The organism is Pseudobacillus badius (assembly GCF_002189605.1).
GTDB classification, from domain to species: Bacteria; Bacillota; Bacilli; order Bacillales; family Domibacillaceae; genus Pseudobacillus; species Pseudobacillus badius.
Genome location: NZ_MWMM01000007.1, coordinates 56025 through 113695, shown reverse-complemented (window position 1 = coordinate 113695; position 57671 = coordinate 56025). Strand labels below are relative to the sequence as shown.

At 45.1% G+C, this 57671-nt stretch carries 57 protein-coding genes and 1 pseudogene (2 of these 58 cut by a window edge); 43 read left to right on the top strand and 15 right to left on the bottom strand.

All coding sequences use genetic code 11. The features are described 5' to 3' along the window. The 10 genes from B1A98_RS13000 to fumC form a co-directional block, all read left to right on the top strand. Positions 1-1140, top strand: partial view of a transglycosylase domain-containing protein gene (locus B1A98_RS13000; protein WP_063383882.1) — the 3' portion only. Its footprint begins 816 nt before the window's first position; the window shows 1140 of its 1956 coding nt (coding positions 817-1956); its start codon lies off the left edge, out of view; the stop codon is at positions 1138-1140. A gap of 428 nt (positions 1141-1568) precedes the next feature. After that, complete coding sequence (gene ilvD / locus B1A98_RS12995) at positions 1569-3233, top strand: dihydroxy-acid dehydratase (protein WP_041099093.1); 1665 nt, start codon at positions 1569-1571, stop codon at positions 3231-3233. A 428-nt stretch (positions 3234-3661) separates the two neighbouring features. Continuing rightward, positions 3662-5377: an acetolactate synthase large subunit gene (gene ilvB, locus B1A98_RS12990; protein ID WP_063383883.1), complete on the top strand. Its 1716-nt coding sequence runs from the start codon at positions 3662-3664 to the stop codon at positions 5375-5377. Then, on the top strand, positions 5374-5895 hold the full coding sequence (ilvN, locus tag B1A98_RS12985; RefSeq protein ID WP_041099097.1) for an acetolactate synthase small subunit: 522 nt from the start codon (positions 5374-5376) through the stop codon (positions 5893-5895). Before ilvB ends, ilvN begins: the two co-directional genes overlap by 4 nt. Before the next feature lie 28 nt (positions 5896-5923). Next, the gene (ilvC, locus tag B1A98_RS12980; RefSeq protein ID WP_041099100.1) at positions 5924-6949 is read left to right on the top strand and encodes a ketol-acid reductoisomerase; all 1026 of its coding nucleotides are present in this window, start codon (positions 5924-5926) and stop codon (positions 6947-6949) included. Then, a complete protein-coding gene (locus B1A98_RS12975; RefSeq protein ID WP_063383884.1) occupies positions 6936-8483 on the top strand; it encodes a 2-isopropylmalate synthase in 1548 nt (515 codons plus the stop codon). Before ilvC ends, B1A98_RS12975 begins: the two co-directional genes overlap by 14 nt. Before the next feature lie 18 nt (positions 8484-8501). After that, on the top strand, positions 8502-9611 hold the full coding sequence (gene leuB, locus B1A98_RS12970; protein WP_063383885.1) for a 3-isopropylmalate dehydrogenase: 1110 nt from the start codon (positions 8502-8504) through the stop codon (positions 9609-9611). A 121-nt stretch (positions 9612-9732) separates the two neighbouring features. After that, entirely contained in the window at positions 9733-11145 is a 1413-nt protein-coding gene (gene leuC, locus B1A98_RS12965) for a 3-isopropylmalate dehydratase large subunit (protein WP_041099106.1), read from the top strand. Positions 11146-11157: 12 nt separating this feature from the next. Continuing rightward, positions 11158-11751, top strand: coding sequence for a 3-isopropylmalate dehydratase small subunit (gene leuD, locus B1A98_RS12960; RefSeq protein WP_041099109.1), 594 nt, complete (start codon positions 11158-11160; stop codon positions 11749-11751). A gap of 142 nt (positions 11752-11893) precedes the next feature. After that, positions 11894-13267: a class II fumarate hydratase gene (gene fumC, locus B1A98_RS12955; protein WP_063383886.1), complete on the top strand. Its 1374-nt coding sequence runs from the start codon at positions 11894-11896 to the stop codon at positions 13265-13267. Positions 13268-13331: 64 nt separating this feature from the next. Here the strand turns inward: fumC and B1A98_RS12950 are convergent, their stop codons facing one another. After that, positions 13332-13535 (bottom strand): alpha/beta-type small acid-soluble spore protein, encoded by a 204-nt coding sequence (locus B1A98_RS12950; RefSeq protein ID WP_041099113.1) that lies wholly within the window; start codon positions 13533-13535, stop codon positions 13332-13334. 288 nt (positions 13536-13823) lie between these two features. Between B1A98_RS12950 and B1A98_RS12945 the strand changes: the two genes are divergently transcribed. Further along, on the top strand, positions 13824-14084 hold the full coding sequence (locus tag B1A98_RS12945; protein WP_041099115.1) for a metal-sensitive transcriptional regulator: 261 nt from the start codon (positions 13824-13826) through the stop codon (positions 14082-14084). A gap of 73 nt (positions 14085-14157) precedes the next feature. Here B1A98_RS12945 and B1A98_RS12940 read toward each other — a convergent pair whose 3' ends face one another. Then, entirely contained in the window at positions 14158-14358 is a 201-nt protein-coding gene (locus B1A98_RS12940; RefSeq protein WP_063383887.1) for a hypothetical protein, read from the bottom strand. A 129-nt stretch (positions 14359-14487) separates the two neighbouring features. Further along, on the bottom strand, positions 14488-14700 hold the full coding sequence (locus B1A98_RS12935) for a YheE family protein (RefSeq protein ID WP_063383888.1): 213 nt from the start codon (positions 14698-14700) through the stop codon (positions 14488-14490). A gap of 130 nt (positions 14701-14830) precedes the next feature. Here B1A98_RS12935 and B1A98_RS12930 point away from each other — a divergent pair, with 130 nt between their 5' ends. The 4 genes from B1A98_RS12930 to B1A98_RS12915 all read left to right on the top strand — a co-directional run bounded on the left by B1A98_RS12930 (position 14831) and on the right by B1A98_RS12915 (position 19012). Beyond that, a complete protein-coding gene (locus B1A98_RS12930; protein ID WP_063383889.1) occupies positions 14831-15964 on the top strand; it encodes a DUF445 domain-containing protein in 1134 nt (377 codons plus the stop codon). A 67-nt stretch (positions 15965-16031) separates the two neighbouring features. Further along, positions 16032-16385 (top strand): YlbF/YmcA family competence regulator, encoded by a 354-nt coding sequence (locus B1A98_RS12925; protein ID WP_063383890.1) that lies wholly within the window; start codon positions 16032-16034, stop codon positions 16383-16385. A 166-nt stretch (positions 16386-16551) separates the two neighbouring features. Further along, positions 16552-17415 (top strand): HAD hydrolase family protein, encoded by an 864-nt coding sequence (locus tag B1A98_RS12920; protein WP_063383891.1) that lies wholly within the window; start codon positions 16552-16554, stop codon positions 17413-17415. A 100-nt stretch (positions 17416-17515) separates the two neighbouring features. Further along, entirely contained in the window at positions 17516-19012 is a 1497-nt protein-coding gene (locus B1A98_RS12915; protein WP_170808516.1) for a coproporphyrinogen III oxidase, read from the top strand. Between the two features lie 92 nt (positions 19013-19104). Here B1A98_RS12915 and B1A98_RS12910 read toward each other — a convergent pair whose 3' ends face one another. Beyond that, positions 19105-19287, bottom strand: coding sequence for a YhzD family protein (locus tag B1A98_RS12910; protein WP_041114055.1), 183 nt, complete (start codon positions 19285-19287; stop codon positions 19105-19107). A 134-nt stretch (positions 19288-19421) separates the two neighbouring features. On the opposite strand from B1A98_RS12910, the gene B1A98_RS12905 reads away from it, so the two are divergent. The 4 genes from B1A98_RS12905 (at position 19422) to B1A98_RS12890 (ending at position 22831) form a co-directional block, all read left to right on the top strand. Beyond that, on the top strand, positions 19422-20318 hold the full coding sequence (locus tag B1A98_RS12905; protein ID WP_063383893.1) for an ABC transporter ATP-binding protein: 897 nt from the start codon (positions 19422-19424) through the stop codon (positions 20316-20318). Continuing rightward, a complete protein-coding gene (locus B1A98_RS12900; protein ID WP_063383894.1) occupies positions 20311-21555 on the top strand; it encodes an ABC transporter permease in 1245 nt (414 codons plus the stop codon). Before B1A98_RS12905 ends, B1A98_RS12900 begins: the two co-directional genes overlap by 8 nt. A gap of 85 nt (positions 21556-21640) precedes the next feature. Then, entirely contained in the window at positions 21641-22582 is a 942-nt protein-coding gene (yhaM, locus tag B1A98_RS12895; protein WP_041099136.1) for a 3'-5' exoribonuclease YhaM, read from the top strand. A 75-nt stretch (positions 22583-22657) separates the two neighbouring features. Beyond that, positions 22658-22831 carry a sporulation YhaL family protein gene (locus B1A98_RS12890; RefSeq protein WP_041099139.1) on the top strand — a complete coding sequence of 58 codons (174 nt, stop codon included), beginning with the start codon at positions 22658-22660 and terminating at the stop codon, positions 22829-22831. Between the two features lie 42 nt (positions 22832-22873). Here B1A98_RS12890 and B1A98_RS12885 read toward each other — a convergent pair whose 3' ends face one another. The 5 genes from B1A98_RS12885 to B1A98_RS12865 form a co-directional block, all read right to left on the bottom strand. Then, positions 22874-23773 carry a peptidylprolyl isomerase gene (locus tag B1A98_RS12885; protein WP_063383895.1) on the bottom strand — a complete coding sequence of 300 codons (900 nt, stop codon included), beginning with the start codon at positions 23771-23773 and terminating at the stop codon, positions 22874-22876. Positions 23774-24007: 234 nt separating this feature from the next. Then, positions 24008-24193 carry a hypothetical protein gene (locus B1A98_RS12880; RefSeq protein WP_041100212.1) on the bottom strand — a complete coding sequence of 62 codons (186 nt, stop codon included), beginning with the start codon at positions 24191-24193 and terminating at the stop codon, positions 24008-24010. 156 nt (positions 24194-24349) lie between these two features. Further along, positions 24350-24886, bottom strand: coding sequence for a DUF3267 domain-containing protein (locus B1A98_RS12875; protein ID WP_063383896.1), 537 nt, complete (start codon positions 24884-24886; stop codon positions 24350-24352). Positions 24887-25062: 176 nt separating this feature from the next. Further along, positions 25063-25632, bottom strand: coding sequence for an HTH-type transcriptional regulator Hpr (locus tag B1A98_RS12870; RefSeq protein WP_041099145.1), 570 nt, complete (start codon positions 25630-25632; stop codon positions 25063-25065). A 152-nt stretch (positions 25633-25784) separates the two neighbouring features. Beyond that, positions 25785-26144, bottom strand: coding sequence for a YtxH domain-containing protein (locus B1A98_RS12865; RefSeq protein WP_063383897.1), 360 nt, complete (start codon positions 26142-26144; stop codon positions 25785-25787). Between the two features lie 179 nt (positions 26145-26323). Here B1A98_RS12865 and yhzF point away from each other — a divergent pair, with 179 nt between their 5' ends. After that, the gene (gene yhzF / locus B1A98_RS12860) at positions 26324-26512 is read left to right on the top strand and encodes a membrane protein YhzF (protein WP_041099147.1); all 189 of its coding nucleotides are present in this window, start codon (positions 26324-26326) and stop codon (positions 26510-26512) included. Between the two features lie 79 nt (positions 26513-26591). Here yhzF and B1A98_RS12855 read toward each other — a convergent pair whose 3' ends face one another. Beyond that, positions 26592-27110 carry a tryptophan transporter gene (locus B1A98_RS12855; RefSeq protein WP_063383898.1) on the bottom strand — a complete coding sequence of 173 codons (519 nt, stop codon included), beginning with the start codon at positions 27108-27110 and terminating at the stop codon, positions 26592-26594. Between the two features lie 145 nt (positions 27111-27255). Beyond that, positions 27256-27675 (bottom strand): HIT family protein, encoded by a 420-nt coding sequence (locus tag B1A98_RS12850; RefSeq protein WP_041099151.1) that lies wholly within the window; start codon positions 27673-27675, stop codon positions 27256-27258. 151 nt (positions 27676-27826) lie between these two features. Here B1A98_RS12850 and B1A98_RS12845 point away from each other — a divergent pair, with 151 nt between their 5' ends. Both B1A98_RS12845 and B1A98_RS12840 read left to right on the top strand, forming a co-directional pair. After that, positions 27827-28564: an ABC transporter ATP-binding protein gene (locus B1A98_RS12845; protein WP_063383899.1), complete on the top strand. Its 738-nt coding sequence runs from the start codon at positions 27827-27829 to the stop codon at positions 28562-28564. Next, positions 28561-29781 carry an ABC transporter permease gene (locus B1A98_RS12840; protein WP_063383900.1) on the top strand — a complete coding sequence of 407 codons (1221 nt, stop codon included), beginning with the start codon at positions 28561-28563 and terminating at the stop codon, positions 29779-29781. Before B1A98_RS12845 ends, B1A98_RS12840 begins: the two co-directional genes overlap by 4 nt. Positions 29782-29867: 86 nt before the next feature. On the opposite strand, the gene B1A98_RS12835 is transcribed toward B1A98_RS12840, so the two are convergent. Beyond that, a complete protein-coding gene (locus tag B1A98_RS12835; RefSeq protein WP_063383901.1) occupies positions 29868-30383 on the bottom strand; it encodes an antibiotic biosynthesis monooxygenase family protein in 516 nt (171 codons plus the stop codon). Positions 30384-30681: 298 nt separating this feature from the next. Between B1A98_RS12835 and hemE the strand changes: the two genes are divergently transcribed. The 9 genes and pseudogenes from hemE to B1A98_RS12800 all read left to right on the top strand — a co-directional run bounded on the left by hemE (position 30682) and on the right by B1A98_RS12800 (position 38759). Then, positions 30682-31725 (top strand): uroporphyrinogen decarboxylase, encoded by a 1044-nt coding sequence (gene hemE, locus B1A98_RS12830; RefSeq protein ID WP_223662824.1) that lies wholly within the window; start codon positions 30682-30684, stop codon positions 31723-31725. A 19-nt stretch (positions 31726-31744) separates the two neighbouring features. Then, positions 31745-32686, top strand: coding sequence for a ferrochelatase (hemH, locus tag B1A98_RS12825; protein ID WP_041100216.1), 942 nt, complete (start codon positions 31745-31747; stop codon positions 32684-32686). 21 nt (positions 32687-32707) lie between these two features. Then, a complete protein-coding gene (hemY, locus tag B1A98_RS12820) occupies positions 32708-34114 on the top strand; it encodes a protoporphyrinogen oxidase (RefSeq protein ID WP_063383903.1) in 1407 nt (468 codons plus the stop codon). 118 nt (positions 34115-34232) lie between these two features. Beyond that, complete coding sequence (locus B1A98_RS20505) at positions 34233-34406, top strand: hypothetical protein (protein WP_158286035.1); 174 nt, start codon at positions 34233-34235, stop codon at positions 34404-34406. Further along, positions 34399-34794, top strand: coding sequence for a hypothetical protein (locus tag B1A98_RS12815; RefSeq protein WP_063383904.1), 396 nt, complete (start codon positions 34399-34401; stop codon positions 34792-34794). The genes B1A98_RS20505 and B1A98_RS12815 overlap by 8 nt, the downstream gene beginning before the upstream one ends. A gap of 23 nt (positions 34795-34817) precedes the next feature. After that, positions 34818-34979 carry a hypothetical protein gene (locus B1A98_RS20500; protein WP_169713114.1) on the top strand — a complete coding sequence of 54 codons (162 nt, stop codon included), beginning with the start codon at positions 34818-34820 and terminating at the stop codon, positions 34977-34979. Between the two features lie 332 nt (positions 34980-35311). Further along, positions 35312-35515 (top strand): annotated as a pseudogene (locus B1A98_RS12810) (transposase); the annotation flags it as partial. A gap of 285 nt (positions 35516-35800) precedes the next feature. Then, positions 35801-36373, top strand: a complete 573-nt coding sequence (locus tag B1A98_RS12805; RefSeq protein WP_041099163.1) for a TetR/AcrR family transcriptional regulator — start codon at positions 35801-35803, stop codon at positions 36371-36373. A 73-nt stretch (positions 36374-36446) separates the two neighbouring features. Continuing rightward, on the top strand, positions 36447-38759 hold the full coding sequence (locus B1A98_RS12800; RefSeq protein WP_063383960.1) for a YhgE/Pip domain-containing protein: 2313 nt from the start codon (positions 36447-36449) through the stop codon (positions 38757-38759). 84 nt (positions 38760-38843) lie between these two features. Here the strand turns inward: B1A98_RS12800 and yhfH are convergent, their stop codons facing one another. Next, on the bottom strand, positions 38844-38978 hold the full coding sequence (gene yhfH, locus B1A98_RS12795) for a protein YhfH (RefSeq protein WP_065410836.1): 135 nt from the start codon (positions 38976-38978) through the stop codon (positions 38844-38846). Positions 38979-39175: 197 nt separating this feature from the next. Here yhfH and B1A98_RS12790 point away from each other — a divergent pair, with 197 nt between their 5' ends. The 4 genes from B1A98_RS12790 (at position 39176) to B1A98_RS12775 (ending at position 44166) form a co-directional block, all read left to right on the top strand. Further along, positions 39176-39910, top strand: coding sequence for an MBL fold metallo-hydrolase (locus tag B1A98_RS12790; protein WP_063383906.1), 735 nt, complete (start codon positions 39176-39178; stop codon positions 39908-39910). Between the two features lie 13 nt (positions 39911-39923). Beyond that, positions 39924-40913, top strand: coding sequence for a lipoate--protein ligase (locus B1A98_RS12785; RefSeq protein WP_063383907.1), 990 nt, complete (start codon positions 39924-39926; stop codon positions 40911-40913). A gap of 134 nt (positions 40914-41047) precedes the next feature. Then, positions 41048-42601 carry a fatty acid--CoA ligase family protein gene (locus tag B1A98_RS12780; protein ID WP_063383908.1) on the top strand — a complete coding sequence of 518 codons (1554 nt, stop codon included), beginning with the start codon at positions 41048-41050 and terminating at the stop codon, positions 42599-42601. 248 nt (positions 42602-42849) lie between these two features. Beyond that, positions 42850-44166 (top strand): M48 family metallopeptidase, encoded by a 1317-nt coding sequence (locus B1A98_RS12775; protein WP_063383961.1) that lies wholly within the window; start codon positions 42850-42852, stop codon positions 44164-44166. A gap of 125 nt (positions 44167-44291) precedes the next feature. Here the strand turns inward: B1A98_RS12775 and B1A98_RS20205 are convergent, their stop codons facing one another. Beyond that, a complete protein-coding gene (locus tag B1A98_RS20205) occupies positions 44292-44525 on the bottom strand; it encodes an IDEAL domain-containing protein (protein WP_041100226.1) in 234 nt (77 codons plus the stop codon). Between the two features lie 210 nt (positions 44526-44735). Between B1A98_RS20205 and B1A98_RS12765 the strand changes: the two genes are divergently transcribed. The 8 genes from B1A98_RS12765 to B1A98_RS12730 all read left to right on the top strand — a co-directional run bounded on the left by B1A98_RS12765 (position 44736) and on the right by B1A98_RS12730 (position 57524). After that, positions 44736-45353 carry a TVP38/TMEM64 family protein gene (locus B1A98_RS12765; protein ID WP_041099171.1) on the top strand — a complete coding sequence of 206 codons (618 nt, stop codon included), beginning with the start codon at positions 44736-44738 and terminating at the stop codon, positions 45351-45353. 138 nt (positions 45354-45491) lie between these two features. After that, positions 45492-48971 (top strand): helicase-exonuclease AddAB subunit AddB, encoded by a 3480-nt coding sequence (addB, locus tag B1A98_RS12760; RefSeq protein ID WP_063383909.1) that lies wholly within the window; start codon positions 45492-45494, stop codon positions 48969-48971. Between the two features lie 3 nt (positions 48972-48974). Beyond that, complete coding sequence (gene addA, locus B1A98_RS12755; RefSeq protein WP_063383910.1) at positions 48975-52679, top strand: helicase-exonuclease AddAB subunit AddA; 3705 nt, start codon at positions 48975-48977, stop codon at positions 52677-52679. Between the two features lie 195 nt (positions 52680-52874). Then, a complete protein-coding gene (locus B1A98_RS12750; RefSeq protein ID WP_063383911.1) occupies positions 52875-54068 on the top strand; it encodes a DUF418 domain-containing protein in 1194 nt (397 codons plus the stop codon). 4 nt (positions 54069-54072) lie between these two features. Beyond that, positions 54073-54975 (top strand): fumarylacetoacetate hydrolase family protein, encoded by a 903-nt coding sequence (locus tag B1A98_RS12745; protein WP_063383912.1) that lies wholly within the window; start codon positions 54073-54075, stop codon positions 54973-54975. A 75-nt stretch (positions 54976-55050) separates the two neighbouring features. Then, positions 55051-55413, top strand: a complete 363-nt coding sequence (locus tag B1A98_RS12740; RefSeq protein WP_041099181.1) for a YisL family protein — start codon at positions 55051-55053, stop codon at positions 55411-55413. A 116-nt stretch (positions 55414-55529) separates the two neighbouring features. Beyond that, entirely contained in the window at positions 55530-55712 is a 183-nt protein-coding gene (locus B1A98_RS12735; protein WP_063383913.1) for a hypothetical protein, read from the top strand. Between the two features lie 303 nt (positions 55713-56015). Beyond that, complete coding sequence (locus B1A98_RS12730; protein ID WP_063383914.1) at positions 56016-57524, top strand: alpha-amylase family glycosyl hydrolase; 1509 nt, start codon at positions 56016-56018, stop codon at positions 57522-57524. 69 nt (positions 57525-57593) lie between these two features. Here B1A98_RS12730 and B1A98_RS12725 read toward each other — a convergent pair whose 3' ends face one another. Further along, on the bottom strand, positions 57594-57671 hold the 3' portion of the coding sequence (locus B1A98_RS12725; protein ID WP_063383915.1) for an SDR family oxidoreductase. 783 nt of this gene lie beyond the right edge of the window; 78 of the gene's 861 nt are visible here — the last part of the coding sequence; the start codon falls outside the window, past its right edge; the stop codon is at positions 57594-57596.

The following is a 57671-nucleotide window of genomic DNA, read 5'->3' as shown; positions in this document are numbered from 1 at the left end:
TACACGGATGCTGTCATTAATGAAGCGATCAACCGTTTTGGTTTGACACAAAATGAGCTCCTGACAAAGGGATATGAGATCTATACTTCCATGAATCAGGAAGTGCAGGCGGGTCTTGAACGAGTATATAAAAAAGACTGGCTGTTCCCGGATTCAGTCAACGGCGACCCGTCCCAAAGCGCGGCTGTGCTGCTCGATCCAAAGACAGGCGGGGTAATGGCGATCGTTGGGAAACGCGGTGAGCACGTATTTAGAGGATTTAACTACGCTACCCAGATGAGAACATCCCCTGGCTCAACGCTAAAACCGCTTGTCGTGTATACACCTGCTCTGGAGGAAGGATACACGCCGACATCCATGCTGGAGGACAAGCCGCAAAAATTCGGAGACTATGAGCCAACCAATTATGGAGGCAGATACCGGGGAGAAGTAACAATGAACAAAGCGCTTGAAAAATCCCTGAATGTGCCTACTGTGTGGCTGTTAAATGAAATTGGCTTGTCTAAGGGGCTGGATGCGCTGGAACGCTTCGGCATCCCAGTGGAAGAAAGCGACAAGAACCTGTCGGTTGCGCTAGGCGGAATGACAAAGGGGGTATCTCCTTTGCATATTGCTCAGGCCTATACGACATTCCCGAACGGGGGAATTCGCAAAGACGGCTTCTTTATCCAGAAGATTATCGGCCCGGATGGCGAGCTGCAGCCGAAATGGATGCCGAAGGAAACGAAAGTGACAACGAAAGAGGTAACGGATGATATGAATGCCATGCTCTTAAACGTTGTTGAGCGCGGTTCCGGAAAGAAAGCAAGAATACCGGGAATGGAGCTGGCAGGCAAAACAGGATCGACCCAAGTGCCGATCCAGGGGGTTACAGGAACGAAAGACCAGTGGTTTGTCGGTTACACTCCAGACGTTGTCGGAGCAGTATGGCTCGGCGTGGAAAAGGCGAGCGAAACGAACCACCTCGCTACGAACAGTTCCGAGGGGGCAGCTCCGCTGTTTAAAGAAATTATGGAAAGGACACTTCCAGAACTTGAAGGCACCTCCTTTGATGTCGATTCGATTGATGAAGAAGAACAAAAGCCGGAGAAAAAAGGCTGGCTGGATAAAGCGCTGGATAAGCTGAGTGAACTATTTTAAAGACGGCCTCTTCAAATCCGTTTAACAACGGAATTTGGAGGGGCTTTTTTATATATTGATTTCTCCAATACCAAAGTGAATGGTCGTTCACAGGGAGGGGAGCAAAAATCCATGAAAAAAGTTTTACTTTTTATGAAATTTTTTCAGAAAAACAAAAAGCGGTCATATCAACCTTGTAAGCGATTGCACTTTTATGGCAGGAAAGGCTAATAATTTTAATTGTCTAAAAATTTACGAAAAAGGTGTTGACCTCTAGGAAAAAGCAGGATATGATTGACCACAACATAAACTTAATTTTCAGATTTGATCGATAAATGATTATTGACGAAATATTAGAAATTAGGGCTAATGCACTTGCAGCAGCTTGATTTTTAAAACACCATCATTTTTAGCAGTGTATGCAGCTAGAGAACACCTGGAGGGATATTATGCGCAGCGATATGATAAAGAAAGGGATCGACCGTGCTCCCCACCGAAGCTTGCTTTATGCAGCCGGAGTGAAAACAGAGGATCTTCATAAGCCTTTTATCGGGGTTTGTAATTCCTATATTGATATTATTCCGGGGCATGTGCATTTAAACAAATTTGCCGAAGTAGTTAAGGAAGCAATCCGCGAAGCTGGAGGCGTTCCTTTCGAATTTAACACAATCGGCGTAGATGACGGCATCGCAATGGGGCATATCGGAATGAGGTATTCCTTGCCAAGCAGAGAGCTAATTGCCGATGCTGCCGAAACAGTCATTAATGCTCACTGGTTCGACGGAGTGTTCTACATTCCTAACTGTGACAAAATTACGCCCGGTATGTTAATGGCAGCTGCCAGAACAAATGTCCCTTCCGTATTCGTTTCCGGCGGACCGATGGAAGGCGGAAAAACAAAAGCAGGAAAGCACCTATCGCTTGTTTCGGTATTTGAGGGAGTCGGCGCTCACCGCTCAGGAAAAATGTCAGCCGAAGAGCTGCTGGAAATTGAGGAGAATGCCTGTCCGACTTGCGGCTCATGCTCAGGAATGTTTACAGCTAACTCCATGAACTCTTTGATGGAAATGCTCGGCATGACACCGCCAGGAAACGCTACGATCGTAGCGACATCGACAGAACGCCATAAGTTAATCAAACAGGCTGTTCATCATTTAATGGATTTAATTAAAAACGATATTAAACCAAGAGACATTATTACAAAAGAAGCAATCGACGATGCATTCGCACTGGATATGGCTATGGGCGGCTCAACGAACACGGTCCTTCACACGCTGGCAATCGCACATGAGGCGGAAATTGATTACGACTTAAGACGAATTAATGAGATCGCCGAAAAAGTGCCTTATTTAGCTAAAATCAGCCCAGCTTCTGATTACACTATGCAGGATGTTCATGAGGCGGGCGGCATCAGCGCCATTATTAACGAACTTTGCCGCATCGGAGTTCTAAATAGAGATCGCGTGACAATTACAGGGAAATCTGTTTATGAAAATGTACAGCAAGCGGATATTACGAACGAGGCAGTTATTCGCAAAAGCGACAATCCATATAGTCCCGTCGGCGGGCTATCGATCTTATTCGGCAACCTGGCTCCGGATGGAGGAGTCATTAAAGTCGGAGCCGTGGATCCTTCCATTCAGACATTTATGGGAGAAGCCATTGTATTTGACTCACAGGAAGAAGCTCAGGAAGGCATCAATAATGGGACTGTAAGGGAAGGTCATGTCGTGGTTATCCGCTACGAAGGACCTAAAGGCGGACCGGGCATGCCGGAAATGCTGGCTCCAACAGCGGCCATAGCCGGACGAGGCCTTGATAAAAAAGTCGCGTTAATTACAGACGGAAGGTTTTCTGGAGCTTCAAGAGGCATTTCTATCGGTCATATATCACCGGAAGCTGCTGAAGGAGGACCAATTGCCTTCATTGAAAACGGCGATCAGATTATCATTGATTTGCCGAATAGAACGATTAACGTGGTTTTAACAGAAGAAGAACTGGCTGAACGAAAGCAAAACTGGGAACAGCCGGAGCCAAAAATTAAAAAGGGCTATTTAGCCAGATACTCCAAGCTTGTCACTTCTGCAAATACAGGCGGAGTGATGAAAATTTAATTATTAAATCGTTGACGAGGAAAAAGTTGTAAGAAAAGGTATTCACAGAGAGCCGGCGGGGCTGCGAGCCGGTATACCCCTTACAGCGACATCCCCTCTGAGTGCCGGTCTGAACGGAAACAATTAGGATCGGTCGAGTAGAACTTACTCGTTATCAAAAAGGACAATCACTGTTCGATTGTCCATGAGGTGGCATTTGCGAAAATGTCATAAACCAGGGTGGTACCGTGAAAGGAAAAGTCTTTTCACCCCTGCGCTTAGTAGATTAGTAGGCGTGAGGGTGTAAAGACTTTTCTTTTTGTTTTTATTCAGGCTATGCAGCACTATGCGGATGATTTCAGCTCATGAAGTCACAGCAGCATTGCCTTTGCTTAAAGAGCCCAATCACTCTTGCGATTTAGGAAAACAACAATTTGGAGGGAAATTGGATGAACGCAAAAGTAGAAACAAAAGCCAAACCGTTGAAGCAGGCCATGAGTGGAGCTGAACTCTTTATTGAAGCGCTGAAAAAGGAAAATGTAGAAGTTGTGTTTGGCTATCCGGGCGGGGCGGTTCTGCCTCTGTATGATGCTCTCTACAGAAATCCGATTCGCCACATCTTAGCAAGGCACGAGCAGGCCGCAATCCATGCAGCAGAAGGGTATGCGCGTGTATCAGGAAAGCCGGGAGTCGTTATCGCCACTTCCGGGCCAGGGGCGACAAATCTTGTAACGGGCATTACAGATGCAATGATGGATTCTCTTCCGCTCGTTGTCTTTACCGGCCAGGTAGCAACAGGGGTTATCGGGACAGATGCTTTCCAGGAAGCAGATGTCATCGGAATTACAATGCCGATTACTAAACACAATTACCAAGTGCGAGATTTAAACGAGCTGCCAAGAATTATACGGGAAGCCTTTCACATTGCAACCACTGGCCGTCCAGGACCGGTGCTGATCGATATCCCAAAAGACATCGCCACAACCGTTACTGAGCCTACATTTGTTACGGATGTGCACTTGCCGGGATATCAGCCGAACACGACACCAAATGTTTTACAAATTAAAAAGCTGGCAGAGGCAATTGCTCAAGCTGAAAAGCCATTGATTTTGGCTGGAGCGGGCGTGCTTCATGGCAAAGCAGCAGAGGAATTGCTTGCTTTCGCCGAAGAAACAAACATCCCGGTAGTGAACACGCTGCTTGGACTCGGGGCATTCCCTGCCGATCATCCGCTGTTCCTGGGGATGGGCGGCATGCATGGGACATACACCGCCAACATGGCTATGTACGAGGCGGATTTGTTAATCAATATCGGCGCCCGTTTCGATGATCGTTTAACCGGTAACTTGCAGCACTTCGCACCAAATGCCACGGTTGCCCATATCGATATTGACCCGGCGGAAATCGGCAAAAACGTAGACACTCATATCCCGATTGTAGCTGATGCAAAAGAAGCTCTGCAGAAGCTCCTTGACTTGGAGCTGACGGCACCAGAGGCGAACGAGTGGCGCCTGCACTTAAAGCAAAGCCAAAAAGAGTTTCCGCTTTGGCAATCCGAAGAGGAAGAAGGCATTTCTCCGCAGCAATTAACAAAAATGATTCACGATGTGACAAGCGGAGAGGCTATTGTAACAACGGATGTAGGGCAGCATCAAATGTGGACAGCGCAATATTACGGTTTCAGCCAGCCGAATCGCTGGGTAACATCAGGCGGCCTCGGTACGATGGGCTTTGGCTTCCCGGCTGCGATCGGTGCCCAAATTGCTCATCCAGATGATACGGTCGTAGCGATAGCGGGAGATGCCGGTTTCCAAATGACTTTGCAGGAGCTGGGACTTGTAGCTGAGCTGAAGCTGCCTGTAAAGATCATTATTTACAACAACCAGGCACTTGGCATGGTTAGGCAGTGGCAAGAAAAGTTTTATGAGGAAAGATATTCGCAATCCTTGCTTCCGTGCCAGCCGGACTTTGTACAGCTAGCCGGGGCATACGGCATTAAAGGCTACTCTGTCTCCACAGAGGAGGAAGCAGAGCAGGTGCTTAAAGAAGCATTGACCAGCCGCGAGCCGGTTTTGATTGATTGCCGGATTAAGCGGAAGGAGAAAGTGTACCCGATGATTGCTCCAGGAAAAGGACTTCATGAAATGATTGGGGTGAGACCATGAAACGCACAGTGACGGTAACCGTTCTTAACCAAAGCGGTGTGTTAAACCGCATTACCGGATTATTTACGAAGAGACAATTCAACATTGAAAGCATTACGGTAGGCCCCACAGAAACAGAAGGGATTTCCAAGATGACTGTTATCGTTCATGTAGAAGATGAGCGGGTAGCTGAGCAAGTGCTGAAACAGCTCAATAAGCAAGTGGATGTGCTGAAAGTTACTGATATTACTGATCAGGCAGTTGTATCAAGGGAGCTTGCTTTAATTAAGGTACTGACAACGCCGCAAACGCGAGCGGAGATTAATGTCATTATCGAACCGTTCCGGGCGACGATTATTGATGTCGCTAAGGACAGTGTCACTATTCAAGTAGTTGGAAATTTCGAAAAAATCGAAGCGATGATTGAATTGCTCCGCCCTTACGGCATCAAAGAGCTGTCGCGTACAGGCCAAACGGCTTTAACACGCGGATCGCAAAAGCAAGTCACTGATTTGAAGCAATATTCAATTTTAAAATAAACAACTAAACTTTGGAGGATGATGAAAAATGGCAAAAGTATATTATAACGGAGATATCAACGAAGCGGTTTTAGCAAATAAGAAAGTGGCAATCATCGGCTACGGTTCACAAGGTCATGCTCACGCACAAAACTTACGTGAAAGCGGCGTAGATGTAATTGTTGGTTTAAGACCAGGAAAGTCTTGGGATCAAGCAGAAAAAGACGGTTTTGATGTAAAGCCGGTTCGTGAAGCAAGTGCGGAAGCAGATTTAATTATGATCCTTCTTCCAGACGAGTACCAAACAGCAGTTTATAAAAATGAAATTGAGCCTGAATTAAGTGCAGGAAAAGCGTTAGCGTTCGCTCACGGCTTCAATGTTCATTTCAACCAAATTGTGCCGCCGGCAGATGTGGATGTATTCCTTGCTGCTCCTAAAGGCCCGGGTCATTTAGTGCGCCGCACATATGAAGAAGGTGCCGGAGTACCAGGATTGATCGCGATTTACCAAGATGTGACTGGCCAAGCAAAGGACGTTGCTCTTGCTTATGCTAAAGGAATCGGGTCTGCTCGCGCCGGAGTGCTGGAGACAACGTTCCAAGAAGAAACAGAAACAGATTTATTTGGTGAACAAGCGGTGCTTTGCGGCGGCGTATCTGCCCTTGTAAAAGCTGGATTCGAAACTTTGATTGAAGCGGGATACCAGCCTGAAGTTGCTTACTTTGAGTGTTTGCATGAATTGAAATTAATCGTTGATTTAATGTACGAGGGCGGTCTGGAAGGAATGAGATATTCTATTTCCGATACAGCTCAATGGGGTGACTTCGTATCAGGTCCGCGCGTCATCACTGCGGAAACAAAAGAGCGGATGGGCGAGGTATTGAAAGACATTCAAACAGGCAAGTTCGCGAAAGGCTGGCTGCTTGAAAATCAATTAAACCGTCCGGAATTTACAGCTATTAATGCAAGCGAAAGCAAGCATCCAATCGAAGTAGTAGGAAGAGAGCTTCGCGCAATGATGCCATTCGTCAAAAAACAATCCAAGAAGGAAGTGACGGCCGGTGCGAAAGGTTGAGATCTTTGACACGACATTAAGAGATGGGGAACAGACACCTGGAGTTAACTTAAACACTCTTGAAAAGTTAGAGATTGCCAAGCAGCTGGAGAGACTAGGGGTTGACGTCATTGAAGCGGGCTTTCCAGCCGCTTCAAAAGGCGATCTTGAGGCGGTGCAGCTGATCGCTAATACGGTTAAGAACAGCTCCGTGACCGGTCTCGCCCGCTCCCATGAAAAAGACATTGATGCTGCATGGGAAGCATTAAAACAATCAGCAGAGCCGCGCATTCATGTGTTCTTGGCAACTTCGCCCATTCACCGTCAATACAAGCTGAAAATGTCAAAAGATGAAGTGGTTGAGAGAGCGGTAGCAGCCGTGAGGTATGCGAAAACAAAGTTTGCGAAAGTTCAATTTTCAGCAGAGGACGCTTGCCGCACAGAGCCTGAATTTCTGGCGCGCGTCACAGAGGCTGCTATTGATGCCGGAGCCACTGTGATTAACATCCCTGACACTGTCGGGTATATTACGCCAAAAGAAATCAAAGAGTTGTTTTCCTATCTAAGAAACAATGTTTCGAATATTGATAAAGCCATTTTGTCCGCTCACTGCCATGACGACCTTGGCATGGCAACAGCCAATTCTCTGGCAGCCATTGAGGGAGGGGCAGGACAGGTGGAAGGAACGATTAATGGAATCGGTGAACGGGCAGGCAACGTAGCACTTGAGGAAGTAGCGGTTGCCCTTCATATCCGCAACGATTTCTATGGAGCTACAACGAATATGAAGCTCGCTGAGATTAAGCGCACAAGCAATCTCGTTTCCAAATTAACGGGCATGACGGTACCGGCAAACAAAGCCGTTATCGGCGACAATGCGTTTGCTCATGAATCAGGTATTCATCAGGATGGCGTGCTGAAGGAAAAGACAACATATGAAATTATTACGCCGGAATTGATTGGTGTGAAATCCAACAAACTTGTGCTTGGCAAATTGTCCGGCCGCCACGCATTTAAAAATAAAGCGATTGAGCTTGGATTTGATTTAACAGAAGAAAAACTGAACGAAGCCTTTAAGGCATTCAAAGACTTGGCGGATAAGAAAAAAGAAATTATGGATGAAGATCTTTTCTCCATCCTTGCCGATAAGCAAACGGAAGCTGTCGATGTCAGCCATTATGAATTGAATAGCATTCAAGTTCAATATGGCACTGAAAACATTCCAACAGCAACTATTTCAGCTGCCTTGCCGGATGGTAGGCAAGTGACCGAAGCGGCTACTGGATCAGGAAGTGTGGAAGCGATTTATAACACGCTTGAACGCCTGCTGGATGAACCGGTTAAGCTCCATGATTACAAAATTAATTCAGTCAGTGCCGGACGGGATGCCCTTGCAGAAGTGTATGTGCGAATTAAGCATAAAGGCATTGAAACAAGCGGCCGCGGCACAGCACAGGACGTACTGGAAGCTTCAGCCAAAGCTTATCTGAATGCGGTCAATCGGGTGTTAACGTTAGAGGCGCAGCAGTCAGAAGCACAAAAAGTACACATTTGATGTAACGGAGGGGTTAATGTGAAAAAGAATATTGCCGTATTGCCTGGAGACGGGGTCGGCCGGGAAGTAGTGAAAGGAGCGACTGCTGTGTTGGAAGCAGTCGGACAGAGGTTCGGCCATGAATTTGAATTCGAATATGCCAACATTGGCGGCGCAGCCATTGATGAGTCAAATAATCCTCTTCCGAATGAAACATTGGAGCTTTGCAAGCAAAGCGATGCCGTTTTTTTAGGAGCGGTAGGAGGACCGAAGTGGGATAGCCTTCCTTCGCACATGCGTCCGGAGCGTGGATTGCTGGCAATTCGTAAAGAGCTTGGTTTATTTGCTAACCTTCGTCCGGTTATCGGTTTTCACAGCTTGCTGCATTCTTCGCCACTCAAACCCGAAATTGCAGAAAATGTGAATTTGATGATTGTACGTGAACTGACAGGCGGCTTATATTTCGGAAAACCAAGCGAGCGCCGCGGTGAAAGCGGAGAAACCGTTGTTGATACATTGCAATATACAAGACAAGAAATTGAGCGGATCGTAGAAAAAGCATTTGAACTAGCTATTATTCGCAACAAAAAGCTTACTTCTGTTGACAAAGCGAATGTGCTGGAATCAAGCCGGATGTGGCGCGAAATTGTGAACGAAAAAGCGGCTCTATACCCGCAGGTAGAAGTGGAGCATATGTATGTGGATGCAGCAGCTATGAAGCTGATCAGCCGTCCAAAAGACTTTGACGTCGTGGTAACAGAAAACTTATTTGGTGATATTTTGAGCGATGAAGCTTCCATGATTACAGGTTCACTCGGCATGCTGCCGTCAGCAAGCTTGACAGGAGACGGATTCGGCTTGTATGAACCGGTCCACGGCTCAGCACCAGATATTGCCGGCTTTAATAAGGCGAATCCGATGGCGATGATCCTTTCAGCGGCATTAATGCTGAAATACTCCTTCAATCTAAGGGAAGAGGCGGAGTCTATTGAACAGGCCGTTCAGGAAGTGCTGAACGCCGGCTATCGGACACCTGACCTGCAGCCAAATGGAAATATGGTTGTCGGCACAGAACAAATGATTGAAATTGTGGCTCAGCATGTAAAAGAAGGCTCCGCTATTTCTTCTATTATGGGAGCTTATATGTAAGCGAAAATCAATGGACAGTATAGAGAGGATTCCGTATTTTCCGCCAGGAGATCGGAATCCCTCTTTTTTCAAAAGCGATGTTTCATCATTAAGCTAAAAAAGACAGTGAGGGGGCTGTTTTATGGCACCAAAAACAGTTATTGAGAAAATTTGGGAACAACACGTTGTACACAGAGAAGAAGGAAAACCGGATCTTTTATATATTGATCTTCATTTAGTACATGAAGTGACTTCTCCGCAAGCATTTGAAGGGTTACGCATGAATAACCGCCAAGTCCGCCGTCCGGACTTAACCTACGCGACTATGGATCATAACGTGCCGACGGTCAACCGCCATATCATTAATGATCCCGTCTCTAAAAAGCAGATGACGACACTTGAGCAAAATTGTAAAGAATTTGGCATCGAGCTAGCCGATATTAACCATCCAGATCAGGGGATTGTACACGTTATCGGTCCTGAGCTTGGCTTAACACAACCAGGAAAAACGATTGTATGCGGAGATAGCCACACATCTACGCACGGGGCTTTTGGCGCTTTATCGTTTGGAATTGGCACAAGTGAAGTAGAGCACGTGCTAGCCACACAAACTCTCTGGCAATCCCGTCCAAAAACCTTGCAGGTAAAAGTAACTGGAAAGCTTGGTTTTGGCGTGACAGCGAAAGACTTAATTCTTGCGGTTATTGCTAAATACGGTGTGAACGCAGGGACAGGCTATATTATAGAATATACCGGCGAAGCGATCCGTGAGCTATCTATGGAGGAGCGGATGACTGTCTGTAACATGTCCATTGAAGCAGGGGCACGTGCTGGCTTGATTAGCCCGGATGAAAAAACGGTTGAGTATTTGCGGGGGCGCCGTTACGCTCCGCAGGGAGAGGAATTTGAAAAAGCGGCTCAACACTGGCTGGCGCTTGCGACCGATGAGGGCGCAGAATATGATTTAACGCTTGAAATTGCCGGAGAAGAGATTGAACCGCAAGTCACTTGGGGAACGAATCCATCCATGGGAAGCGGCATCAGTGCATCCGTTCCTGATCCTGAGCAGTTTGAGCGTCAAGCAGACCGTGAATCTGTTGCCCGGGCATTAGACTACATGGAATTGGCAGCAGGCACGCAGCTTGAAGAGATTCCCGTAGACTATGTATTTATCGGCTCCTGTACGAATTCACGTATCAGCGATTTGCGGGCAGCTGCGGAGGTGGCAAAAGGCAGAAAGGTTCAGGAAGGAGTGACAGCCATTGTTGTTCCTGGATCGCAAACGGTGAAGCAGGCAGCTGAAGCGGAAGGATTAGATCAAATATTTATCGACGCTGGCTTTGAATGGCGGGAGTCCGGCTGCAGCATGTGCCTGGCGATGAACGATGATATCGTTCCATCCGGAAAACGATGCGCCTCTACTTCTAACCGCAACTTTGAAGGGCGTCAAGGAAATGGTTCCAAAACGCACTTAGTCAGCCCGCCGATGGCTGCCGCTGCCGCTGTTACCGGCAAGTTCACTGATGTTCGCAAACTAGCCAAAGTGCATCAATAAGGGGGAAGAAACATGGAAGCAATCAATAAATTTAACGGTATTGTCTGCCCTCTCAACCGTGTAAATGTGGATACAGATCAAATCATCCCAAAACAGTTTTTAAAGCGGATTGAACGGCAAGGCTTCGGCCAGTTTCTATTCCATCATTGGCGTTTTGATGATGATGGGAATAAAAGAGAAGACTTTATTATGAATCAAATGCAATATGAACAGGCTGAAATTTTAGTGGCGGGTGAGAACTTCGGCTGCGGCTCTTCCCGGGAACACGCTCCATGGGCATTGCTTGATTATGGCTTCCGAGTAGTCATTGCTCCTAGCTTTGCTGATATTTTCTATAATAACTGCGTGAAAAACGGCATTTTGGCGATTCGCCTGACAGAAGCAGAAGTAAGTGAAATAATGGAAAAGGCGAAAGAGCCGGGGTATCGCCTATTCATTAATTTGAAAGATCAGGATATTACAGACAGAAAAGGATTTGCAGCTGATTTTGACATTGATCCCTATTGGAAGCAAATGCTTTTAAATGGCTGGGATGAAATTGCTGTTACCCTCAACCTTGAGGATGAAATCAGCAGCTATGAAAAGAAAGCGGAAAGCATAAGTTAATTCTATATGTAGATGGAGCAAAAGGCTGCGGATAAACGCAGTCTTTTGCTTGTATTTTCACTTGTTTATGGAAATTGAAAGGAATGATTTACATATAAACAGGGAAAAGTGATACAGGAACATGAGATGAGGAGGAATTAAAATGGAATTTAGAATAGAACGAGATACGTTGGGAGAAATGAAAGTGCCGGCAGATAAATACTGGGGGGCACAGACGCAGCGAAGCAAAGAGAACTTTCCGATAGGAACAGAAAAAATGCCTATCGAGGTGATTCATGCATTTGCCCAGTTAAAAAAAGCAGCAGCCATGGCCAATGAACAGCTCGGCAAGTTGCCTGCTGAAAAAAAACAAGCAATTGTTCAGGCGTGCGACGAAATAATTCAAGGAAAGTGGGATGGCCATTTTCCGCTCGTGGTCTGGCAGACAGGAAGCGGCACCCAGTCTAATATGAATGTGAATGAAGTCGTGGCCAGAAGAGGAAGTGAAATTGCTGGCAAAGAGAAGCTCATTCATCCAAATGACGATGTCAATATGTCACAAAGCTCCAATGATACTTTTCCAACCGCTATGCATATCGCTGCCTATCACGAGGCAGAGCAGCGTTTGAAACCGGCTCTTGCCCAGTTTAAGAAAACGCTTGAGCAGAAGGAAAAGGAATACATGCATGTAATTAAAATCGGCCGCACCCACTTGCAGGATGCTACACCGCTAACTCTCGGACAAGAAATTTCCGGATGGCGAGCGATGATTGACCGGAGCATGGAGATGCTGGAACAGGCACAGCAGTATTTGCTTCGCTTAGCTATTGGCGGCACTGCCGTAGGCACCGGTATTAACGCGGATCCGTCATTCGGCCATAAGGTAGCTGAACAGCTGGAAAAGCAAACAGGGTATCGATTTGAATCGTCCCCAAATAAGTTTCATGCGCTAACGAGCCATGATGAGCTTGTTTATTTTCATGGAGCGCTGAAAGCCCTCGCGGCGGATATGATGAAAATAGCGAATGATATACGCTGGCTGGCGAGCGGTCCGCGCAGCGGCATCGGAGAACTTACCATTCCTGCAAATGAGCCGGGCAGTTCAATTATGCCAGGAAAAGTAAACCCGACGCAAAGTGAGGCGATGACAATGGTTGCGGCTCAAATATTCGGAAACGATGCAACGGTCGGCTTTTCTGCAAGCCAAGGGAACTTTGAATTAAATGTTTTCAAGCCGGTAATCATCTATAATGTGCTTCAGTCTATCCGCCTTTTGGCTGAAGGGATTCAGTCATTTGACAAAAGATGTGCAGCTGGACTGGAAGCGAATAAAGAAGTGATCCAGCAGCTAATGGAACGCTCGCTTATGCTTGTTACAGCTCTTAACCCGCACATTGGTTATGAAAAAGCAGCCGAAATTGCCAAGCTGGCTCATAAAGAAGGACTAACATTGAAGGAAGCAGCCGTTCAAACGGGTTATCTGACAGCAGAGCAATATGATGAATGGATTGATCCTTCTAAGATGGTTCATCTCTAAATCAGCAATAGAGCCCCTGAATATTCAGGGGCTCAAGCCATTTGTATGAAATTGTAAAGCTAAATTAGCGTTGGAAACCGCTCATTTGTTGTTGAGCCATTGCTACAAGACGCTTAGTGATTTCTCCACCTACAGAACCGTTAGAACGAGATGTTGAATCTGCACCAAGTTGTACGCCGAATTCAGAAGCGATTTCGTACTTCATTTGGTCGATAGCTTGTTGAGCACCTTCAACTAAAAGTTGGTTGTTGTTGTTGTTGTTTGCCATGTTTTGTCATCTCCTGTTGTGTTTTTTTTTTGGCTGGACCTCTCTGGGATTGCACCAGTACGCATTGACTGCGTCCAGACTATCTGGTTAGGTCCACCGCTTTGAAGTGTTGCTGTTTGTACTACTAGTATGTTTGGATTCAAAAAGTTTATTCAAAAATATATCTTGGCAATTTATTCCTGTTTGTTTGACGTTTAAAAGGTGTTTTTTAAAGCATTATGCTATACTGATGATACATATCGACAATGAAGTGGATGATCTATTCTAGGAATAAGAGGTGAAGGAGTTATGGAATACAACCGCGATGTAAAAAACCGGCTGAATCGGATCGAGGGGCAAATAAGAGGCGTTATTAAAATGATGGAAGATGATAAGCATTGCAAAGAAGTAGTGACTCAGTTGTCAGCTATCCGTTCGGCTGTGGATCGGTCAATTGGGTTAATTGTAGCGAAAAATTTGGAAAGCTGTATCAGAGAAGCCAATGAAAAGGGGCAAAATGCAGAGGAAGCCATCCAAGAAGCTGTTAATATGATTGTTAAAAGCAGATAAGCTGTTCTTAACGTGCCAGACCTTCTAATCGCATGACGATAGATGTCCGGCACGAAAAGGACAGCTTTGTTTATTATCTCTCTGAGTTTGGCGGCGCCTCTTCTAGGAAAGGCGTTGTTTCTTCAATGTTTGCGGTGAGTGCGTCGTCTCTTGTATGGACGGAGCCCCCGGAGAGTCCTTCATTAATCATTCGGTCAATGTCTAAATACGCTTGGTCTTTTCCTTCAAATTGCGTGTCGGGCAAAAAGGAAAGGTCTTTGTATTTTGGATCCATTGCTTAACGCCCTCCTTTATATAAAGGCTTCGTCAACAGTTTTTTGGGCGTGTGAATAAGCCGACAGCTGTTAGCGAAGCCTATTTATAATATGGACGCAAACGAAAAAAGCTATTCCGGCCATTTTGATTAACGGTCATAGACATGATAAAGCATTAAGCTGTGGATTTGCTGTTCGAGCGGCTGGCGTTCGGTCTCTGGCGGTTTGTTTGAAAGCCATTCGATCGTTCCGTCGGGCAGGTAGTTTCCGGACATTCGCCTTTTTTTATAATAAAAAGAAAAGGCCCATCCGGGGAGCTGCTCTCCTTGATAAAGCGGTTTGTATTGAAAATGCAGCAACATCGTCTTCACCTCTCGTTCATCATACCCTACCCTGTCAAACGCGACAATATTTGCTAACTTTCGCCAATTCCACTTATAATGAAAGAGCCGGCATCGCTGGTGATGAATAAATGGCAGGTGAATGATGCAGATGAATATAGTAACGTTGCTTATTTTTATGGTTTTCATCGGTGCAGCCATTGGGGCGGTCACAAATGCGATTGCCATCCGGATGCTTTTTCGCCCGTATGAGCCGAAATATATTGGCAAATGGAAGCTTCCGTTTACGCCCGGCTTGATTCCGAAACGAAGGGGCGAGCTGGCTCGGCAAATTGGCAGAACAGTGGAAGAGCATTTGCTGACGCCGGAAAGCATTGAACGCAAGCTGAATGAACCAGACTTTCGCCGGGATGTAACCGTGATGTTGCAGAAAGAGGCAAAACCGCTGCTTGCTGCCGATCAGACGTTAGCCGAGCTGTTGGACAAGCTGCATTTTAAAGAGGCTGAACAACAAACAGAGCGCTGGGTTGAGAGCTGGATCGACAATAAATATCACAAAATCAAAAGCTTCTACCTTGATCAGACGATTAGGGAATCGCTGCCTGCGCAATGGCTTGATACGATGGAGGAAAAAGTTCCTGATGTCTCCCGTTATATCCTAACAAAAGGTATAGATTATTTCTCCGGCTTGGAAGGAAAAACACGGGTCAAAAGAATGACAGATGACTTTCTTGCTGAATGGGGCAAGCTTGGCAGCATGGTGCAAATGATTTTGGGAAATACCTCACTGGAGGATAAAATTCAGCCGGAAATTATCAAGTTCTTAAGCAGTCCGGGCACAAAGGATTTGCTGAACACGCTCTTGCAAAAAGAGTGGGATAAGCTGCTTGATTGGAAGTGGGAAGATGTTCTGCAGAAATTCTCTGATGAAAAAGCGCTGACTAAAGGAAAAAGCTTCATTCTGCGTCAGCTTGATCTGTCTTCTTTATTCCAAAAGCCTGTGTCTGTCTTTTTACAGCCGTTTGAAGAGAAGATTATCAATGAAATTATTCCGCTGCTAGTGGAAAGAGCGGGCTCTGTAGTGGCAAGCCGCTTGCCGGCCATTATGCAGAAATTGCGGATTGGGGACATTGTCCGCGAACAGGTGGAAACTTTTTCTCTTGCACGCTTGGAACAAATCGTGTTGGATATTGCCCGCCGGGAGCTGAAGATGATCACGCTTCTTGGAGGCGTGCTCGGCGGAGCGATTGGCTTGATTCAAGGACTTATCATCCGTTTATTCTAGGAAAGTCTCGCGAACTTGCGCATAGTTTGTTAAAGTGAAGTCATGCTTACAATGAAGGAGGAAGAACATGGCAGCCAATTTATATGATCTGGCGTATGAAATGGAAAAAGGTCTGCGCCAAAGCCAAGAGTATCTCGCGTTAAAACAGCTGTATGCGGATGTAGAGACTAGCGAGGAAGCAAGGGGAATTTTCGAGAACTTTCGAAATGTACAGATGCGATTGCAGGAAAAACAAATGACCGGGCAGGAGATCACGGAAGAAGAAGTGCAGCAGGCGCAAAAAACAATGGCTCTTGTTCAGCAGCACCCTCTCATTTCTAAATTGATGGAGGCTGAGCAAAGAATGAGTATGATGATTGCGGATGTGAACAAAATTATTATGAAGCCGCTCGAGGAAATGTATGGAGCGATGGCAGAATAACGGTTAAGCATGTAAAGTGCCGGGTTTTCCCTGTAAAAAGGGAGAATCCGGCATTTCTTATTTTTTAGGCTGCTTATTGACGGTAATGACTTTTTAAAGCTTTGTTCTAAAGCCTGTTTTCTTCTCATAATTTCTAAAAAGGACAACATGAGGGGGGAACGAGAAAATGGCTTACCGTTTGTTAGCAATTAATATAGATGCATTTGCCGGTCAAAACAAAGCACGGATCACGAGGTCAACGAAGGAAGCAATTCGCTATGCACGCAAAAAAAACGTGACTGTTTGTTTTTACTCTAACCGCGAACTGCCTCTTGTCAAGAAAATGGCGAAAGCCTTGATCCCGGAAAGTTGCTTGATTGCCCATAACGGAGCGTATGTAGCTTCTGAATTTGATAAACCGGTGTATATCCAGCGAGTGAATGAAGAATGCACATATGAAATGGTTCAGTTTCTGGAATCATTTGATTGTCAGGTAACACTTGCCACTGAAAAGTTTTCTGCCAGCAATAGAGGGCGGCTTCCAGCTACATTAGTGAAGCGCAGCATGTGGCAGCGCACGCAAAAGTTCCTATATTCCCAGTATTTTGTTCATTCATTATCTGATCATTTATTTGAAGATCCGATTTCTCCTTTATCCATTCATGTCAAATTCTTTAAGCCGGGAGAAAGGGAAGAGGTGCTGCAAGCATTAAAAAATATGTTTAATGAAGTATCCTTCTTAAAGAAGGGAACGGATGAAATCGAAATCACTGCTTTCGAGGTAACCAAATGGAACAGTATTTTATATTTGGCAGAAAGAATGATGATCAGCCGTTCGGAAATTGCAGTAATCGGCGTGGATGAGGCTGATGAAGAAGTAATTAGAGAAGCAGGCATCGGAATTGTCATGGGGGATGCTCCTGAAAGTGTAAAACAGGCAGCGGATTGGGTGACGAGAACAAAAGAAGATGGCGGCATTGCCTATGTGATTAAAGAGCTGCTCCGGCACCAAAGGAAGGGAGCTGAGGAGGAAGTGAATAAACTGGATTAAGCGGCAGGCAACGCCGCTTTTTTTGATGCGCGGGTTGATTCGATCTTGACCGTAGGTTTGCCGATTCAGTATGCTTAGGGAAGGAAATAAAGAAAGGTGAATGAGCGTGTTAATTTATATAAAAGGATTGGAAGACGAGCGCTTCGTGCGGCCGCTTCAGTTGATCGCCAACTTATTTTTTGAGGAAACGGATATCTGTTTGGAGAACAATGGCCGCAGCGAACTTGAAATTGATATCCAATTAGTAGATGAGGGGGCGGAAGTCGCCGCTTCAGCCGTTTTGTTGGCGGCTGGCGAAGAATACCGGGCCAGCTATAGAAAAGCCGTTACGGCCCTTGAGGGGAAAGAGCATTTTAAGCAAGTGAAGAACGTTGTTTCGCATGTGTTTTTACACGTATTGCAAGATTACACAAAGATCACGCAAAAATGGGGCATCTTAACTGGCATGCGGCCCACCAAGTTGCTTCATAGGCAGCACCAAGCTGGTGTGCCGGCTGAAGAAGCGCGCCGAAAGCTTCAAGAAGATTATATGATCACCGAAGAAAAAGTGCATTTAATGGAGCGGATTCTGGAACGGCAGCTGGCGATGGTTCCTGATTTATATGAAGTAAAAGAAGAAGTCAGCATTTATATCGGCATCCCGTTTTGCCCGACGAAATGCGCGTATTGCACCTTTCCAGCCTATGCTATTCAAGGAAAGCAAGGAAGGGTATCCTCATTTTTGAGCGGGCTTCATTATGAAATGGAGAAAATCGGGCAGTGGCTGCGGGAAAAAGGCGTGAAAATTACAACTGTGTATTACGGCGGCGGGACGCCGACAGCCATTACAGCCGAGGAAATGGATGAATTGTACGAGCTGATGTATAAAGTATTTCCTGATGTAGACAGCATTCGGGAAATTACTGTAGAAGCAGGGCGGCCGGATACCATTACTCCCGAAAAGCTTGCGGTTTTAAGAAAATGGAACATTGACCGGATCAGCATAAATCCGCAGTCTTACACACAGGAAACATTGAAAGCGATCGGGCGCCATCATACCGTAGAAGAAACAATCAGCAAGTACCGCATGGCAAAGGAACATGGAATGAACAACATCAATATGGATTTGATCATTGGCCTTCCGGGTGAAGGAACGGAAGAATTCGCCCATTCTCTTGAGGAAACAGAAAAGCTGATGCCGGAATCTTTAACGGTTCACACGCTGTCATTTAAACGCGCCTCTGAAATGACCTTAAATAAGGAAAAATATAAGGTGGCGGACCGGACAGAAGTGGAACAAATGATGAATATGGCCGAGCAATGGACGAAGGAACACGAATACGTTCCCTATTACTTATACCGCCAAAAAAATATTCTAGGCAACCTGGAGAATGTAGGATACTCCAAACCGGGACGGGAAAGTATTTACAACATTATGATCATGGAGGAAGTACAAACCATTATCGGCATTGGGTGCGGGGCGGCCAGCAAGTTTATTGACCGGAAAACTGGAAAAATCGAACACTTTGCCAATCCGAAAGATCCGAAAACCTATAATGAACGGTTTGTGGAGTACACAGAAAAGAAAATTAACAAGCTGAACCAGTTGTTTTCATGAGCCAGTTTCGAAAAAAAGAGCCGCAAAATTTGCCGGCTCTTTTTTTGAAGATAAATCAAGCGGTTCAAGAACGGCGCTGAACCGCTTTTATGTTATACATGGAATAAAACGAGCTTGCCGAGAGGCGACGTACAGCGATGAGTATACTCTTCATAGTCGTGCTGCTGCAGCAGCTGCTGCCCCTGCTCTTTTGCTTCTTCATCGTTACGGGCTTCAAATGATTCATCGAGCAGCTTTTCCCCATTTTTTTTAAAAACCGTTAATTTATAAACCATTATTTCCCCTCCCTGAAGATGATTCACTATTCATTGTACACAATTTTGGATTTTTTCTAAATATTTTATAACGAAATAATTTTGTGGAACTTTTTGCTTGCTTGGGCGTATGTTTTAGAGGGGAGTGATAAAACATGCTTGTTTTGGAAAATGTAACAAAACGCTTTAATGATTTCACCGCCGTCAACGACCTATCCTTGCAAATCCCGGAGAGGGAGCTGTTTGGTTTTCTTGGGGCCAATGGTGCGGGGAAAACAACCACCTTTCGAATGATATTAGGTATTTTACAGCCAAATGCAGGCGCCATTCACTGGAACGGGAAGCCTATTAACTACAAAGTGAGTCCGCTGATCGGTTACTTGCCTGAAGAAAGAGGGCTATATCCGAAAATGAAAGTGAAAGACCAAATTGTTTACTTAGCCCGTCTGCGCGGAATGGATAAAAAAGAAGCAGCAGCCGAAACGGACCGCTGGCTGGAGCGTTTTCATGTGCCCGATTATGCGGGGAAGCGGGTAGAGGAATTATCGAAAGGAAACCAGCAAAAAATCCAATTTATTTCTTCGGTTGTCCATAAACCGCAGCTGCTGATCCTCGATGAGCCATTCAGCGGTCTGGACCCTGTTAATGTAGAGCTATTGAAGGAAGCGGTTGTTGAGTTAAGAGAAAGCGGGACAACCATCGTATTTTCGAGCCATCGAATGGAGCATGTGGAAGAGCTTTGCGAGAACTTATGCATGATGCATCGCGGGCGTCCAGTCGTCCATGGCAGTCTTCGCGAGATTAAGCGTTCGTTCGGAAAGAAAAATGTCACGGTACAGGCTGACTTCAATCTTGATTTTTTAAGGGATATTCCCGGCGTTTTACGGACGAAGAACACGGCGGAAGGCATGGTGCTCCAGGTCGCCAAGGAAGAAACGTCCCAGCACATTTTTGCAGCTTTGCAGGAAAAAGGATTTGTGACGAGGTTTGAGCTGGAAGAGCCTTCATTGAATGACATTTTTATTGAAAAGGCGGGAGCTTCCTATGAATAACTTTTGGATGATTCTTTCCCAATCGTATATTAATAAATTGAAAACCAAGCCATTTATCATTACAACGCTGCTGGTGGCTGCCGTCATCATTGCCGCAGCCAATTTTGAGCAGATTTTCTCCAATTTTGGTGACGATAATGAACAGGCAAAAGTAGCTGTAGTGGATCAGACAGGAGCGCTGTACGAGCCGCTCAAAGAGCAGCTGGCAGCTGCGGGAGCAAATGTTAAAGTTGTCAAAAGCGATCAAACAGAAGCTCAATTAAAGAAGGCTGTAGAACAAGAAACGTACAAAGGTTATCTCTTGTTAGAGAGAAACAGCGAAGGAATGCCATCTGCCACCTATAAGGCGGAGAACATTGCCAACAGCAGCCTTTCCTCTGAGATCCGTCAAGCTCTGCAAGCTTTGAAAACGAGGGAAGTAGCGGGTAAGCTGCAGCTGACGGATGAGCAAATTCAACTGTGGAATGCACCGGTTTCGTTTGACACGATTGCGCTCGCTAAAGGAGCTAAATCAGAGGAAGAACTGATTCAAGCCCAAGCGCTTGTTTATGTTTTGCTGTTTCTTATTTATTTGTCAGTTATTATGTATGCCAACATGATCGCTTCTGAAGTAGCTATTGAAAAATCTTCGAGAGTGATGGAGATTTTAATCTCAAGTGTCTCCCCGATAAAGCAAATGTTTGCGAAGATTTTAGGCATCGGCCTTCTCGGGCTTACCCAATTAGTGATCTGGTTTGCTGCGGCTTATATAGCCATGGTCAATCAACCCGACGGTTCTCTCGTTCAATCGATCGGATTGCAATCCGCTTCTGGGTCGATGATCATTTATGCGATTCTGCTATTTATTCTCGGCTACTTCTTATATGCTACGATTGCCGCCTTGCTTGGCTCACTCGTTAGCCGCCTTGAGGACGTTCAGCAAATGATGACACCGCTCACTCTCCTCGTCATGGCTGGCTTCTTCATTTCCATGTACGGCTTGGGGAATCCGGAATCACCGTTTATTACAGTGACTTCCTATGTGCCGTTTTTTACGCCGATGATTTTATTTGTCCGCATTAGCCTTCTTAGCATTCCGCCATGGGAAATCGCTCTTGGCTTTGGGGTTTTGATTGCTGCAATTATAGTGTTTGGTATTATTGGTGCCCGCATTTATAAAGGGGGCGTCTTAATGTATGGAAAATCTAATTCATTAAAAGACATGAAAAAAGCGTTCGAGCTGTCAAAAGACAACTAGTTTGCAGTCGAGTCTGCCTTGAAGAATGATTCCAGAGATTGTTATGTTATAATTAGCTCACTAATACCAAGGAGGGGGAGTCAATTTGCAAGGGATTACCCATTATGAAGCAGGACAAAGCGTGGAAAGTTATTTGTTAATCAAATCAGTGACAAAAAGTGTAGCGGTAAATGGCAATCCCTATTTAACGCTTATTTTACAAGATAAAAGCGGTGACATCGAAGCTAAGCTTTGGGATGCTAAAGAAGAGACGGAAAAGCAATACCAGCCGCAGACCATTGTGAAAGTAAAGGGAGAAATTCAAAATTACCGCGGCCGAATGCAGCTGAAAATCCGGCAGATCCGGCCGGCTGGTCCGCAAGATGGAAAGCAGATCAGTGAATTTATCGAAACGGCTCCGCTCAGCCAAACCGATATGGCGGATGTGGTTACCCAATTTATTTTTGAAATGCAAAATCCTCATATTCAGCGTATTACCCGCTTTTTATTAAATAAATATCATACGGAGTTTTTAGAATATCCGGCAGCAACAAAAAATCACCACGAGTTTGTGTCAGGTCTAGCTTACCATGTGGTATGCATGCTGAAATTAGCCAAATCCATTGCAGATCTTTATCCTTCGCTGAACCGTGATCTGTTATATGCGGGTGTAATCTTGCATGATCTCGGCAAGGTCATTGAGCTGTCCGGTCCTGTATCTACAGTGTATACGGTCGAGGGGAACTTGCTTGGCCATATTACCATTATGGTCAATGAGATTGGCAAGGCAGCAGAGGAGCTTGGAATAGAAGGGGAAGAGGTCACTATTTTAAAGCATATTGTTCTCTCTCATCACGGCAAAGCAGAATGGGGGAGCCCGAAGCCGCCGATGATTAAAGAAGCGGAAATTCTCCATTATATCGATAATCTTGACGCCAAAATGAATATGCTTGACCGGGCACTGGAGCGAACGAAGCCGGGAGAATTTTCCGAGCGGGTGTTCGCGCTTGATAACCGTTCTTTTTACAAGCCGCATTTTTCTTCTTAACATGTCCAATTTTGGGCATGTTTTTTCTTTTGGTGAATACACTGTTTACAAATGCGGACAAGGAAGGGGATTAAGATGATCATTCCATTATGGGTTTATGCAGTTGTTGCAGGAATTTTCTTCAGTGCATTTATGACGATTAAAACATCAAGAGCAGATAAAAAGGTGGATGAGGCATTCATTGAGCAAGAAGGACAAGTTTATATACAAAGAATGGAGAAGGAGCGCGAGCTGAGAGCAAAGAATTAAGCAGAAAGCGTCTGTCTTGCGAGACAGACGCTTTCATTATGCTTACTTTTCTTCTTCTTTATCGGATTTTTTATCAGAATCAGACAAGCCTCCGAAAGCTCCTTTTAAATCTTCGTCTTTTACTTTAACGTCGGCAGCCTTCAACTCTTTATCGAGCTTTTTCTGGATCGTTTCCGGATCAGCTTTCGATTGTTTGAGTTCTTTCGTTAACTCTGGTTTCATATCTTTGAAAGGTTTTTTCTCTTTCATATCAGTAATTTCAATGATATGGAAGCCTAAGTCGGATTTAACCGGCTTGCTGATTTCGCCTTTTTTCAATGTGTCAAGCGCTTTAGAAAACTCTGGAACAAATTGTTCGCGGCTTTGGCTGTCTACCCAGCCTAAGTCTCCGCCGTTTTGTGCGGAACCTGGATCAGATGAATATTCTTTCGCCAATGCGTCGAATTTCTCGCCTTTTGCCAGCTTGTCTTCTACTTCTTTTGCTTTCTTTTCATCCTCTACTAAGATGTGGCGGATTTTCATCGGCGGCTGCCATTTATCATAATACTCTTTTACTTCCTTATCCGTTACTTTAATATCGGAGAGGGCCGCTTTTTCTCTTAAAAGCTCTAATTTCAAAAAGTCTTTAAAGCCTTTTTCATCCAGGTTATACTGGGCCAAAAACGCTTCATATTGCGGGCCAAGCTGTTCCTTGGCTTTTTTCAGCTCTTTATCCACTTCTTTATCGGATACTTCATATTTTTCGGAGAGTACTTTTTTGTACATAACCTCTTGAAGAGCTTGTTCCATTTGCGGAGAGTATTTCTCCTTCATCGAGTCATACAGTTCTTGCTGTGTCACATCTCCTGCTTTCGAAGTAGCAACGACATCGTCCCCGGCGCCGCATCCAGCCAGGCCGACCGCCCCTGCAACTAAAGAAGCAGACAGGATCCATTTTTTCATCTCTAAACAACTCCCTGATTAATCAGCCGGCCTTCATTGCAGCAACGGCTTTTTCAAATTTTTGTACAGGACATACTATATCATATTTTCATCAAGCAGCCAAAAAATTCAATCTGAATAAACAGACAAAACAGGCTCCCATGATCGATTAAACAGGAGTGAGAAGGGCGGGCGAACCCAGCCATCCGTCTTTTGAGCAAATTAAAAAGAGCCGGCTTTCGCAAGCGGCTCTTTTTATGTAAACAAAATTTCTACATAAGACGAGATCAATAAGATCGTAATATAGATATTAATAGTACGGAAAATTTTAGGGTGGCGTTCTTCCGGGATCTCTTTTTGAACGCAAAGAATATTCGTCATACGGTTAATATTATAAAGAATTAAAGCTGAAAAAATAATAAACACGATAATAACGGAGATCACTTTATCCCCTCCCCTGTTTGTTTTTGTTCATATTTTGTTCACATGTAATAAACATAACAAAAATTGCGTTAAAAAGATAGAGAAATAGTTGAAAGCAGAGAAGGGACTCTCTGCTTTGCTTAGACGAACTGATGGTTAAAAAAATCAGCCGTTTTATTGAGGAATAAGAATTTCATACCCTCGGTCGTGTTCCTCGATGACCGCATATTTTGGAGAAGCAGCCATGGCTTTAAAGTAAAGCAAATCAATGGCGCACATGCCTGTATGAAAAGCAGCCAGCATAGTAAAGTAATGAATATAGTGAGGAAACAGAATTCCGCAAACAAGCAGGGCTGGATTAATAGTAAAGAAAGGCAGTAACAGGCTTGCCATAAATGTTTTTTTAGGAACGGGCTGTTTTATGTTAATCGAGATAATTGGCATACAAAAATAAGTGATTTTGCACTGGCATTTTATTTGGCGCCAATAATGCAAAATCGGTAAAAGATGCACAAGCTTGTGCAGCGGATAAACCGCAAGCAAAGCTAGAAGAAAAACATGAAAATACCCTGAATACAATGTTTTTGAAAAGAGCGATTGCATGAAGGCAAAGCTGAATGAAAAAAACAGCGTTGTCAGCAAAAGAGAATACATCAAGATCTTGTTCGATCCGTATCTCTTTTCAAAATCAAATGTACGCCAGCATTTCATCGGAATCATCCCTCCGTTTGACGTTAAGAACTTGCTATTGCCTAACCACTTTACGCTGTGTATAAAGAAAAATCAACCTATTTTTTGTGAACAATAAGTAAAGTTATCAGGCAAAACAGGCAAGCATAAGATCCAGGAGGGAGGGACCGGGCATTTTCGCTGGAAGGAAGGGGAGATTACACTTGTTGCTCAAATTTTTTCTTGCGTAACTTTCCATCTTCCTCGTCTAAATCTTCGCCGATATTATGCATGGACTTCTCGAATATATCAACGAAGTCTTCCCCGTAAATATTTTTGACGATAGACATCACTTCCATCATGTCAGGGAACTTGCCAAACAATTCACGAAGCGGCGCGCTGCCTGCAAAGACGGAATTTGTGTCAGGATCAAAGTTTTCCATCAAGTCAAGCAGCAGCTGCTCGCCTTCCTCAGTGATTTCCACATAAGTATTCCGTTTATCTGTCTCTTTCTTTGAAAATCTTAAATAGCCTCTTTCTTCTAATTTTTTCGAAAAATTAAAAGCGGTAGATACATGCATGACTCCGAATTTCGCAATATCAGAAATAGAGGCTCCTTTCAAATGATAGGCAATCCACAGAATATGATGCTCGTTAATATTTAAGTCATAAGGCTTGATCCAGCGCTGCCAATCCTTTTCGATCGCTTTCCATAAGGCCTTGCTTAATTGGGCCATTCTCTGGCTAAAAATAAGCGCTTCTTTCAATGAGTATTGATGATTTGTCATTTTTGCACCTTCTTTTCCGAATTCTTTCACTCCTAATTAATAGTAAGTTATATAGACTGTTAATATTATTATGCCAATAAAGTAAAAAATAATAAAGATGTAAATTAACAAAATTTTCGAAAAAAATGGAGAACCGGTGACGGTTCTCCATTTTATTTTCGGGCGGGCAGTGTTTTTTGCAGGTCTTCAACTGTTTTTTGCACTTCGCTGATATCCTGCTGCAGCTTTTGAATGGTTGGCTCTGTGCTTTCCTTCCATATTCCGGCGCTTACTTTTAAGCCATCCGCCACTTCCGGGATATTGTCTTTGCTGACATCCTTTAACTGGATAACAGCTTTCTTGACTTCGCCAATGTCTGCTTTAATCGTCTGCGTGTGGTTTTTCAAGCTTGCCTGGGCTGTTTTCACCCGTGCTCTTGCTTCTTGGCCGGACATCGGCGTATTGAACAAAGTGACAGCCGCCCCGGCGGCAGTGCCGGTGATCATACCGATTAATAATGCTTTTTTATCCACTTTCTTCACCTCTTATTAATGATAGCATTCTCTTTTAACAACAAAATCCCTTTAATTTGCTGGGGACAGGTACATTGCTGCCCGAAAGATGCATAGTATGTAGAAAGACCCCGCTTTGCTATATTTCCCTTACACCGTAAAAAGCAAACAGTTGATTTTAGTTAAAGGAGTGGCATAGCATGGAAGGAATCATTTTCGGATTATTTGCGCTGAGTTTCATCCTGCTGATCAGCATGATTTATCACATCCGATCGATCTGGAGGCCGGGCATTTCGATGTCGAGACCTCTGTTAATCAAGAAAGCTCGTATCCTTGGAATTGCCGGGGGCTTTATTCTACTCATCGCGGTACTGCTGTTATATAGGTAAGTATAGCAAAAGGACTCCTTTGTTTTCAAAGGAGTCCTCAGGCTGTTGGCAGACGCTTGCTTCCTTCGCTGTAGAAAAGTTAGGCTGGCTCCGCTAGATTCGAGCGCTTCAGCACAGATTGGACAATCGGATAAATGACCGCCATTACAACGGCATTTACAGCTGAAGCAGGAAGTACAATCGTCAAGAATAAAGCAGCAAATGGTCCCGGCAGGCCGACTGTTACGAGAGCCGAGCCCAGGAAGACAACGCCGGAAACAATCGTTCCGACAGCGGTTAAAGCGGCGGCTCCAACGGTATTTTTGCCGTAATGGGCAAATAAAAGAAACAAGCCATAAAATACAACAGCGGTGACCGGCTTATCAAGCATGTTGGGAATCATTCCGCCCGGGAAAGAAGTGGTCAGGCCGGAAATAACGCCGGTGACCAGCCCGGCAAGCAAGACGCTCTTTAGGTTCGGAAACAGCAGAATGCCTAAAAACATCATGGTCAGCATCATGTCGGGTTTCATTCCAAGAAACAATCCCGGCATCACCGTGTGCAAAACAGCTCCCATCCCTATTAATAGTGACAGGGTAACTAAAGATTTCGTATTCATTTCTCATCTCTCCTCTTCTCATCTCGTCTCAATCTCGCTTCTCCTGACATACACTCGTTGTTGCCAGCGAAAAGTTAGGATAAGTATATCATACAACAAAGGGCGTAGGAAGCTGAATATTCTGTCAAGGACGCCGTCTTTTTATTTAAAGGCGGGCAGAAATGTCTTGAGCAATCTTTTGCAAATCGTCTCCCGTGTATTCATTGTCGTGTGTTTTAAACACAGGATGGAATCCATCTTCTCGTCCAAAGCGCGGAATGAGGTGAATGTGATAATGAAAGACTGTTTGACCCGCTGCTTCTCCGTTATTGTTTAGAATATTTAACCCTTCCGCGTTATAAGCCGATTTCAAGGCTTTGGCAATGAACGGCACCCGCTGGAACAAGCTTCCCGCTTCTGTTTCAGAGAGTTCAAATACGTTTTTCTTATGTTTTTTAGGGATAAGCAGTGTATGTCCTTTGGTTACTTGGCTGATGTCTAAAAAAGCATACACTTCCTCGTCTTCATATACTTTGGCAGAGGGGATTTCACCATTAACGATTTTACAAAAAATGCAGTCGCTCATTTTTTTCATCCTTCCTATGTATAATTGCCAAAATTTTATCATAAAAGCGATTTTTATTAAATACACAAGTATAAAGATGAGGTTGAACCATGAGATATTGCGGATATTTTGTTAAAATAAGCGTATGACATTATGAGAAAGGACGTTTTTTATGTCTTTATTAACGGTAGAAGGACTAGTTGGCGGTTATACCCGCAAACCGGTGCTGAAGGATATATCCTTTTCAGTCAATAAGGAAAGCATCGTCGGCTTAATTGGTTTAAACGGGGCAGGGAAGAGTACAACGATTAAGCATATCATCGGGCTGATGGAACCGAAAAAAGGAACCATTTCCATCAATGGGCTTGCTTTGCAGGATAGTCCTGAGAAGTACCGGCGCCAGTTTTCTTATATTCCGGAAACGCCGATTTTATATGAAGAACTAACGCTTGAAGAGCATATGAAGCTTACAGCCATGGCCTATGGGCTCACAGAGGAGGAGTTCGGCCGGCGGATCGGCCCATTGCTAAAGGAATTTAGGCTGGATTCGAAAATGAATTGGTTTCCGGCCCACTTTTCTAAAGGCATGAAGCAAAAGGTGATGATTATGAGCGCCTTTTTGACAGAGCCTTCCTTGTACATTATCGATGAACCTTTTGTGGGTCTTGACCCGCTCGGCATTCAATCGCTTCTTGATTGGATGAAGAGAATGCGTGATGGCGGCGCTGGCATTTTAATGTCCACGCATATATTGGCGACAGCGGAAAAGTACTGTGACGCCTTCATCATTTTACATAACGGTGAAGTTCGGGCGCAAGGAACAATCGGAGAGCTTCGCGAACAATTCCAAATGCCGGGTGCGTCTCTTGATGATATCTATATTCAACTGACAAAGGAAGAAGAGCAATGAAGCAAGTGGAAGAGTTATGGAAATCGAGGATTACGGCCTATTATACTGAGCTGCGCAAGTATTTGCTCTATATGCTGAACGATCATTTGCTATTCGTTCTTGTCTTCGGACTGGGGGCGGTCTTGTATTATTACAGCGGCTGGGTCAAAACACTGGATGAGACGTTTCCAGCGCCGCTCGTCATGGCTGTTTTTCTGGGAGCGCTGCTTGCTTGGAGTCCGGTTTATACATTTTTAATGAGGGCAGATACCGTTTTCCTGCTGCCGCTGGAAGAAAAAATGGCCCCTTACTTTCGCAAAGCGATTACGGCGAGCTTTCTTTCCCAAAGTTACTTGTTAATCGCCGGTCTTGCTTTATTTATGCCGCTATATACACAGGTCAAAGGCGGCTCCATGAAGGTTTTTTTCGCTTGGCTGATTTTAATCGCCGTCATGAAAGTTTGGAATTTAACCGTTCGCTGGCATGTGCTCAAAGTTCAAGAAAAAGAAATCCGGCATATAGATGGGGGAATTCGGCTGATAGTTAATATCTTGCTGCTGTATTTTGTGTTTTCCGGTGCCCCGCTTCTTTTCATTCTGGCAGTGGCGGCCGCTATGGCAGCCTATTATATATACTGCGGCAAAAGGGCGCGTCCGATGGTGTTAAAATGGGAAACACTTGTGGAGCTTGAGGAAAAGCGGATGGCCGCTTTCTACCGTTTAGCTAATTTATTTACCGATGTGCCTCATTTGCGGGGAACTGTGAAACGGCGGAAGTGGCTGGACAAGCTTCTGGGCCAAGTGCCGTTCCAGCCGGCCGGGACGTATACTTACTTGTTCCGGCGCACGTTTGTCCGCATGAACGAATTTTTCGGCTTGTACATCCGCTTGACTGTAATGGCGGCTCTTATTATCGGGTTCAGCGGTCAAGCCGTCCTGCAGCTCATTATCGCTTTATTGTTTATTTACTTGACGGGGTTCCAGCTGCTGCCGATGATTCGCCGTCATGAAACAAAGATTTGGGTGTTTTTATACCCGGTCGCACCTGAACAAAAAAGCGCTTCGCTGCTGGATTTAATCGGCCGTCTGCTTTTGCTGCAAGCTGTCATCTTCGGTTTAGCAGCATGGGCAGGCCACTCGTTAAGCCAAGGAGGCATCGTTTTAGCAGCTGGCGCAGTATTTGCTTTGTTTTTTGCTAAAATGTATGCGCCGGCCCGTCTCCACAAAATTGCCCGCTAGACAATGAGAGCAAACAATATAAGAAAAGACAGCCCAAACGGGATACTTCCCGATTTTGGCTGTCTTTTTTCTATTTGAAAAGGAAACTATTCATTTTCCCTCGGCACCATATAAGTTGTTACGTAGGAAGGGCTTGAGAAAATATGCGGCTGGTTATCTACGCCGGCTTCCGGTTTTTTTGTTTCATGAGCCTGCTTGAATTCCTTAGAGTCTTTCCAATTTGTAAATGACTCCCGGTCTTGCCATTGCGTCAAGATGACATACGTATTTGAAGTGAGCGGGCGAAGCACACGGATCGCTATAAATCCTGGCGTATTTTCAATCGCCCGGGCCCGTCCTTTAAAGCGATATTCAAAAATCGGCCGTCCCTCGTCTGTTACAGGAATGTTATTGCATACAACAAAGCCATGATCCGCTAATTCTCCGGAAGCATCAATGACCTCGTATTTTCGGGGAGATTGAAACAGCGTTTTTTTGCTGTTTGTTTCATGAAGAAGGGTGGCTCCTTCCGCATTTTCCATAAAAATGATGTTTTCAGATGCGTGTTTTTCCTGAAGCTGCTTCATAAAATGATATGTACCTGTAGTGATGAAAATATTCATGTCCTCACCTCGTTTAGTAATAGTTACTAACCTATATTATATATTACTTTACACTTAGTTGCTGTGCTCTAAACTCTCATAATAAGCAGAAAAACAGGAAGGAAGTTCCTAATTGAAGGCAGGCTCTCCGTTTCTTTGGAGAATTTATGACATTTAGGGGTCCACGCTATACTTTTTGCCTCAAAACTACTATAGTGTAAACGTATAAATAGATACGATTGTTCGCTTATTTCCGTTTATGGACTGAATAGAAAGTGATAGATCAACTTTTGAAGATATGAAAGGTGGATGTGCAGCAGTGGTGCGAAAAATTAATGAAACATTTTTAAAAGCGGCAAAAGGGGAAAAGACGGAGTATACACCGGTTTGGTATATGCGCCAAGCGGGCCGTTCTCAGCCGGAATACCGCAAATTAAAAGAGAAATACTCCCTTTTCGAGATTACCCATCAGCCTGAATTATGTGCTTATGTCACAAAGCTTCCAGTCGATCAATACGATGTCGATGCCGCTATTCTTTATAAAGATATTATGTCTCCGCTTCCAGCAATCGGTGTTGATGTAGACATTAAATCAGGAATCGGTCCAGTGATTGATAACCCGATTCGTTCTTTAGCTGATGTCGAAAAGCTCGGACAAATCGATCCGGAAAGCGATGTTCCATATGTGCTTGATACGATTCGCCTGCTGACGGAAGAGCAGCTTGACGTTCCGCTTATCGGTTTTGCCGGCGCACCATTCACGCTCGCAAGCTATATGATCGAAGGCGGCCCTTCAAAAAACTACAACAAAACAAAAGCTTTTATGTATGCTGAGCCAAAAGCATGGCAAGCACTGATGGACAAGCTGGCTGAGATGACAGTGACTTATGTGCGCGCTCAAGTAAAAGCGGGGGCCCGAGCTATCCAAATTTTTGATTCATGGGTCGGAGCGTTAAATATTTCAGATTACCGTTTATTTATTAAGCCGGTCATGGAGCGTATTTTTAGCGAACTGCGCGAAGAAAATGTTCCATTAATTATGTTCGGGGTAGGTGCAAGCCACCTGGCAAAAGAATGGCATGAACTTCCGCTTGATGTGGTCGGTCTTGATTGGCGCCTTCCGATACAAGAGGCGAGGGCAATGGGCATCACAAAAACAGTGCAAGGAAACCTTGACCCGGCAATCCTGCTTGCTCCGTGGGAAGTGATTGAAGAAAGAACACGTGCTATTTTAGATGCAGGCCTTGCTTCGCCAGGCCATATCTTCAATTTAGGGCATGGAGTGTTTCCTGAGGTCAATCCAGACGTATTAAAGCGCTTGACCAGCTTCGTACATGAATACAGTGCACAAAAGCGAAAATAATGCAGCAGAGGTGAGCAATGTGACAAAGAAAAAAATGGGCTTGTTAGTCATGGCATACGGAACACCATATAAAGAAGAAGATATTGAACGTTATTACACACATATTCGCCGGGGCAGAAAGCCGACGCCGGAAATGCTTGAAGATTTGCGTTCCCGCTATGAAGCAATCGGCGGCATTTCGCCGCTTGCTTCGATTACACAAGAGCAGGCGGAAAAGCTTGAACAGCATTTGAATGGTATACAAGAAGACATTGAATTTAAAATGTACATCGGCTTAAAGCATATTGAGCCGTTTATTGAGGATGCTGTCCAGCAAATGAAAGCAGATGGAATCGAAGAAGCGGTCTCAATTGTGCTCGCTCCTCATTTCTCCACATTCAGCGTGAAGTCTTATAACGGGCGGGCGAAGGCTGAGGCAGAGAAAATTGGCGGACCAGAGATCACCTCAATTGAAAGCTGGTATCAAGAGCCGAAGTTTATCGATTACTGGGCGAACAAAATAAAAGAAACCGTTGCCAGCATGTCAGCGGAAGAGCGCGCCAATTTTGTCATGATTGTTTCTGCACACAGCTTGCCGGAAAAAATCATTTCAATGGGGGACCCTTATCCGCGGCAACTCGAAGAGACAGCAGAGCTGATTGGCCAAGCATCAGGCGTAGCTAACATCGAAATTGGCTGGCAAAGTGCAGGAAACACTCCGGAGCCATGGATCGGCCCGGATGTACAAGACTTAACACGCGATTTGTTCGAGCAAAAAGGCTATCGTGCCTTTCTTTATGTGCCGGTTGGATTTGTAGCTGAGCATTTGGAGGTTTTATACGACAATGATTATGAATGTAAAGTGATCACTGATGAGATCGGTGCGGCCTATTATCGCCCGCCGATGCCAAATGCCCGTCCGGAATTTATCGAGGCGCTTGGTGAAGTGGTTTTAAAACACTTGGCAACACACACAAACTAATAAAAAGAGGGCGATGAAACTGTGCTGGGCGAAAAAAAGAGGGTTGTTGTTGTAGGCGGCGGAATTACAGGGCTGACAGCAGCCTACTATTTGCAAAAAGCAGCTAAAGCCAGCCAGCTCCCGTTAGCTGTGACGTTGATCGAAGCAACCCCCCGCCTGGGCGGCAAAATCCGAACGATGAGAAAGGACGGCTTCGTTATTGAGAGGGGGCCGGATTCCTTTCTCGCCAGAAAAGAAAGCGTCAGCCAGCTGGCCAGGGAAGCCGGGCTTGGCGATCAATTAGTGGCTAGCAAAGCCAGCCGTCCGTATGTACTCGTTAACGGCAAACTTCATGCGATACCAGCAGGGTCAATGATCGGCGTCCCGACTAAAGTGACTCCTTTTCTTGCGACCAATCTTTTTTCCGTGGCTGGAAAATTAAGAGCCGGAGCGGACCTTTTCCTGCCTAGGACAGATTTCGATGGCGATACCTCACTTGGCGGCTTTTTCAGGCGGCGTCTTGGCAATGAGATTGTCGAGAACCTCATTGAACCGCTTTTATCAGGCATTTATGCCGGTGACATTGACAGGCTGAGCTTAACGGCTACGCTTCCGCAATTATTAACTAAAGGCGGAAAGCCTCCCCGCAGCCTTATCCTCAGTTTAAGACAGTTGTCTGCTATGCTGGCCAATGAGAGCGGCGGCTTTCTAACGCTGCGGGATGGTCTCGATACATTGGTGCAAGGCATCGAGAAAAGACTGGAAGGCGGTTCCGTTTTAAAAGGCGTTCGAGTCAAGCGCATTGACAGACGGGAGGATGGCAAGTTCTTTCTAACGCTGAATGATGGCGTGAAAATTATGTGTGACAGCGTGATTGTGACAACACCGCATACTACCTTGCCCGCTATGATGCCGCAATACGATTTTTTTCATGAACTCAAGAAAATGCCGGCTATGTCGGTTGCAACGATCGCAATGGCTTTTCCTGAAGAAGCCGTCCCTCATTATGCGGATGGTTCAGGATTTGTTGTTTCAAGAAACAGTGATGTAACTATTACAGCTTGCACCTGCGTGCATAAAAAGTGGCCGCACACAGTGCCGGCGGGAAAAGCCCTGCTTCGCTGTTACGTCGGCCGGGCGGGTGATGAGGCCATCGTTGATTTATCAGATACTGAAATCGAACAAATTGTGGTGGAAGATTTAAAGAGAACGCTGCAGCTATCGGCACAGCCGGAATTCACGGTAGTGAGCCGCTGGAAAAACGCGATGCCGCAATACACGATCGGCCATAAACAGAGAATTGAAAAGATCGAAGCACACATTGACAAAAGCTTATCCGGTCTTTTTATCGCGGGCAGTTCCTTTAGGGGAGTGGGGATGCCTGCCTGTATCGAGCAGGGCGAGGAAGCGGCAAAAAAAGCCGCAGCATTTATACAAACGAACAACTGACAGAGACTGTTCCGAAATTCGGGAACAGTCTCTTTTGTTGATTGCAGGATCAACTTTATCGTATGGCCTTGTGAGAAGGGGAATACTAAGACCAGCACACAATAAAGGAGGTTTCCCTATGGAAAAAGGCGACGTAAGCCAATATCGGGAAAGTCCAAGCTTATACCTGAAGAAGGAAGCGAATGACGAGGTGCTGGAGATTAGCTCCACAGGCTATGGTTTGGAACCTGTGCTGAGGGAAGAAAGCCGTTCTGGGCATTCTCTTCTGCACATGAAAGAGAAGCATGAGTAAAGAGCGGAAAGAAAACCTGGCGGACGGGATCGATCCGGCTTTGAAAGCGCGTATTGATAAGGAAACTGCCGGCCTGCGCTTCACGAAAAATTTTCGGTCGGCGACTGCGGAAGAGTGGTATCTTTTCTTTCCGGGATTTACAGGAGAACCAGCAGGCAGCGCGGCAGGAAAGGCGATCATCCATTATGAGCTTTACGGCAACCGGGAAATATTTATCCATACAACGATCATTTATAGCGATCCGCGTATGGAAGAACCGGCCATGTACCCGCTTATTTATGCTCTTTCTGATGAAATCATCAATCGTCTTGTGGGCTATGCTGATACGCTGCTGTCCGTTTATGCCGGCCCAAATTCTTATCAGGCAGAATACCGCTCGCCTGAATAAATAAAAGGAAAGGATGGGATGAGATGGGGAAATGGAACGAACAAGCTGCTCCTAATAACAATATGGCGTCTTCTGAAATCAAAAGCGCGTTTAAACATAGCAAGCACCAGCCAGAGTTTTCGGAAGAATTAGCGGATGGCGGCGAAAGAAATCGATATGCAGAAGAGCAAAAGCTGAAAAGATAAAGCTGCGGGAGCTTCGTTTGTGCCGTTTGAATAGATGGAAAGAGCACGCAGCAAGCCCTATTGCTTATAATAGGGCTTCGAACTGTAGACAAACTCAATGAAAATGGAAGTTTGTCCGCAGTCTTTTTTAGTTTTGCTCATGGATGGGCCTGTTGCTTTCCATTCCAGGCGCTTCGCTTTCCGCGGGGCGGGCGGTGAGCCTCCTCGGCGTCCAAGCGCCTGCGGGGTCTCACCTGTCCCGCAGATACCGCCGGAGTCTGCGCGCCTTCCATTTTAATCAACAGACTGTATAAAAGTTAGGGTAGATGCACAAAACGCTTGAGGGGAGGAAGGTGCTTCTGAAACACCATCTCATCCAGCGGGATCAAATAGATAGGGTCGCTCTAGACCAGCCTGTGCCAGGGGATCATCTGGCTCGTAAAATGGAGGCAGCGATTGGTTTTTTATTTATTTATGACTCGGTGGAAGAGTTGTACTCGGAAGTAGGACGCCCAAGTATTGATCCGGTTATTTTAATGAACCGGACATTTATTAGACTCCAATAGTAATGAAAAAAAGGCTTTGACCATCTTTTTTGATGGCCAGAGCCTCTTTTCTTCTGTTTAAATACGCAGCCTTGCACTTGGAGGCAGGATGGCCAATGGGGTAAAAATGTGGAGGTGTTCCAAGTTTTTGTTGGATCCTATTGTATAGATTTTCGCTAGGGCGTTCCGTTATAAAAAAATTATCTTTTTTTATAGTTGCTATTCATGGGCATTTGCAGTAATATACTCTATATGAAATGACCAAAACGTTCATTTGGTCAGAAATGGAGGCAGGAGATGGCAGTTGACCGCAAACAAGATATTATTGAAGCAGCTACCAAATCCTTTTCACTCTTTGGCTACAAGGCGACAACAATGGATCAGGTAGCCAAGCTGGCAAATGTCGGGAAAGGAACCATTTATACATTCTTTAAAAACAAGGAAGAGCTGTTTGATGAAATTATCCAGACGCTGATTGCTGAGATGAGGGAAGCGGCTGAAAAAGCAATTGATCCTTCTCTTACCTTTCATGAAAACGTCCATCGAGCCCTTTTTGAAATTTTGCAATTTAGAAGAAGGCATCAACTGACCATCAAGCTGTTTCAGGAAGGAAAAGAAATGGGAACGCCTGCTGTTCTTGATGTTATGGCAATGATGGAAGAGGCTGTTTTGTCTTTTATTAAAGAAAAAGTGCTGCTCGCTGTTCAAGCAGGAAAGATTAAACCGTGCAATCCGGAAGTGACAGCGTTTGTCATGTTTAAGCTTTATATTTCGCTGATTTTCGATTGGGAGCAAAGAGGGGCGCCGCTGAGCGAGGAAGAGATTTCCCGTTTATTTGAGCTTTACTTATTTGAGGGTTTATCCACATAAGGAAAATCCTTTTCTTTTGAATAAAAATGACCAGTTGAATAAAACAGTCATTAATTTTAATATGGAGGCAATTATGAAACAATCTATGCTGATAGCAGAGCTGAAAAATATTGCTAAAAACCGCATGTTGCTGATTTCGATGATAGCGATTGTACTTATTCCGCTGCTGTATGCGGGAATGCTTTTATGGGCTTTTTGGGATCCTTATTCCCATTTGGATAAATTGCCGGTAGCCGTCGTCAATAACGATGCCGGCGCTGATTTTGAAGGGGAAAACCTAGACATCGGCGATGAACTGGCGAAGGAACTGAAAAAAAGCGATGATTTTGATTTTTACATCGTTGATGAGAAAAAAGCGGAGAAAGGCATCGATAAGCAGGAATATTATATGCTGATTGAAATTCCGGCTAATTTCTCCGAAAATGCCACCACATTACTTGATGACAATCCACGTAAATTGGAGTTAAGATATGTCCCGAACGAAAGCTATAACTTCGTTTCCTCACAAATGGCCGGAACAGCTATGAAAGAAATCCGGGCATCCGTCCAAAAGAGTGTAACAGAGACTTACGCAGAAACAATGTTCGAGCAAATTAAAAAAATGGGCGAAGGGCTGACAACTGCCAGTGACGGAGCCGGAGACCTTGACGAGGGAGCGGGCAAGCTTTCCGATGGAGCCATCAAGCTTAAGGAAAATCTAGCTGCTCTTGCTGACAGCTCTGTACAGTTTTCTGAAGGCCTTTCAAAGGCTGGAGCGGGAACAACAGAACTGGCTGGCGGTGCTTCTAAACTAAGCTCAGGTCTGTCACAGCTTGGAGAAGGACAAAATAAGCTGACGGCGGGCAGCCAAGAGCTGCAAAAAGGAACGAATGAGCTGGCATCCGGTCTTTCGAGCCTGCAAAGCGGTCTTCATACCGTAGATGGAAAAATGACTGAACTGAATTCTGGAACTACGGAAATCAAGGAAGGCGTCCAGCAATTCCAAAGCAAGATTCCGGAGTTGGCCAAAAGCACAGAACAGCTGGCATCCGGTGCTGAACAGTTAAATAAGGGATTGGGGCAGTTTGAAGAGCAGCTCATTTCCGGAATGAATGAATCCATTAATCAGCAGATGGAGAAGTATATGCCGTTGCTGCAGCAAAAATTTTCTCCTGTGGAAATTGCGCTGATTAAGAAAAAAGTGGAGCAGCAACAGGCTCAAATGGCTGAGCAAATCCGCAGCAATGTTGGCAAGCTGGAGGAAGGAAGCAAGCAGCTGGCATCAGGCACGAAAGAGCTTAACAAGGCGATTAGCGGCCAGGTTGCGCCTAATATGCAATCATTAAATGAAGGTCTTGGAAAAGTCCAGACCGGGCAGCAAAAATTGCAGGAGGGTGTTCACGGATTGGCGAACGGCTCTGACCAGCTGGCTGCAGGGACCGGCAAGCTGCAAGCCGGTGAAAAAGAATTGACAGCCGGGATGAGCAAGCTGGGCGAAAAGCTTACCGAAGCACAAAGAGGTTCAGCTGAATTAGCCAGCGGAGCTGAAGCGTTAAGAAGCGGATTGAAAGAGTTAACGACCGGTTCAGGAAAGTTGACAGAAGGAGCCGGCAAGCTGGCCGACGGATCAAAAGAACTGGCAAGCGGTTCAAGCGAATTGAAAGAAGGCACGAAAGAACTGCATGACAAACTTGGAGAGGCTGCTGATAAGGCCAACGAGGTAAAGGCTACAGAAGACACGTACGATATGATGGCAGAGCCAGTAAAAGTAGATAAAGAAGTCAAGCATCACGTACCGAACTATGGCACAGGCATCGCTCCTTACTTTTTATCGCTCGGTTTATTTGTCGGCGCTCTTATGCTGACCATTGTCTTTCCGCTGAGAGAACCAGTGGAGCGGCCTGCGAGCGGATTCCGCTGGTTCCTTGGCAAGACAGGAGTGATGTTTATTGCCGGAATTGCACAGTCACTGCTTGTTTCAGCTATTCTGCTTCTTGGACTAAAAATGGAAGTAGAGAGCGTACCTTTATTTGTTTTCTCTGTGATCATTACCAGCTTGACGTTCATGGCCATTATTCAAATGCTTGTGACTATATGGGGAGATCCAGGGCGTTTCATCGCTGTCTTAATCTTAATCTTGCAATTAACAGCAAGTGCGGGAACCTTCCCGTTAGAATTAATACCGCAAGCGCTGCAGCCGTTTAATGCAGTACTGCCGATGGCCTATTCTGTCCGGGCATTTAAAGCTGTCATTTCAAGCGGCGACTTCCACTTTATGTGGAGCAACCAAATGATCCTTCTTCTCTTTGCGGCTGTATCATTGATCATTACCGCTATTTTCTTTAGGGGAATGTTTAAAAAGCAATATGGCCGAAAAGCAGCAGAGGAAGCAACCATTGTAGAATAATACAAGAAGAACCAGCTCAAGGCGAAGCTGGTTCTTCTTTTTTATATCAATATGGAATTGGAGCACGAAGTAAGAAGCAGCAGATTACAAATCTTGAATGTCTGTGCATTCATCGCATACATGGCCGTAGCACTCATGTTGTTCTTCAATATAGGAACCGCATTTCGCGCATTGTTTAGCCGGCAAGTTTTTGAAAAAGTCAACGATGTTTTTAACCATTAGTTGTAGCCTCCCTTATTTTTGTTATATAACTGATGTCTGATTTTTAATAATTGTATTATAACAGTTTTTGTGCGTCAACCCTTTTTGATTAAATTTTTTAAGAAGTCTAACAATTCCGGAAGTTGAACAGAAGCTCTTTCGGGAATACAATACATATGAACATAAAAAATAAAGAAACGGAAAGGAGTCTTTCCATGAACATGACTGTGATTGGCTGCTGGGGCGGCTATCCGAAAGTGAATGAAGCAAGCTCAGGCTATTTATTTGAAGAAGGTGGATTTAAGCTGCTCATTGATTGCGGCAGCGGGGTGCTCTCCCATCTGCAAAATCATATTCAGCCCGAGCAGCTGGACGCTGTTTTATTGTCACACTATCATCCTGACCATGTGGCGGATATCGGTGTTCTTCAGCATGCTCTCCTGATCAGCAAGCATTTAGGCAAGGAGGTTTCTCCATTGCCGATTTATGGCCACCAGGAGGATGAAGCGGGCTTTGCTGCTCTTACATACAAAGATCTAACGATAGGAAAAGCCTATCATCCAGATGAAAAGCTTATCATCGGTCCATTTACAGTGGAATTTCTGCGAACAGTTCATCCCGTCCCATGCTATGCTGTGAAAATTTCCAATCACCGCCAGTCTGTAGTGTATACAGCTGACTCTGCTTACCAGGAAGCATTCATTCCTTTTATTAAGGGAAGCAGTCTGCTTCTTTGCGAGAGTAATTTTTATAGCGGCATGGACGGACAGGCAGCGGGCCATATGACAAGCTCGGAGGCTGGGAAGCTTGCCCGGCAGGCAGGTGTCAATACACTTGTTCTAACTCACCTGCCGCATTTCGGAGAGCTTACACAGCTGAAGGCAGAAGCGGAAGCCGAGTTCGAAGGCACTGTGCTGCTGGCGAAAGAAGATTTAGAAATAGGACTATAACGGAGGATCGATTATGCTGTTTATTGATAATCAAGGAATCACTGACCCGCGGGTAAACTTGGCCATTGAGGAATACGCCGTCAAATATTTAGATATCAATGAATCTTATTTGCTTTTCTATATAAATGAGCCATCTATTATCATCGGAAAAAATCAAAATACGATTGAAGAAATTAACGTTGATTATGTTGAGGAGAAGGGCATTCATGTTGTCCGCCGGCTATCGGGCGGAGGAGCTGTTTACCACGATTTAGGGAATTTGAACTTCAGCTTTATTACCAAAGATGATGGAGACAGCTTTCACAACTTCAAAAAGTTTACCGGACCTGTCGTTGAGGCTCTCCATAAATTAGGCATTCAAGCAGAAATGAGCGGACGGAATGACATTCTTGCCAACGGGCTGAAGATTTCAGGGAATGCTCAATTCTCTACAAAAGGAAGAATGTTCAGCCACGGCACCTTAATGTTTCAAACTAATATGGATGATGTCGTAGCCGCCTTGAAGGTGAGAAAGGACAAAATCGAGTCAAAAGGAATTAAGTCTATCCGCAGCCGGGTCACGAACATTGCTGATTTGCTGGAAACTCCGATGACAATCGAAGAGTTTCGTCAATTCTTGCTGAAGAATATTTTTGCGGGAGAGGATGAAATCCCTGAATACCGTCTGGACGACAAAGATTGGAAAGTCATTGAACAAATCTCACAGGAGCGTTATAAAAGCTGGGACTGGAACTATGGAAAATCCCCGGCGTTTAACATTCAGCGTTCCCATCGCTTCCCGGTCGGCTTAATTGATGCCCGTCTCGACGTGAAAAACGGATTGATTAAAAGCTGTAAAATTTATGGCGACTTTTTTGGCGTGGGAGATGTAGAAGAAATCGAAAATGGGCTACAAGGTGTCAAATATGAAAAAAGTGCGATTAAACAGGCGCTTGCTTCATTAGATGTGCCTCATTACTTTGGAAAAGTGACAAAGGATGAGCTTGTCGACTTATTATATTAATATGCTGGAAACTGCCGTTTGCTATCGGCAGTTTTTTCTTTTCTTGCAGGCTGGAAAAAATTGAATTATAATGAATATTGAAAATTCAAATATGAATGACTATTCATTCACATTTTAAAAGGGGAGTGGATGAAATGAATCTTTCAGCAGCATTGGAACGTGCAGCGGCCAAACAAGGGGAGAAAGCGGCTTATTATTTTCTGAATGAAACCTCTACATATGAGGAGCTAAATAAAGCCGTTCACAAGTTCGCATCAGGTTTGAAGGCATTGGGGATTCAGAAGGGGGATCATATTGCTTTAATTGTCGGCAATTCTCCGGAATTTATTATCGGTCTCTACGGAGCATTGCGGGCGGGCGCTACAGTCATACCTGTCAATCCGCTTTATTCACCGGGAGAGATGAGCTACATTCTTCAAAATGGGGATGCCAAGGCGGTTATTATGCTGGATGTGCTAGTGCCGCTTGCCGATAAAATCGCTGAGGCCTTGCCATTTGTCGAGCACTATATTATTTGTGAGACAAAGGATGAGCGAACGAAAGAAGCCAGTCCAGAGCTGTTTTCGATTTGCAGGAAAATGAAAACGTTTTCCTCTGTTCTCGACAAGGGGCTTCCATCTTTTCAGCCTCCTGACGTTTCAGAGGAAGATACAGCTGTTATTTTGTACACATCCGGGACGACCGGGAAGCCGAAAGGAGCGATGCTCACTCATAAAAACTTATACTCAAATGCTCGCGATATCGGTTCTTATTTGCAATTTAGCGACAAAGACAGAATCATCACCGCCTTGCCTATGTTCCACGTTTTTTGCTTGAGTGTTTGCTTGAATGCTCCGCTGATTAGCGGGGCAACGATGATTATCTTTCCAAAGTTTAGCCCAAGAGCAGTATTTGCCCAGGCACGGCAGCACAAAGCCACTGTTTTTGCCGGCGTGCCAACTATGTACAATTTCCTCTATCAGTCAGATGAGGGACATCCTGAGGATTTTGCTTCTTTGCGTTTATGTATTTCGGGAGGCTCTTCTATGCCGGTCGCTCTTCTGGAAAATTTTGAAGAAAAGTTTCGTGTGAAAATTTCAGAAGGATATGGATTATCTGAGGCTAGTCCTGTAGCGGCGTTTAATCCGCTCGACCGCCCGCGGAAAGCTGGCTCTATTGGATGCTCCATTATGAATGTTGAAAACAAGGTGGTTAATGAACAGGGAGAAGAACTGCCTCCTGGAGAAGTGGGCGAATTAATTGTTCGGGGACCGAATGTAATGAAAGGATATTACAAGCAGCCTGAATATACGGCAGCTGCCCTGAAGAACGGCTGGCTATATACGGGAGATCTCGCCAGGAAGGATGAAGAAGGTTATTTTTACATCGTTGACCGCAAGAAGGATTTAATTATTGTTGGCGGCTACAATGTGTATCCGCGGGAGGTGGAGGAAGTATTATATAGCCATCCGTATGTGATTGAAGCGGCTGTGTTCGGCGTGCCCGATCCCGATTATGGGGAGGCGGTTCTTGCTTTTGTCGTTCCAAAAGATGAAAAGCTGACAAAAGAGGAGCTGCTTGACTATTGCCACAGCCGTCTGGCCGATTATAAATTGCCGGCGCAAGTTGAGTTTTTAGAAGAGCTCCCTAAAAATACAACAGGAAAAATTTTAAGAAGAGCTTTAAAGCAGCAAGTGCTGCAAAGGTGAAGATACAATAGGAGATATGGGCTTGGAGGCATGCAGATCAGGTGCGTTCAAGCCATTTTTTCTTGGGAAAGACACGAACAGGAGAAGCGGAAAATGAATAAGATAAAGCTCTTGTGGACAAATTTCTAGCATAGCCAATCGCTGCTTGTCATGATGAAAACTTGCAGGGACAATTCTGTTTTTCGGTTCTAACTGGACAGCTTATGCATTACATATAATAAAGGAGAAGGAAAGGAGTGAGGCGGACAGTGAAGAGGTGGGCCGTTTATGCTTTATTGGGATACGGATTGTTTGCGTTGGCCATTTACTACTATTTATATGGACTGGCATCCGGAGGGCTTCCTGAGATTTATAAAGGGACAAGCGCCGATCCCTCTGTTTTCTTAAGCGGGGCAGAACAGGCTCTTGCTCAAAAATATTCGACGATAAAAAATTTCCTATTCTTTATCAGTGTTCCATTTGAATGGCTCGTTTATTTATTTATTTTAGTTTTCGGCCTCTCAAGAAAGTTTGAAGAATGGTCGAAGGGAACGGTGCACTTTTCGTTTGGCCAAACGGCTATTTACTTGTTTTATCTATCTTTCCTTACATTTATGCTTGCATTCCCTCTTCAGTATATTAGTTATCATTATTCCAGGGTTTATAAAATTTCTGCCCAGACATTTCCGCAGTGGATGAAAAATGAGTTGATCGACTTCTGGGTTAGTTATGTCATTATGATTGTGCTTGTTTTTGTTCTATATGCGCTGATGAAAAGGTTTAAGAAAAAATGGTGGCTGGCGGCGTGGACTCTATTTGTGCCCTTTACGATTTTCATGATGTATGTTCAGCCTGTGGTGATTGATCCGCTCTATAATGATTTTTATCCGCTAAAGGATAAGAAGCTGGAGGCAAAGATCCTGACACTTGCTGATCAGGCAAATATACCGGCCGATCATGTATATGAGGTCAATAAATCGCAGGAAACAAATGCTTTGAATGCTTACGTTACAGGGATTGGAGAAAATGCCCGAATTGTTTTGTGGGACACCACATTGAATAAGCTGGATGACGATGAGGTGCTGTTCGTCATGGCCCATGAAATGGCCCATTATGTGAAGAAGCATATTTATATTGGTATCGGCAGCTATCTGGTTCTTGCCTTTTTTGGCTTTTGGCTCGCGGCCAAGTGGATGGAAAAACTGGTCAGAAAGCATGGTGAAGAGCTTCAAATCCAGGAGTTGTCCCAATTAAGGTCACTGCCCCTGCTTCTGCTCGTTCTTTCCATGATGGTGTTTGCTTCCAGCCCTTTTTCCAACGCTATTTCCCGCTTTGAAGAAAAGCAGGCGGATGCTTATGCCATTGAGATGACACAAAACAAAGAAGCGGCAATCAGCGCTTTCCAGAAATTAGCAAGGGAAGGGCTGTCAGAAGTAAAGCCGCCATGGCTTGTGAAAATATTCCGGTACAGTCATCCGGCCATGGCTGAACGTATTTATACGATTGAAACTTATCCGCTGCCGGATAAACAAGGAAAGAAAATAGAAGAGAACCGAGGAGTAAGCGCTCAAAAAAACAGGAACTAGCCCACAAATACATGGCGCCCCTTTTAAAGGGGTGCCATGTATTTGTTTTCTTTGAGTCAGCCTCCGATTCCTAACTTATCGCCATAAGGGGAATTTAATATGAAAGAGGAGAGCATAAAGAAGGATTAATTATTTTTAAATTGTTTCTCTAATTCGTTTAATTGCGCTGATAGTTCAATAAATGACTGGCGATTTCCTTCATCCAAGGACTGATCGATCGCTTTCATCAGCTTTTGTTTTTCTTGTTTGAACAAAATGTCATTAAGCAAATTGTCGATGTAAGCAGCAGTTGCATTTTTCACTTGTTCACGCGGCATCGGGGACTTCATCATTTCGGCAAAATAATTATTGTTTTCCATTTTCATCACCTCAGATACCTTTTTCTTATTATATGTGATACCCCGAAAGTAATCAACCAAAACTTTTAAAATATTTAGAAAATTATTTTTTAAGAGAATTACTTCAGCGGCTGCTTCTCTTTTGCTGCCAAGCCTCCTCAATGAAGCTGAGGCGCCAGTTATGGTAAAATAAGAAAAGCAAATATCAGCCGATACAAGGGGTATAACATGATGGATATAACGAGCCTGCGAGAATGGTTTACAATTGAAAATATAATGGATGTGATTCACAAATATGAATCCTTCGGGCCGATTCCCGGCTTTTTCCTCCCGTTAATCGAAGCCTTCCTTCCTTTTTTGCCTCTGTTTGTTTTTGTTATGGCAAATGCCAGTGCTTTCGGGCTTTGGTGGGGGTTCCTCTTATCGTGGGGAGGGTCTGTTACCGGTGCCTTTCTTGTGTTTTTATTTGTACGAAACTACGGACAGCGCAAAGTGCTATCTTTTCTGCATAAGCACTCTCAAGTACAAAGGCTAATGGATTGGGTAGACCGGCACGGCTTTGGGCCCGTTTTTTTGCTCTTATGCTTTCCGTTTACTCCTTCAGCTGTAGTCAATATTGTTGCAGGATTATCGAATATTAGCATCAGACAGTATTTGCTTGCAGTTATGGCGGGGAAAGTTGTAATGATTTTTTCGATCAGCTTTATCGGATACGATCTCTTTGCATTAATCAAGCAGCCGGTCCGCACCGCGATTCTCGGCGGCGTCATTTTTATTTTGTGGGCAGCCGGCAAGCAGGTGGAGAGATACTTCAATAAAAAAGAAGGAAAAGAAAGGGAAAGGGGATAAAAGAGCTGGTTAATCTGCTCTTTTTTTAATTTCCTTTTTATTCAAGGAAGATGACAGAACATATGATCTGTATTATGATGAAAGAATAACTTTGCAGCTGCGGACGACTTGTCTGAAATTTACTGGAGGGGAAAAGTTGTGTCTGTTCAATTTATCATTGGCCGGTCAGGTACCGGCAAAACGAAACAAATGCTTGAGACGATCAAAGGAAAAGTGATGGAAAAGCCGGCTGGCCATCCTATTATTTATCTTGTGCCGGAACAGATGACTTTCTTATCGGAATATACATTGGCCTCAGATCAAAAACTCGGCGGCATCATCCGAGCTCAAGTATATAGCTTTACGCGGCTTGCCTGGCGGGTGCTGCAGGAAACCGGGGGCATGAGCAGACGCCACATTTCCTCTTCCGGTTTAAACATGCTCATCCGAAAAATTATTGAGGACAAGAAAGAGGAATTAAAAATATTTGCTGGAGCAGCCGGAAAGAACGGATTTATCAGCCATGTGGAGAGCATGCTCACAGAATTTAAACGGTATTGCGTGACTCCGGAGGAATTAGCGGCAAAGCAGGAGGAGCTGGAGCGCAACGGAGGAGCCAAAGCGCTGAAAGATAAGCTCCACGACTTGCAAGCAATCTACAGTGATTTTGAAGAAGCGCTCATCGGCAAGTATGTTGATTCGGAGGATTATTTGCGTCTCTTGTCGGAAGCGGCTTCTGCGTCCGATTATATAAAGAAGGCAGAGGTATACGTTGATGGTTTTCACAGCTTTACTCCGCAGGAATATACGGTTCTCCTGCAGCTGATGAAACAGGCAAAGAAAGTAACGATTGCGCTAACAACTGATGCTCCGTTCCGTTTGGCTCCGCCTGAGGACACCCATTTATTCCGCCTGACCGGTGATACCTACTTCAATGTATATAATTTAGCTATCGAAAACGGTATTCAAGTGGAAAAGGATATGGTGTTGACGGCAGGAAAACGGCATAAAGAAGAGAGCCTAGCCCATTTAGAGGCATATTTTGACCGCCGGCCGCCTGTTCCATTTGAACCATCCAATAATCTTTGTCTGATTAGAGCGGCGAGCAGAAGAGCGGAAATTGAGGGGACAGCCCGGGAAATCCGGAGGCTTGCCCGCGAGCAAGGCCTGCGCTTTAAGCAAATGGCTGTACTTGTCCGGAATGGCAAAGATTATCAGCAATTAGTGGAAACGATTTTCCGTGATTATGAGATTCCTTTTTTCATTGATCAAAAGCGTCCGATGATGAATCATCCGCTTATTGAACTCATTCGCGCCACTCTCGAAGTAATTAATAGCAACTGGCGGTATGAATCAGTATTTCGCGCAGTAAAAACGGATTTATTGTTTCCTGTAGATGCCAACTGGCAGGTGCTGCGTGAGAAAGCAGACCGGCTGGAAAACTATGTGCTTGCTTACGGAGTGAAGGGAGACCGCTGGACGGAAAAAGAGGATTGGAGCTATCGCCGTTTTAGAGGGCTGGAACAAGTGAACAAGGTGCAGACAGATGAAGAGAAGGCAACGGAGGCCGAGTTAAATGAAGTGAGAAAACTCTTGTCTGAACCCATTTCCCGGCTTTCGCGCAGGCTGAAGAAGGCAAAGACCGGCAAGGAATACGGTGAAGCTCTTTATTTGTATTTGGAGGAACTCCGGATTCCGGAAAAGCTGGAAACCTTTAGTATGGAAGCGGAAAGCAAAGGGGACTTGATAACAGCGAGGGAGCACAATCAGGCATGGAATGCAGTAATGGAAATGATTGATCAGTACGTAGAGGTGCTGGGCGACGAGAAAACGACGCTGAAGGATTTTTCTGTCATTGTGGATGCCGGACTGGAAGCGATGGAATTTGCTATTGTGCCGCCGGCTGCTGATCAAGTGACAGTGGCAAATTTGGAGCTGTCCCGCCTTGGCGAGATCGAAGCGGCTTTTGTTATTGGGATCAATGATGGCGTGCTGCCTGCCCGGCAAATGGAGGCCGGCATCTTGGCTGATGAAGACCGCGAGCGGCTGCTGGCAGGCGGAATGAAGCTTGCACTTAGCAGCCGGAGAAAAATGCTTGATGAAGAATTTACAGCTTACCGGGCATTTACTGTTTCAGCGAGACAGCTGTATCTTTCTTACCCTATTGCCGATGACGAAGGGAAGACGCTGCTGCCGTCTTTCTTTATTAAACGAATCAAGGAATTATTTCCAGCAATGAAAGAAAAATTGCTTGTCAATGAACCATCGGAGCTGGACGAAGGGGAGCAGCTTCAATACGTTTGCCATCCCAATCCGACTCTGTCTTATTTAACCTCCCAGCTGCAATCCAAACGGCTTCATTATCCGATGTACGATTTTTGGTGGGATGTTTACAACTTCTATATAGATGATCCGAAGCAGAGGGAAAAAGCGAAACAGGTGCTGTCCAGCCTGTTTTACAGAAACGATACAGAGCAGCTTGATGAAACCACCAGCACGGAGTTATATGGGGAAGAAATATTGGCTAGCGTGACAAGAATGGAGATGTTTAACCGTTGCCCATTCTCTCATTTTGCCCAGCACGGCTTAAAGCTCAGAGAACGGGATATTTTCCGGCTCCAAGCGCCTGATATCGGCAATTTGTTTCATGGCGCTTTGAAATGGATTGCTGATGAAGTGACGCGGCAAGGGTTAAATTGGGCACAGCTTTCAAAAGCGCAATGCCAGAAATTAGCAAGCGAGGCGGTTAAGCAGCTGGCACCGCAATTGCAAAATCAAATTTTGTTAAGCTCTAACCGTCATCTTTATTTGACAAGGAAGCTGGAGCAAATCATTGGACGGGCTTCCTATGCGCTGAGCGGGCAAGCGAAAGCGAGCGGATTTTCGCCTGTCGGTCTGGAGCTTGGCTTCGGTCCCGGAGAAAAGCTGCCGCCTTTGGCTTTTACATTGAAGAACGGCACGAAAATGGCGCTGGCCGGCCGCATTGACCGGGTGGATCAGGCTAAGGGCGAGGATGGCATTTACTTGCGCGTCATTGATTATAAGTCGAGCGGGCGCGATTTGGATCTGACGGAGGTTTATTACGGAATTGCCCTGCAGATGCTGACCTATTTGGATATTGTATGGACTTATTCCCCGGAGCTGGTCGGAACAGAGGCTCATCCGGCAGGAGTGCTGTACTTTCATGTGCACAATCCTTTTATCAGCAGCAAAAAGCTATTAACCTTGGAAGAGATTGAGCGGGAATTATTTAAGAAGTTTAAGATGAGCGGCCTGATCCTCGGGGAAGAAGAATCGCTTCAGCTGATGGATGCCAATATTGGAGAAGGGGCATCTCCTATTATTCCTGTTTCTTACACGAAAAGCGGAAAGCTGGATAAAAGATTTTCTAAAACAGCGGACAGAAGGGTGTTTGACGGGATGAGGCAGCATGTGCGGCGGCTATATCAGCAGTCAGGTGATGAAATTGTCAGCGGTAAAGTGACTATCGATCCTTACCAATATAAAGACAGTACGCCATGCAACTTTTGTTCATACCGCCCGGTTTGCCAGTTTGATGAGACCCTTGAAGAGAATAACTACCGGCTGATCATGCCGAAAAAAGATATTTTGGAAGATTTAAAGGAAGGGGGCAGCTAACATATGAAGGAGCTGATCATACCTGATAAACCGAACGATGTATCCTGGACGGATGACCAGTGGAAGGCGATCACCGCAGAAGGGCGCGATATCCTCGTTGCGGCTGCTGCCGGCTCAGGAAAGACAGCGGTTCTTGTTGAACGGATTATTCGCAAAATTACCGATAAAGAAGCACCGATAAATATCGACGAGCTGCTAATTGTCACATTTACCAATGCGGCTGCTGCTGAAATGCGCCACCGTATCGGCACAGCACTAGAAGCAGAAATGGAGAAAGATCCGTCATCTAATCATTTGCGCCGGCAGTTGACCTTATTAAATAAGGCGCCTATTTCTACTCTCCACTCTTTCTGTCTGGAAGTCATCCGCAAATATTATTATTTAATTGATGTGGACCCTGCTTTTAGAATTGCTGATGAAGGGGAGCTGGCATTGCTGCGGGAAGAAGTACTCGATGATTTTATGGAAGAAGAGTATGGCAGAGAAGGCAATGAAGGGTTTTACCAGCTTGTTGATACATTCTCAAGTGACCGCAGCGATGAAGAGCTGCAAAAAATGATCCAAACGCTGTATGACTTTTCGCAGTCCCATCCGAGACCTGATGAGTGGCTGGAGGGGCTTTCACAAATGTATGACGAAAGCGGCAGCGGGGGAATCGATCAGCTGCCGTTTATGGAGTCTTTAAAGTTTTATATTGGGCTTCAGCTTGAAGCTGCTGAAGAAATGCTCGCGGAGTGCCTGCAGATGGCCCAGATGCCTGGCGGCCCAGCTCCCCGTGAAGAAATGTTTACTGTCGAGCGGCAAACCATCTTGAGGCTTCAAGAAGCGCTTCCTTCTTGGGAGAAGCTCTATGAAGAAATGCAAAAAGTAGAGTTTAAGACGCTGAAAAGCTACAAGGGAGAAGTATATGATGAAGAATTGAAGGAGCAGTCCAAGCAGCTGCGCACGGAAGCAAAAAAGATTATTGAAAAGCTGAAAGAAGAATATTTCTCGCATCAGCCGGCAAGCTATATTAGCAGCATGAAAGAGATGAAGGAACTGATTGCTGCGCTTGCTCGCTTAGTCGGAAGATTTGCTGGCAAGTTTCAGGCCGTGAAACGCGAAAAAGGAATTGTTGATTTTAGTGATTTAGAGCATTTAGCGCTAGCTATTTTAACTGGGGAGGAAGGCGGTCCTTCTGAAGCAGCTCAGGCTTATCAGGAGCAATTTAAAGAGATTTTCCTCGATGAATACCAAGATTTTAATATTGTTCAAGAATCGATTATTCAGCTCGTAAAAACAGGAGATGAAGAGAACGGCAATGTCTTTATGGTTGGGGACGTAAAGCAAAGTATTTACCGTTTCCGCCAAGCAGAGCCTAATTTATTTTTGAGCAAGTATCGGCGCTTTTCAACAGACGGCCAATCTAGCGGCTTGCGCATTGATTTATCGCAAAACTTCCGCAGCCGTGCAGAAGTGCTGGCGGGCACAAACTTTCTGTTCAAGCAGATTATGGATGTGAAAATTGGCGAAATTGAATATGACCGTCAAGCTGAATTGGTGAAGGGAGCCGCTTATCCGGAAGAGAAGCCGTTTCCGGTAGAGGTAACGATTATCGACCAGGAAGCGGCAGGGCAGTCCGAGGATCCTGATATGAAAGACGCGGCCCAGTCTGAGCTTGAGGCGAGATGGATAGCTGGGAAAATCAAGGATCTTGTCGAGTCCAGACATCCTGTCTATGATCCGAAAACTGAAAGTGAGCGGCCGGTTGAATATCGCGATATCGTCATCTTGCTGCGTTCGATGACGTGGGCCGGTGTAATCAAGGAAGAATTTAAGCGTGCCGGCATTCCGCTTCACGCAAAAGTTGCTGGCGGCTATTTCCAAACGATGGAGATTGCTGTCATGCTTTCTTTGCTGAAGGTCATCGACAATCCGTACCAAGATATCCCGCTCGCTTCCGTGCTGCGCTCTCCCATTATGCGCTGTACGGAAAACGATCTTGCTGTTATCCGGCTGGCCTCCAAGTCAGGCTCTTACTATGAAGCAGCGAAGGCGTTTGCGGCATCTCGGCCGGAAGCGCGTTATGAGGAACTGCATGAGAAGGTGAGCAAGTTTCTTGAACAGTTAGCCGAGTGGCGTTCGTCTAGCCGCTATCAAGCTTTGTCTGCTCTCGTATGGCAGCTGTATCATGACACCCATTTTTATGATTTTGTGGGCGGCATGCCGGGCGGAAAGCAGCGCCAGGCAAACTTGCACGCCTTATATGACCGGGTGCGGCAATACGAAGAAACGTCTTTTCGGGGATTATTCCGCTTTCTCCGCTTTGTGGAACGGATGCAGGAACGCGGAGAAGACCTTGGGGAGGCCGGCGCTTTAAGTGAGCAGGAAGATGTCGTCCGCCTGATGACGATCCACGCTTCGAAAGGGCTGGAGTTTCCTGTTGTTTTCGTCGCCGGCTTGAACCGGTCGTTTAATATGACGGATTTGAATAAGAGCTATTTGCTTGATAAAGAGCTCGGCATTGGCACTAAATATGTGAATGCGGAAAAGAGAATCAGCTATCCGTCATTGCCGCAGCTGGCATTAAAGCGTAAAAAACGATTTGAGCTGCTTGCTGAAGAAATGCGTGTTTTATACGTGGCGTTAACGAGGGCAAAGGAAAAGCTGTTCTTGCTCGGTTCAGTGAAAAGCGCAGCTAAAGAAGCGGCCAAGTGGGAAAGGGCTGCGCGGCATCCGGATTGGCTTTTGGGCAGTGCAGCGAGAGTTTCAGCTAAATCTTATCTTGATTGGGTTGGTCCGGCGCTCGTCCGCCATCTTGATTATACAAAAGCAGAGCAAACCCGTCCTTCTGTGTTTGTGGATCATCCGTCAAGATGGTCCATTCAAACCGTCGACGCGGAGGCATTGCAGCCGGCATCGCTTGAGCAGACTGAGGCAAGCGGCGGTTTGCTTGAAAGGGTGCAAGCTTTTGAGCCCGTTCCTGCTTCTTCAACCTTTAAAGAGGAAATAACAGCGCGGATGAATTGGGCCTATGAATATGAAGCTGCCACTCACTTGCGGTCGAAGCAGTCTGTGTCCGATTTAAAACGGATGAATGAGATTTTCAATGAGGGAGCAGACAATGACCTTGCCCGCCATTATCAGCGACCGGTTTTTCGCCGTCCGTCCTTTATGCAGACGAAGTCGATGACACCGGCTGAGGCCGGAACTGCTCTTCACACGGTGATGCAGCATGTGCCGCTTCAGGAAGCTCCAGATGCGGCAGAGGTCGGGCAGCTGTTGCGCACGCTCGTTGCCCGCGAATTGCTGACAGAAGAGCAAGCCGCGTCTGTTGACCCGGAAAAGATAGCTTTCTTTTTCCGTACAGATATTGGCCGGGAGCTGCTGCAGGCGGAAGAGATTCATCGGGAAACACCATTTAATATGGCCATAGATGCCAGTGAGATTTATCCTGATTGGAAAGGTCCTGAAGAAGCAGTTTTAGTTCAGGGTGTGATTGATTGTTTATTTGAAAAAGGTGGAAAGCTGTATTTGCTTGATTATAAAACCGATCAAATTACAGGCCGCTTTCCTGGAGGCATGGAACAAGCCCGTCCCCTTTTAAAGAAGCGTTATGAGGTGCAAATTCAATTGTATGCCCAGGCTGTAGAACGCATCTGGAAGCGAAAAGTAGATTATAAGCTCCTGTTCTTTTTTGATGGAGGTTATTTGCTTCCGATTGAATAACTACAAAAGCTGTCCCCAGGGCGGGACAGCTCAGACTGCAGACAAACTCAATGAAAATGGAGGTTTGTCTGCAGTCTTTTTTATTTTGCTGATGGCTGCAGGTGTTCTTTGCAGGGGTGCTTTTTGACGAGACGATCTTTTGTAGTAATGGTATGATGAGAACGATGATGCAAAGAAGAAGGGAGAAAGACAGGTGTGCAGTTAGCTCCATTGAAACAAGAAGAGCGGATCACCGCATTAGACAGCTTGCGGGGTTTTGCGCTTTTAGGCATTTTTTTAGTAAATATGCTTTCATTTCATTCCCCGTATTTTTACTATGACCCTTTTGAATGGTGGAAGGAAGCAGAAAACTTCTGGCATTACCGCTGGATTGACATTTTGGTCCAGGCAAGCTTTTACCCGCTGTTTGCTATGATGTTTGGTTTCGGAACGGCGATGCAGCGAGAGAATGCAATGAAGAGGGGACAATCATTTACGCCTATAGGCATCCGGCGTTTTTCCTTTTTACTGCTTATTGGCATCCTCCATGCGTTTCTTATTTGGCCGGGGGATATTTTAATCAATTATGCGATTTTTGGGTTTTTGCTGTTGCTGTTTTTACGGCTTTCTGGAAAAATATTAATTATCATCGGCAGTGCGTTGCTTTTGCTGCCAAACTTATTTTTTGGCATTTTGTTCATTATGATGGCGGCAGTTGATCCGACAAGTGCTGTACATTGGACAGATATTGCAAGCATTGAAAACTCAATCGCTGCTTATGGCAGCGGCACATTCGCCGAAATTACGAAGCAGCGGGCGGCTGATTGGCTTGCAGGCAATGAACCTGGCGTTTTTTGGGTGCAGCTGGTCGCCATTTTTCCGCACTTTTTAATTGGGGCAGGCGCTCAGAAATTAAACTTATTTAAAAAAGGTCAGGAGCGCCCTGCTGCTGCTTTTGCTGCTTTTGTTACGTTTTTTGCCACAGGGGTCATCCTGAAGGCGCTGCCTTATGTGATTGAACCGAATCTGGCTTATGTGTATATCCAGGATTCGATTGGCGGGCCGCTGCTGGCTGTCAGCTATGCTGCACTCGTTATCGGACTCAGTTCAATGAAGAGAACTGGCGCGCTCTTAAAGCCGTTTGCAGCGGCAGGGAGAATGTCATTGACGAACTATTTGCTGCAATCAGTAATTGGAACGCTGATTTTCTACCATTATGGATTAGGGTTATACGGACAAATCAAGCTGTCGACGGGCGTTTGGCTTGCCGTTGCTATTTTTGCCGCTCAAGTGCTCTTATCGGAGTTCTGGCTGTCTAAATTCAAGCGGGGACCGATGGAGGCATTGTGGCGCAAGGTGACCTACGGGTTGCAAAGAGAAGAAAAGCAAGTGAACACTAAAGGGGGATGAAGTAATGAAATTTGTCAGTTATCGTGTCGATCAAAGAGAAACCTATGGGGTATATGTCGAGGAAGAACAAACGATTTGGAATTTGCAAGTGTTAGAGGAAAGCGTGACAGGGGCACGCACGCTGCCCGATACACTGCTTGAGGCAATTGGCTCTAGAATGGAGTTAACAGAACGGGTGAAGCAATGGATAGAAGCAGCTGGTGACAAAGACAAACAATCAGCAGCTGTCTCCGCGGCAGAAGTAGAATGGCTCGCTCCTATTCCTCGTCCAGCCAAGAATGTGATGTGCATCGGCAAAAACTATCGGGATCATGCCATTGAAATGGGCGGAGAAGAAAGCATACCAAAGGACTTGATGGTGTTTACAAAGGCGCCAACAGCAGTTATTGCCGCAAATGAGGCGATCCCGGCATATGAGGGACTGACGGATGCGCTTGATTATGAGGGAGAGCTTGGAGTCATTATTGGCAAGAAAGGCAAAGGGATTTCCAGGGAAGAAGCATTGGATTATATTTTCGGCTATACCATTATTAACGATGTGACAGCACGTGACCTTCAAAAACGCCATAAGCAGTTTTTTATCGGAAAAAGCTTGGACGGTACTTGTCCGATGGGGCCATGGATTGTTTCGAAAGATGAGATTGCTGATCCGCACTGTTTAGATATTGAAACGAAGGTGAATGGGGAAGTTCGCCAGCAGTCGAATACAAAGCATTTTATTTTCCCGATTGATGAAATTATTTCGACATTGTCTAAAGGCATGACGCTTGAACCGGGAGATGTGATTGCTACAGGCACGCCTGCTGGAGTCGGGCAAGGAATGAATCCTCCGGGGCTTTTAAAGGCAGGAGATATCATTGACATCAATATTGAACAAATTGGTACATTATCAAACAAAGTCCAATAATGCTTGCACAACATTTCCTTCTCTTCTGCCAAAATGATACTATAGAAAAGAAAAAGCAGAAAGGAGGGAATTTAAATGGAAAGCTTATTTTTTAACAGCACCCATTTACATATTACAACTTGGGTCATCGCGATTATTTTATTCTTTATTGCGGTCGGCAGATATTCTACGGGTGCTCATATGGCATTGAGATTGTTTTATATTCTTGTATTAGTTACAGGCTTGCTGCTATTTATTAAACACCATGGCATAAATGATATGCTTTACGGCATGAAAATGCTTGCCGGCATTTTGACAATCGGACTTATGGAGATGGTGCTGGTTCGAAAGAAAAAAGGAAAAGAGACGAGCAAGCTGCTGATCGGCGCAGTGATTTTGCTGATTGTTACTCTTTACTTAGGATTTAAACTGCCGATGGGCTTGAATTTCTTTGCTTAATGCTGAAAAAAGCTGTACCCGCTGTTATAGGCAGGGACAGCTTTTTTTATGTTAAAATAGGTTAAAGTGAAAACAAACGGATCGCTTCAAGCAGCTGCTGAGAAAGAAGGGGTAAAATGAGGCGCTTGGCAGCCAATGAACAGGCTATCTATCTTGTCCTAGTGATGATCGCTGCGTGGTCAGGCTTTTGTATGACGAACGAAAAGCTGAAAATTGCAGTGAATGGTTCTGTGCTCGTGATGGTTGTGGCGATTAAAGTATTAGTCTATTTGCATAAGCGGAAATCGAAGAATGACTAAAAAGCCATGCATCCACCGGAAAAAAGAAAAGCTGAGAAAAAGCAAGCAAAAGAGCTATAAAAGAGCGCTGAAAACCCAGAAGACTAAACATAAACACAGAGGCACATCATGCGCGCTTGATCATAACTGGCTGTTTCATCACCAGTTATTTTTTATGGTTTGAACCATTAACCAGGCAAAGCCTGGTTTTATTTTCTCATTTATTGTAGATTTGTTGAACTTTCTTTTTTTGAGTTTGACGGCTGTCCTGGAAAAGCGTAATCTTAGAAGCGGTACGATCATTTTTTGGAGGGGGAAGCGGAAGTGAAAAAGAAGCTGTTTTCGCTCGTCTTATTACCGTTTCTTCTTTTATACGCCTTTCCTGTCAGCGCTGTAGAAAAAGAAGAACGAATGTGGCAAGATGAAACAATGTATTATTTAATGACTGATCGTTTTCATAATGGTAATAGCAAAAATGATAAAGAGATTAATAATAATGACCTGCGCGCTTATCAAGGCGGAGATTTCGCCGGCGTAGCCGATAAGCTGGACTATTTGCATGATATGGGCTTTACTTCTCTTATCATCAGCCCGGTTTTTGAAAACGCCAAGGGCGGATATCATGGTTACTGGATCACTGATTTTTACCAAACCAATAAACAGTTTGGTTCCCTGAAAGAGCTGAAGCATCTTGTGAAAGAGGCACATGACCGGGACATGAAAGTCATTGTTGATTTTCCGATTAGACAAGTCAGCCCGTCCCACCCATGGGTGAAGGACCCAGCTAAGGCAGACTGGTTTCAAACAACAAGCGGCAAAACGGAAGAAGACTGGCTTGGCCCAATGGCTATTCTTAACCTTGAAAACAAGGCAGTTCAGCAGGAAATGACGAAGGCTGGCCAATGGTGGATCAAGAAAGCCGGCGTAGACGGCTACTACTTAAGTGATTCTGCTGAGGCTCCCCTTGCATTTCTTCAGAGCTTTTCGAAAGAAATGAAGCAGCAAAAGAAAGACTTCTTTTTGCTTGGCGGGAGCGGGAAGAAGTCCAGCGTGAAGCAGTTCGAACGTTCTGGACTGGACAGCGTGATGAATGCGGAGCTGGCTGCTCAGCTGCAGGAGCAGTTTAAAAATGTGAAGCAGCCTTCTGATGAGGGAACGAAGCTCGTTGACGAAGCGGCAAAACAAGAAAAAGCCATCTTGTCAGCCAACTATTTAGATTCCATTAAGACCGCCCGCTTTACAAAGAAAGCGGTAGAGGAAAATATGTTCCCGGGTACGCGCTGGATGATGGGGCTAACTTATCTGTATACTGTCCCTGGGGTGCCGGTTGTTTACTACGGCTCAGAAGTGGCGCTTAATGGAGAAGAAGGAGCGGAAAGCCACCGTTTGCTCAGCTTCAAAGAAGACCAGGAGCTGGTTGAATACATCAAAAAAATCGGCGAACTGCGGCAGAAGCTGCCGGCATTAACCCGAGGTTCGTATGAGCCGATTTACGATAAGGATGGAATGACGGTCTTTAAACGCCAGTATAAAGATGAAACATTGATCGTGGCTGTCAACAATTCAGATAAAACACAAAAAGTGGCAGTTCCCGCTGAAGAGCTTGACGACAACAAGGAACTGCGCGGACTGCTAGAAGGCGGACTGGCCCGTCCAGAGAACGGAAAGTTTTCGCTCATTCTTGACAGAGAGACGGCGGAAATTTATGCGTTGACTGAAAAGGCTGGTGCAAATAAACTGTTTATTGCCGCTCTGGCTGCCGTCTATATTATTTTTATGACCTTCCTTTACTTAGTATGGAAGCGGGGAAGAGCCTCCCGCAAATCTTCATAAAGAAGCAAGACTGCCATAAGCGCCGTTTACTCGCGGCAGCTTCATGGCAGTCTTTTTTAGTGTTCTTTCTTATCCGTTAACAACCGTTCCTCCGTTGACGTGAATCATTTGTCCTGAAATATAGCTGGAATCTTTGCTGGCGAGAAA

Bases quoted from the DNA above. Each gene is read 5' to 3' on its own strand.
- B1A98_RS12840 (WP_063383900.1), top strand. From the start codon at position 28,561: ATGAAGCAAGTGGAAGAGTTATGGAAATCGAGGATTACGGCCTATTAT.
- B1A98_RS12815 (WP_063383904.1), top strand. From the start codon at position 34,399: ATGAGTAAAGAGCGGAAAGAAAACCTGGCGGACGGGATCGATCCGGCT.
- B1A98_RS12745 (WP_063383912.1), top strand. From the start codon at position 54,073: ATGAAATTTGTCAGTTATCGTGTCGATCAAAGAGAAACCTATGGGGTA.
- B1A98_RS12735 (WP_063383913.1), top strand. From the start codon at position 55,530: ATGAGGCGCTTGGCAGCCAATGAACAGGCTATCTATCTTGTCCTAGTG.
- B1A98_RS12765 (WP_041099171.1), top strand. From the start codon at position 44,736: ATGGATATAACGAGCCTGCGAGAATGGTTTACAATTGAAAATATAATG.
- B1A98_RS12870 (WP_041099145.1), bottom strand. From the start codon at position 25,632: ATGACAAATCATCAATACTCATTGAAAGAAGCGCTTATTTTTAGCCAG.
- ilvN (WP_041099097.1), top strand. From the start codon at position 5,374: ATGAAACGCACAGTGACGGTAACCGTTCTTAACCAAAGCGGTGTGTTA.
- ilvC (WP_041099100.1), top strand. From the start codon at position 5,924: ATGGCAAAAGTATATTATAACGGAGATATCAACGAAGCGGTTTTAGCA.
- B1A98_RS12925 (WP_063383890.1), top strand. From the start codon at position 16,032: ATGGCAGCCAATTTATATGATCTGGCGTATGAAATGGAAAAAGGTCTG.
- B1A98_RS12905 (WP_063383893.1), top strand. From the start codon at position 19,422: ATGCTTGTTTTGGAAAATGTAACAAAACGCTTTAATGATTTCACCGCC.
- B1A98_RS12950 (WP_041099113.1), bottom strand. From the start codon at position 13,535: ATGGCAAACAACAACAACAACAACCAACTTTTAGTTGAAGGTGCTCAA.
- B1A98_RS12885 (WP_063383895.1), bottom strand. From the start codon at position 23,773: ATGAAAAAATGGATCCTGTCTGCTTCTTTAGTTGCAGGGGCGGTCGGC.
- B1A98_RS12875 (WP_063383896.1), bottom strand. From the start codon at position 24,886: ATGAAATGCTGGCGTACATTTGATTTTGAAAAGAGATACGGATCGAAC.
- B1A98_RS12785 (WP_063383907.1), top strand. From the start codon at position 39,924: ATGCTGTTTATTGATAATCAAGGAATCACTGACCCGCGGGTAAACTTG.
- B1A98_RS12855 (WP_063383898.1), bottom strand. From the start codon at position 27,110: ATGAATACGAAATCTTTAGTTACCCTGTCACTATTAATAGGGATGGGA.
- B1A98_RS20500 (WP_169713114.1), top strand. From the start codon at position 34,818: ATGGGGAAATGGAACGAACAAGCTGCTCCTAATAACAATATGGCGTCT.
- B1A98_RS12945 (WP_041099115.1), top strand. From the start codon at position 13,824: ATGGAATACAACCGCGATGTAAAAAACCGGCTGAATCGGATCGAGGGG.
- B1A98_RS12850 (WP_041099151.1), bottom strand. From the start codon at position 27,675: ATGAGCGACTGCATTTTTTGTAAAATCGTTAATGGTGAAATCCCCTCT.
- B1A98_RS12940 (WP_063383887.1), bottom strand. From the start codon at position 14,358: ATGGATCCAAAATACAAAGACCTTTCCTTTTTGCCCGACACGCAATTT.
- B1A98_RS12740 (WP_041099181.1), top strand. From the start codon at position 55,051: ATGGAAAGCTTATTTTTTAACAGCACCCATTTACATATTACAACTTGG.
- addA (WP_063383910.1), top strand. From the start codon at position 48,975: ATGAAGGAGCTGATCATACCTGATAAACCGAACGATGTATCCTGGACG.
- B1A98_RS12920 (WP_063383891.1), top strand. From the start codon at position 16,552: ATGGCTTACCGTTTGTTAGCAATTAATATAGATGCATTTGCCGGTCAA.
- B1A98_RS12915 (WP_170808516.1), top strand. From the start codon at position 17,516: ATGAGCGTGTTAATTTATATAAAAGGATTGGAAGACGAGCGCTTCGTG.
- B1A98_RS12910 (WP_041114055.1), bottom strand. From the start codon at position 19,287: ATGGTTTATAAATTAACGGTTTTTAAAAAAAATGGGGAAAAGCTGCTC.
- yhfH (WP_065410836.1), bottom strand. From the start codon at position 38,978: ATGGTTAAAAACATCGTTGACTTTTTCAAAAACTTGCCGGCTAAACAA.
- B1A98_RS12805 (WP_041099163.1), top strand. From the start codon at position 35,801: ATGGCAGTTGACCGCAAACAAGATATTATTGAAGCAGCTACCAAATCC.
- B1A98_RS12835 (WP_063383901.1), bottom strand. From the start codon at position 30,383: ATGAATATTTTCATCACTACAGGTACATATCATTTTATGAAGCAGCTT.
- B1A98_RS12790 (WP_063383906.1), top strand. From the start codon at position 39,176: ATGAACATGACTGTGATTGGCTGCTGGGGCGGCTATCCGAAAGTGAAT.
- B1A98_RS20205 (WP_041100226.1), bottom strand. From the start codon at position 44,525: ATGGAAAACAATAATTATTTTGCCGAAATGATGAAGTCCCCGATGCCG.
- B1A98_RS12890 (WP_041099139.1), top strand. From the start codon at position 22,658: ATGATCATTCCATTATGGGTTTATGCAGTTGTTGCAGGAATTTTCTTC.
- ilvB (WP_063383883.1), top strand. From the start codon at position 3,662: ATGAACGCAAAAGTAGAAACAAAAGCCAAACCGTTGAAGCAGGCCATG.
- ilvD (WP_041099093.1), top strand. From the start codon at position 1,569: ATGCGCAGCGATATGATAAAGAAAGGGATCGACCGTGCTCCCCACCGA.
- B1A98_RS20505 (WP_158286035.1), top strand. From the start codon at position 34,233: ATGGAAAAAGGCGACGTAAGCCAATATCGGGAAAGTCCAAGCTTATAC.
- leuD (WP_041099109.1), top strand. From the start codon at position 11,158: ATGGAAGCAATCAATAAATTTAACGGTATTGTCTGCCCTCTCAACCGT.
- fumC (WP_063383886.1), top strand. From the start codon at position 11,894: ATGGAATTTAGAATAGAACGAGATACGTTGGGAGAAATGAAAGTGCCG.
- B1A98_RS12930 (WP_063383889.1), top strand. From the start codon at position 14,831: ATGAATATAGTAACGTTGCTTATTTTTATGGTTTTCATCGGTGCAGCC.
- yhzF (WP_041099147.1), top strand. From the start codon at position 26,324: ATGGAAGGAATCATTTTCGGATTATTTGCGCTGAGTTTCATCCTGCTG.
- B1A98_RS12800 (WP_063383960.1), top strand. From the start codon at position 36,447: ATGAAACAATCTATGCTGATAGCAGAGCTGAAAAATATTGCTAAAAAC.
- B1A98_RS12900 (WP_063383894.1), top strand. From the start codon at position 20,311: ATGAATAACTTTTGGATGATTCTTTCCCAATCGTATATTAATAAATTG.
- B1A98_RS12935 (WP_063383888.1), bottom strand. From the start codon at position 14,700: ATGTTGCTGCATTTTCAATACAAACCGCTTTATCAAGGAGAGCAGCTC.
- leuC (WP_041099106.1), top strand. From the start codon at position 9,733: ATGGCACCAAAAACAGTTATTGAGAAAATTTGGGAACAACACGTTGTA.
- B1A98_RS12780 (WP_063383908.1), top strand. From the start codon at position 41,048: ATGAATCTTTCAGCAGCATTGGAACGTGCAGCGGCCAAACAAGGGGAG.
- B1A98_RS12845 (WP_063383899.1), top strand. From the start codon at position 27,827: ATGTCTTTATTAACGGTAGAAGGACTAGTTGGCGGTTATACCCGCAAA.